A 57,671-nucleotide genomic window follows, 5' to 3' on the forward strand; every position below is an offset into this window, starting at 1 on the left:
CAGTCGAACCGCCGTGGTACGGACCCGTATGCCCGGTGGTGTGGGAGGGGTGGCGTCGCGAGACGTCCCCCTATCCCGATCAATCCCTCCGATTCAACTCGACCCCAACTCGCTCTAATCGGCGCAGAATAATCGGAGCTGCACCAAAACTGCGTCAGAGCCCCAGTAGAACGCCGATTGACAGCCTTGGTAGGGAGCGGCATCAGAGACCGGCGGCCTTGGTGAGATTCACCCGGAAGCGGTCGCGACGCCGCTGGTAACGGCGGGTCTGCTCCGCACTGGCGTGACCGAGCTGTTTCTGGACGTAGCGCTCTTCCTCTTCGGCCGAGGAGGCGAGGCCGGCGCGCAGAGAATGCCCAGCGAATTTTTCTTCGCGCTCACCCTCTGGCAGATCGCCACGGACACCCGCGGCCAGTGCCGCGCGTTTGACCAGCCGGGCGACCTGTTGGTCGTTCAGGCGATCCGGACCGACGTCTTTGCCTTGGTCGGTCACCCGGCGAAAGAGTGGCCCATGGCCGATCCGGGCGAGCTTCAGCCAGGTCTGCAAGGCAACGATCGGGCAGGTCGCGTCGGACGAGCCGCGGCCGATCTCGATCTCGCGCCAGCCGGTTTTGCCGCGCAGGGTGACGACCATGCCCTTATCGAGGATCTCGACCCAGCCTTGGCCGTCTTGGGTGTCGTCGCGATGGACGTCGAGCCCGACGATTTCCGAGCGCCGCAGGCCGCCGGCAAAGCCGACGAGCAGCATCGCGCGGTCCCGCAGGCCCCGCAGGGTGCCGCGATCGAGCGTCTCGAGCATTGCGATGATGTCCTCCGGCAGCACGGCTTCCTTCTGCCGGGGCGGGGCGCCATGGGCGTTGCGGATGCCGGCAAGCACGGTCGCGATATGCCGATCCGTGCGGTCCAGCGGTGTCCCGCTTCCAGGTCAGGGCTGAGAGCCGACGCTCGATCGTAGAAACCGAGTTCGCCTGGCTATTGGCCGTCGCCGCGCCGGAGGCGCAGGCGGTGATGTAAAGCCCGACCGTCTGCGGGGAGGGCGGCAGCACCTCGAGGCCTTGGCGCCGGCACCACCCGGAAAAGTGCTTCCATTCGGAAGTGTACGCCCGGCGCGTGTTCGCCGAGCTCGCGGCGTCGACATAGCTGCGGGCCCGATCGGCAAGCTGTTCCAGATGGGCGGGCAGGGGAGGGGAGAGCAGGGGAGGGTGCTTCGCCCGTCTCTCGCACGGTCTCTGAAGTGATGGGAAGGCTTTCGTTGCGGGGAGAGAGTGTGTTCATCGTCAGGCCGCCTTGATGTCGGTCTGCGAGAGGTCGGTGCCCTTGAACAGCAGGGGCTCCCCGCTGAGCGAGGCCAGGGCATAGGAAAAACAGTCGCCGAAATTCAATCCGGCCGGGTGACGACCTTTCCCGTAGCGACGCCAGGCCCGGCGGGCCTGGTCGGCATGCTCTGCGGTAACGGGAACGATCTCGACGTCCGCCCTGTGCAGCCAGAGATCGAGATTCCCACCCCCTGCTTCGCCTAGCCGCGCCTCGATCACGATTGAAGCTTCTAAAACGGTCGCGGCCGAGATGAGGCGAACCGGATCGTCCGCGACGCGTTCGCGAAAGCTTTTGGCTTCCGGTTCATTGAAGGCGATCGCAATAAGTGCAGATGTGTCTATTACCATCAGCGGGGGATGCCGTTTTCGTCATAACCAATGATTTCGTCAGGGGTGCGGTTATCGAGAACTGGAAGGGCATTCCAGCGCCGTTGGATCGCTTCCAAATCCTCCAAAAGGGCGGCCTTGCGAGCGTTGAAACTTGTGCGCCGCAAGCGCTCCTCCAACGCTCGCTTTGTTGCGGTGGTAATGGATTCGCCTGTGCGCTCGGCCAGCCTGCGCGCGAGCTGTTCGGTCTCGGGATCCTTGATGCTTAGCGCCACTGTTAGGCTCCTTGGTTCCTATTTGTCAATATTCTACCATATACGGCGTTGCGCCGCGATGTCCAGCCTTTTTGGGCAAGCTTTCGCGATCTCTTGCCGCGGGGGTCTACGGTGCGGAGGGCTTCCGGAGCGCGATTTTCTAAGTTCTCGGCGCTGAAAGCAGGGATCCTACGAAATACGAACGATAAGGCAACATTATCGCTCGTTGGCGGTGCTGCGCGACCACTGGTACCTGCGCCGCGATGTCGACAATCCGGGTCCCGGCGGGCCTATTCTCGCCGCCTGGCGCAAGCTCGGCTAACGCGCCTCCAGTGACGTGGAGCAGTGGAATTTTGCCCTGGCACCCGCACTCGGCCATCCCCTCAACTCGCTGACGGACCAGATCCTCGGACTTGCCAGCCGACATACGCAGCAGCAGCACGTCATGCCGGTGCTGGCTGCCGCGGAGATCATCGCCGCGAGCAGGCGCGTGCTGCCGAACGACGACTTGGTGCCGCCGCTGTGGCTGGCCGATGCGGTCCTCGCCCACCAGCTGCGCTGGCCAGCGCCGGTGCCGCTGCTCGCGGCCCATCTGTCGCGCGGCGCGCTGCGCAAAGCGCCGCAGCACTTCGAGGGCGAGACCGTCTTCATGAGCGCGCTCTGTGCGGCCTATACGACGGCCGCCGTGGCCGCGATCGACCTCTACAACGATCTAGCACGGCGGGCGGCACGCCTGCTGGCGGTTGCGCCGAAGTTGCGGGGCAAGGACGCTGCCATCAGGGTGGGGATCCTGATGGTGGAAGATGCCCAGATCGCCGGCGCCGGCAAGATGGGGACCGACCGCAGCACGCGACGGCTGTTCCAGCGGCTCGTCTCGCTCGGCGCGACGCGCGAGCTCACCGGCCGGCCGACCTTCCGATTGTACGGGCTCTGAGATGGGACGGCGCGCGCGACTCAGAACGATCTCGACACTGAGCTCACTGACCTGCCGCCGGAGCTGCGCTGGCGCGAATGGATGGGCCGGGTCGAGGCGGTGATCTTCGCCTCGTCCGCCCCGGTGACGCGCGAGGTTCTGGCGCGCGTTGTCGGCCGCGACTGCAGCATCGACCTTCTGATCGACGACATCCGTGATGAGCTGCGCGGCCGGCCCTAAGAGCTCGTTGCGGTCGCTGGGGGCTGGCAGCACCGCACGCGGAAAAACTTCGCCGGGGCAATCCGGGCGTCGATCGGTGCCGGTCACGATGGCAAGACGTTGTCGCAGACCGAAGCGCTGATTCTCGCCTGCATCGCCTATTACCAGCCGATCAATCGCAGCGAATTGTCATCCTTCTTCGGTAAGGAGGTGAGCCGCGATACCATCGCCCGGCTGTGCGGACTGGAGTTCATCGCTGCCGGGCCGCGCAGCCCGCAGCCCGGCGCCCCCTACACCTACGTGACGACCAGGGCGTTCCTGTCGCATTTCGGCCTGGAGACGCTGCGCGATCTTCCGGACATGGAAATGCTCGAGGAGGCCGGCCTGCTCAGCAAGGACAAAATGCTGGCCGGGGAGTTTCCGGATCCTGTCGGGTCGCCGGACGAATATGACATTGAGGACATCGCGGCAGGTGCGATCGAAGGCGACGAGTGAGCGGAAGGTCCGCTTGCTAGGACGCAGCTGTCGTCTGAGGGAAGATCATCTGCGACGATTCCACCCTTGCGACTTGAGTGGATACGCCGGAGTCGTTATGTTAAACAAATGCGAAATTTGTTACACGAGAACATTTGATGCCGAAAGTCAGCACAAAGAAGTCCACATTCCGCGGCAAGCGATCCATGGTCGGCCAAGATACCAAGATCGGTACGGCCGGGGTTGGTGCGGTCTCGCGCGTGACCGCCATCATGACTGCGGCAGAACATTCGGGACTGCTCGGAGAGAAGAGGGCGCGGATCGCAGGGCGCACCAGCCCGGAGCTGATCCAGCGGGCGAAGCAGCAGACCGGTATCGCGACCGACACGGATCTCATCGAGTTTGCGCTCGCCAGCCTCGCGCTCGATGACAAGTTCAGCGAGACGTTCCAGAAGACAATGGGGTCGGTCGACCCCGACCTCAAGCTCGGCTTCTGAGGTGACGGAATTTGACTTCGCGGCTGCGCTTCGCTGGGCGCGGTTCGATCCCGGCGCGACCTTGGCGAGGCGCTCTGACCGCGAACTCCCGTTCCTTGGCGATCGACCTGAGGCCGGACAGGAGCTTCTGCTTGATACCTGCGTCTACATCGATGGCCTGCAGGGACGCGCGCCGCGTGTCGTCGCTGACCTATTGGAGCTCCGGCACCCCAATCATTCAACTGTCGCCATCCAGGAATTGATGCATACGGTCGGCGTGTTGAATCCCAGGCATCCCGGGACGCCCGTGGCCATCAAGCAGATGGGCGCCTTGATCGCCAGCATGCCGCTTCACCGCATCTTTGCACCGGATGCCGACATCGCTGGCCGCGCCGCGCTCCTCTCGGGCATGCTCTGCCGGCTGCAAGGCTATCAGAAGGACGACAAGCTTCGCGCGCTTCAGGACTGCGTTCTATTCTTGCAAGCCCAAGAAGCCGGGTTCACGGTTCTCACCGCCAATGTTGCGGATTTCGACTACCTTCTTCAGCTGGTCCCCACCGGTCGCGTGCTGTTTTATCGACGCTGAGATTGCAAAAATTCCGGTCCCCGCGTGGACAAGAAGCCCGCCACGCCGCTCTTTATGCGGACGATCGAAGTGGCATCGAGTATGATGCCGGCAATTCGGGCGATCGCTCGTGATTCGAGTTAGATTCCTATGGCGCGGCTTCGACCTCAGGTACGTCTGGAAGCAGAAGCAGATTCCTGTTGTGCTGCGCCGAACTGGGCGTGGCGAACGGCTTCGGGCGCGGTTGCCATTTGCTGCCGAACGGGCGACGAACGCCGCCTGAGTGGATCGGGACAGACGCCTATTGGGAGCTGCCGAAATCCTGGTTCAACGACTTCGTCGATCGGGCACTGCAGCGCTACGGCAAAGTCTATATCATCCAGCCTTACCGCGAACAGGAGATCTGGGCGCGGGCGTGCCAGGAAGCACAGGGGCACGAATGCCAGTGCTCCTGTATGGGCGCCAATCATGGCATCGGCAACGACGGCAGCTGGTTCGAGGTCTCCGAGACCTTCTCGATGCGGTGGGGCGGGCGCGAGCTCGCCTGTCGTCTGCTGACGGCCCGATAAGGAAGAATGCCCGATTAGACGCTGACGTCATCGGGCAGCGGATAAATTTCTCGACAGCACCTAAAAACACTCGTTCGATGTGATGCCCAGCGCCTTCGACAAGACTGCGCACCACCAAGGGCAATTCCCGGACTGAGCGCGGCACATCACCCATCCTGATCGGCGCGTCGCTTTCGGGCCTGCCAGCGCAAAGTCATCCACATCGACATGGACGACTTCTACGTGCTCTGTCGAGTTACGATCTGCTATGTCTTCGGTTACAGCGCGGCGGCAGCTAAACTGCCGAAGGCGTCCCAGACCCGCCAACTCCGATAATTTTGAGTTTTCTTGGGGATTGAGTTTACCTGCTGCGCGCAAGTCGGAGCTTTTGGTTCATAGTCCCTCCTCCCTTGAACCGGAGCACGTTGGCATGACCCAACTAACTGTTGTCATCAGCAACTGTAACAGCGTGGATCGTGCCGAAATCAGCGTGCTGAAAGGTACGCTCAACATCAAATACGGGCCCAACGGCCTTGGCAAAAGTACCTTGGCAAAGGCCGTTGTCAGCCAAATTCGCGGAGATGGTACGCTCGGTGACCTCATGCCCTTCAAAAGCCGAGGCAAGGCGGACGCACCGCCGCCGTCTGTGCGGGGTATTGACGGTCTAGCTTCCGCCCTTGTCTTCGATGAGGATTACGTCCAGCAGTTCGTTTTCCAGAAAGACGAAGTCCTTAAGAACAGCTTCGACATCTTCATCAAAACGCCGGACTATGTCGCTGCGATGGACGCCATCGACGTTCTGCTGGCTGGCGTGAAGCAGACGCTCACCAACAATACAGAAATCGAACAGACCATTTCCGATTTCAAGGAATTGCGGGATGCGTTCGGCAAATCGAAGCCCGGCAACATTCCGAAGAACAGCAAGATTCATAAAGCGTTCGGCACCGGTAATAAGACCGAAAATATTCCTGAGGCACTGAAGCCCTTCGAGACTTTTATCAAAAGCCAGGAGCCGTCCAAGTGGATCAGCTGGCAGATCAAAGGCAACGAGTATCTAAAGCTGGGCGACAATTGTCCCTATTGCGCGACCCCGCTTGTTGGTGAGGGGCAGAAAGATGCAGCCCTCGCAGTCGAGAAGGAATTCGACGCCACGGCGGTCGGTCACCTCAATACGCTCAAGGCGGTCATCGAAAGGCTCGGCAAATATTTCAGCGAGAAGTGCTGCGAGAATCTGCAGAAGGTAACGAAAACCAAGATTGACCTGACCGCCGCCGAGGTAAGTTTCCTTACGAGCCTCAAGGCTGAGATCGACGGCATGATCACCCAGCTGGAAGGTCTCCGGGCCATCTCCTTTTTTTCTCTGCGAGACGTGGACCAAATCCGTGAGAAGATCACCCCGCTGAAGATCGACCTAGCGCTCATGGACAAGCTCGATTCCCCAGGGACCCGGAGCATCACAGATCCTGTCAATGCGCAGCTTGAAGACCTGCTTACGAAGGTTGGCGACCTGACCGGAAAGGTCAACAAGCACAAGGCGAAGATCAAGAAGGCGATAGAGGCCAACCAAGTCAGCATCAACACGTTCCTGAAGTCCGCCGGGTACAAATACGTCGTTGAGATCGTTCCGGAGGAACAATCCTACAAAATGAAGCTGGTGCACCAGGATCTGGCCGGTCATCTGGAAACTGCGTCCAAGCATCTGAGCTACGGCGAAAAGAACGCCTTCGCCCTGGTTCTTTTCATGCACCAAGTGCTGAGCGAAAGTCCGGATTTGGTGGTACTGGACGACCCCATTTCGTCGTTCGACAAGAGCAAGAAGTTCGCCATCCTGCACGAGCTGTTCCAGGGCAAGGCTAGCCTGAGAGGGCGGACCACGCTTTTGCTGACCCACGACATCGAGCCCGCCATCGATGTTATCAAAAGTACCAAGGAGGTGTTTCAGGGGGCAAAACCATCGGCATCTTTTCTTTCTTCGCGCGGCGGCATTGTGAAAGAAGTGCCGATCGCAAGGGAAGACATCCAGACCTTTGCCAGGGTCTGCAGGGCTAACATCGCCACGCTGCAGGACCCAATCCTGCAGGCCATTTATCTCCGGCGCGATTATGAACTGCGTGATGAAGTCGGCGTGGAGTACAATCTGTTGGCAAGCCTATTCAAAGGCCGCGTCGTTCCCACGCTGCAGACGGCAACTGAAAACCGGAACATGACCCCGGAAGAGAAACAGGCAGCAGAGGAAAGTATCCGAAAAGAGCACCTACCAGGGTTCAACTATGATGCGCTGGTCGCCGAGGTGAACGACGTGAACGCCATCCGCGCCAAATTCGCGGCCACGGATGTCGGCTACGAGAAAATCCAGCTGTTCCGGATTTTCAATATCGAACATGACGATGATGTGATCCGGAAATTTATCAACGAGTCGTACCACATCGAGAATGAGTACGTGATGCAGCTCAATCCGCATAAGTTCGAGAGCATCCCCGAGTATGTCATTGATGAATGCGTTCGCATGCTGCTACCTATCCAATAGACCTTGTGGAGTTGACCGGTGCTAGCAATTCATTGACATCGACCTCATTGCTGATCGGGAGAAGCCTTAGGGCATCCTGTTTCCAGGGCAAGAGCTTCTTGACCATTCCAAGACGTCATCAATCGGCTCCCACCCATTTCTTCCTCCTGATTGACGACGCTGCGCTTCCGTAGATTTCCACGGATATCCTGACCACGTCCAAACATTCGAATATCATGGGTATCGATTGGGAACGTAAGCTTCCGAGTATGCAACTGGGGATAAATGAGTGGTGTCATATCGATTCGTCCATGCTGCGGATGTCCACCTAGACTCGCCGCTGCGCTCGCTCGCGCTCCGCGACGGGAGGTTGGCGGATGTGATCGGTAATGCCACGCGGGAGCCTTCGTGCGGATTATCGATCTGTGTCTTGAAGAACAGGTCGACGCTCTGCTGATCGCCGGCGATCTCTATGATGGCGAGCAGACTTCGATGAAGACGGCGCGATTCCTCGCCGAGCAGTTTCGGCGCCTGGACGCGGTTGGTATCAGAAGGTATTCATCGTCCGCGGCAATCACGACGCCATCTCGAAAATCACGAAGGAATTGGTGCTGCCCGATTCGGTGAAGGTGTTCACGGGACGCGCTGAGGCCGTGGACATCAATCGCGCGCCCGGCTGCACCCCGATCGTGATCCATGGGTTGAGCTTCGCCCAGCCGCATGCACCCGAGAGCCTGCTTGGCAGGTACAAGCCGGCTATCGAGGGGGCGGTGAACATCGGCGTGTTGCACACCAGCCTCGGCGGTGCGCTAGGCCACGACCTCTATTCTCCCTGCACCATTGCTGATCTGACCGCCACGGGCTTTCGTTATTGGGCGCTCGGCCATGTACACAAGCGTTCGGTCGTCGAAGGGGCGTGCGCCATCGTGATGCCGGGCATGCCGCAGGGCCGGGACATCAACGAGGCTGGCCCGAAATCCGTGACGCTTGTGACCATCGAGGACGATCGCTCGATTCACATCGAAGAGCGCACTACCAGCATCGCGCAGTTCGAGTGCGTTCTGGTGGATGCGAACGGAATAGAAGACTGGCGCGAACTAGTGTCTGCCATATCGCGTGCCTTGGAAAGGAAGCGCAGCGAGGTTAGTTCAGATCATCTCGTCGCGCGCGTTAGGATAGACGCTCACGTCCTTCAAAGCGAAGTCGCGATTCGTTGCCAGTCCGGCGAATATCTTCAGATGCACCGGTCGCGTGAAGTCTTCACGGTGCCGCATCGTGGTAAATTCTGCGATGCGCGTCGAGATCCAGTTCTGCCTGTCCTCGTCTAGGCTCTCTCCCTTGGTAATGGCCACGTTCAAGGTACCGGCGCAGGAATGCTATAGATTCGTCGTGAGAAAATTGCTGGATCGTTAGCTCTTCATATTCCGGGCTGTCCGGCATGCGCCAATTGCGGTCGCCCGATATTTTTGTTCCGCGAAGCGCCCAAGAATGTTCCGCATCAGAGAGAAAGGCGTTGGGCCGGCCCGCGATAATCACACGTGATTTGCCAGTCACCGTGCGGTTAATTTGCTTGAAATTGAATGTGAATTGCTCCCAAGTCAGCGCATGCTTCATCTCGTCGGAGCCGTCAAAGATAAACACGAACTTGCCGCGCCTGTTCAGGCTCATAACGTCCTGAAAATTGTAGTTCGCAAGTCGGTAGCGCGAAGCCAGCATTTTCGACACGAGGCCGTCCAAGTCCTGCTCCTTCGCGATCTCGGAAAGCGGCGGCCATCGGTAAGCTGATCCAAGACTAAGTCGAGCGACCAGCGGTCATTCGGCGCTATCGGCGCCACCATCGGTGCCCTGGTCCCGAGCGCCCGCTTACGGCCGCGAACCGCGACCCCTTCCGCCCGGTAGAGCCGGAACAGTTTCTTGTGATTGATCAGATAGCCCTCCCGCTTGAGCAGAACATGCAGGCGCCGATAGCCGAAGCGACGGCACACCTCGGCGATCGCCCGCATGCGCTGGCGAAGCCCGGCGTCATCCGCCCCTCGACAGCTTTCCGCTTGGCCGCAGGCGTCACCACTTCGCTCGCCATGGTCGGCGTCCATTCGTCGGCCTAGCCAGCTTGTTGGATATCTGTGCTTTTTTACGCAGGGATACCTGCAGCAGATCTACAAGTCCCGAGTTGAAAACGCGCTCTGACGAATCGAAATAACGCTCATAGTGATGGAACAACGACTCGCCATATCGATCAATAACCTTTGCCCGACTCTTGATGAGGCGAGCTTTCCACTCCGAAAGCGTTCTAGAGTAGTCTTTACCGATGCGCCGTAGCTCCATGACCTCGTAAACCCCGTTGCTCGCCTCCAAGACGTCATCAATGTACGGAAGCGCCGAACCCCTGAACACATCTTCAAGCAGAAACCGTACATCGCGCACCTCGCTCAAATCGCGCGGAGGCCGGGTGGAGATGATCGTCTGCAGTCCAAGACTGGCCTTGTCCACCGAAATATCCGAGCACCACTGAAAGAACTTCCTATAGACGTCGCGATGAACATTTTCTGCGCGATCTTCCATCGATGCGAAATGCTCAAACGCGCCTACCGACATCACCGCGTCAAATTTCTCCGTTGGCGTGGGATAGTCGGCCCATGAGCGAAGCTCCACACGGATAGCCTCTCTACTTCGTCCGGAGATATAGGCGAACTGATCGTTGCTTAAAGTAAGCCCGACCGCTGAAGCGGCGCCAAGTTCATCCAACGCGTAGCGAATCAAGCCACCCCATCCACACCCTACATCCATGACCCGGTCCGAAGCTTTCACCCGGGCAAACGAAGCAATTCGGGCCAATTTTTGTTTTTGCGCATGCTCAAGGTCAAGCGCACCATCCCAGACGCCACAGCTATAGGCCATGTGATCCTTGTCTAGGAAGGCCGCGTAGAAATCGTTATCTACATCATAATGATAGGAGATTTCGGCTTGCGTCGCCATGCGTTATAAACCTGCTTCCATTTCAGCATGTTTAAGCTTTTTGCTGAACCGCTGGAGATTGTTTGGCGAATCGAACGTTTCGCCGAAAGCCGATGATAGTTTCATGAGGATCGCGTCCTTCACCTTCTTTCCCAGTCGGTCGCATTCGGAGTTATTCTGTTGACTGCGCTCAGGCTGCGTCGCGTAGGGAGCATACGTTTCCGGGCCAGTCGCTTTCTGCTGTGTTACAGGCGGTCTGTGTACTGTCATGCAGTCCCGTTTGTTCATTGCTTGTTAAAGTCCGTGCTCCGGGCAGGTCCTGCGCAGAACGCAAGCTATCGAATGAACGTGCATTTACTCAACCATATTGGAGTAGACATTCGCCATTGAAGGGTACGTAGAGGCTATACGATGGTTTAAACCGTGATCTAGCGCTCACCCCGTCTGAGCCAGCAAGGGTATTTCATAGAGCGGGCATATTGCCATAGCTAACCGCTGATCCAACGGCAGAGCTTGGTGGCGTGATCCCCTGCGTTCGGAATCGCTGAAGATCCTGCGGATCCGAGTTTTCTTCGCACCGAGTTGGGTTTCGTCTCCGAGAATCTGGGTGATACCAGTCGCCAAGATGTGGTTGCGAGAGATGTCGAGCTGAGTGCCGCCTATCGGCCCAAACAAGCGGGTCAGTCCCAGTGCCATCCGCAGAATCGGAAATTGGGGTACTGTCCAGAATCTTTCGCACTTTTGATCAGGCGACGGCTCCGTTTCCAGAGAGTTGCGGCTGATAGAGCGGTTGCATGTTCATGTAGAGGGGATGTCCCGATCGCTGTTGAACTAGGTCGGGCCGACGTTGCCGGAATGAATGTGACGCGGCCCTCGTGACGTGGGCAATGGGGTTGATCGTCATGCGATTATGACGAACTCGAAGAGCCGCACGCAGAACCGAAAATTGCCTATGCGCCTTCAATCGTGGGAAGCCCTTGTTGGCCTCGATCATGCCGGCCGCGACCCATCGCAAGGCCATACCGGCATCCCGCCAGCGTTTGACGTTGCGCGTGACGCGGCGAATGGTGCCCATCATGTTCTCGGCGATGTTGGTACAGGCGAGCGATCGACGAAGCTCCTTCGGCAACTTCAACCGGACGACAGTCAGGATTTCGTCGAGACCTTTGAGGATGCTGGCCGCTACGCCGGGCCATTGCTGGTCGAGTTGACGCGCGAGATTGCGGATCAATTTTTCGGCCTTGTCGGCGTCATCGAGCTCCCAGGCCTGGCGCAGCACCCGACGGGTGGCCGCATGATGCTCTTTCGGCATCAGTTCCATGATGTTGCGCGCCTTGTGGATCTGGCAGCGTGGATCGCAGCGGCCGAACCGAAGGTGCGGCGGATCGCCTTCGACAACGCCTTCGCGCCGTCGGCGATGAACAGTCTTGGCACCGTCGGGTCGAGCCCGCGCGAGATCAGGTTCTCCAGCAGGGCCTGAACCGTTGCGGCATTCTCGTCGCCCCTTCCACCAGCGCCAGCGGATGCTTGTTGCCTTCGCCGTCAACCCCGATCGCGGCGACCAGCACGAGATCGTCGCCGAGATGCAGCCCGTCGATTTGGACCACCAGAAGGTCGAGCGCGGACAGATCGGCAGCCATGAAGTCGGCCAGCCGCGCCGCCGACACCGCTACGAACCTCCGCGAGGCCGCCGACTTCGAAATCCCCGATCCGGGCGGTGCCGGCACGTCACCCTCGGGCAGCCGGACAGCCCGGCCGAACCGGCGCGTCGACACATTGATCATCAGGTTCATCGCCCAGCGACCGAGCCAGTCCTCCTGCGCCGCCGTTTCCCAGCTCGGGATCGTGACCTCGCGGCCGTCCACGCCCCGGACCCGCGGGCGCTCGACCTCGATCTTGCCGCCGTGGAAGCCGATCCGTCCCCGCGTTCGGCCCCAACGGTGCGCCCGCCGCGCGCATCGCTACCATGGCGCGGCCCGCAGGCCGCCGTGACATTCGCCTCCATCATCGTGCCGAGCGCCTCGATGCCCGCCGCAAGGCAGAACCGATCAAAGCTCGCCCGCACTTCTGCAAACGCTTCGTCCACAGCCCCAGTCGCCGGCGACCGGCCGGTGTGATATCTCTCGCATGGCGTTGCTCTCCTTTGGGGAATCAGCACCCCGAGCCTAGCGGCTCAAGGTGGGCAACGCCGACCTCTTCAGAACTTCAACAGAACCCGCGACATCCCCGTCGACCCGCCAAGTCGGAAAGAGCCTCGTCGTCGGAATCGAGCCGGAGGTACGATGCGCTGAGCGTAATGTCGAACATTGTATGACGGGTCTGCGTTTTCGACACGCGCATCCTCAGCCGCGTACGTTGATTCCCCGGTCAGCCGGGGGGCTCAGTTCTCGTGTGTGTTCAGTTGGAGGTTTGTGGCTCTATGCGCATGCGCAGGTCAAAGTCGTCATCGCATCCCTCTCCGCCTTTGAAGTCACGAACATGTCGCGTACCCCTTAGCTTTATTGACGCAGTGCACGCTGCTCCAACAAACGCCGTGGTTCGAGCTTCAAACGATGGTTACATCGACACAGTGGTCGACCAGCGTCAACGGCGAAACAAAAATAAGAATGCGCGCTTCAATTCGTGCCGACGAATGGTCGATTTGAGCACTGAACTTATTGCTGTCCATAAGCGCTGTTACACAGCACTCGTCTTAACCCGACAAGGCGGGCCCCACCGGAGGGAGACGTGACGCCATCGCTGATCTGAAGGTGTGGATGCGTGAAAAGCGCGCCAAGCTCTCCCGGCGCAACGATGTTGCCAAGGCGATGGACTACATGCTGAAGGGCTGGGATGACCGGTTCGATGATGGCCGCGTCTGCCTATCGAACAACGCCGCCGAACGAGCCCTGCGCGGCATCGCCCTGGGGCGGAAGTCTTGGCTATTCTGTGACTCCGACCACGGCGGCGACCGTGCCGCGATCATATACAGCCTGATCGTCAAGTGCCTATGCCGAGTGTTTATGCCGCCGTAACCGAGGTCACGCCACCTCGCCTGCCGGACGCCGCCTGAGCCGTAAACAGGTATCGCTCAGACTAATCCCAAGATAACGACTACCCCTTGGTTTTGACGTCTTCCCTACGCTTTCGACAGTTCTTCGGTGGTTCGCTTGCGCTCGTCTCCTCGATCCTTACCTGACAGAGTCTTGCTCTGCCTTTTCCGGTCTCGCTCACCACCTCGACCATTGGGCCGAAGCAGCAGCCGGTGGTTTGAACCCTGGTCCTGCAACCCGAGTTCGAGGGGCCAACCCCCATCTTCTGTGCAGCAAGGCTGCTCAAAGGTGCTCTACATCACACCTCCTTCGCGCCGTCGTGGTTCACGATATGCGCGTCGAGTTGGTCTTGGTGCCCGTGTTTTGCGCCAAGCCAGCAGGAACCGACGAAAGTAGAGATTCGCCCACAGCGGGCTCAGAGGTGAGCCCCCGAGCAAGGCATCGGCCAGATCCTCGCGGGTGCAGGGCATATACAAGGATGCGCCAAGGGCGAGGGCGGAAAGCCGGCTCATGCATCGTCGCCAAGGCTACGGATAATTGCGACCGCGCGATACTGCGATTCCCCGCCCAGCGTATCGACCGGAATGGCATGCGCGGCGGCGAGGTAGAGCAAGTGCCCCACATCGGCGTCCTCGAAATCGCGAACCAGCAGCCGTTCCGGCACCCGCCGCAGCAGGGCGCGCGTGGCTTCGGCTATGCCGGGCTTGATCCGGTTGCGGTCATGCGTTCCGCTTTCCGCCAGCAACTGCCGCATCATCGCCTCGCAGTCCTGTTTCAGCGCCGCTCGGCGGGCGCCGTGCCCGTTTACCGGTTGCGGTATCGCCGCAGCGGCCAACGGCGCGATCGTGTCCACGAAGGCACGTGAGAGATCAGCACCGGCATATTGCGGGTAGGTGACACAGGCGTGGAAATCGCCCGGCCCCACCCACGCGGCGTTGAGGATCGAGCGACTGACCAGGCCCGAAACGATGCCATTCAGCATGCCCGGGGCGATCAGATAATCATCCGCCGTCGCGGCGATGTCTGCCTGTCCTGCAGGGTCAGCAATCACGGCTAAGTCCGGTGTGAAGCCTAATGGCGCATTGGCCAGGGCCGCGCGAAGTTCGCCGGCAATCGCGCCCTTGCCGGTCCAGCCATCGACAAACACCGCGTCTCGCGGATCGTGCCGGCCGGCGATATGCGCGAGCGCGACGCGGTCGACACCCCGATCGCGGATAATGCTGATCGAATAATGGGCTGCGCGATGTCCGTGCGCCCGCAAGGTCCGCGCGAGCAAGACGCCGATCGGCGTCCCAGCACGCGCCAGCGAGACGATTACCAGCTCGCGCCCCGGCCTGCGTGCGGCGAGCTGCGCAGCGAGGGTGGCGACATCCTGCGCCAGGCGGGCACCGTTCCGCGCAAGCGCGGCGTGATAGAGGGATAGATAGCTGTCGTCCGGCACCCTCTCCGGCGCGATTATCTCCGAATAGTGCTGGCGACCGGACTGGATCGCCGCTTCCTTTTCGGCGACGGAAGTCGGGGCCATTACCACTGGCTTGAGCAGGAAGGTGACGTCGGCCGGGTCGTAGCTGCCCGAGAACGGAACCTCAGTCCGCATGGAACATGCCGCCGGCCAGCTGCGAACGGGTGGGCATCATGGCGAAATCGCAAAGGCCCATGAAGGGCGCATCGGTGCGGCTGTCGCCGATGCCGATCACCGGCGCATCAGGGAAGCGTGCGCGGAGGTCGGGTAGGATATATGCCACCGCATGGGCCTTGCCCAGATAGGGTGGCGTCAGCGCCACGTTGTTGCCGTTGCGGTGGTCCGTCCAGCCCTTGGGCAAGGACGGCACGGCAGCGTCGACCACCGCAAAAAGTGCCGCGGCATCCGCATCTTCATGCTTGGCCACGGTGTAGAGTGGCAGCGCGTCCTCGACCAGCACACGCGCGTTGACCGCGATGCCGCGGTCGCGCGCCCTGCGCCTGATCGCCTCCGCTAGGCCAGCAAGCTGCGACGCGAAGGGCGCGGCGCGGTCGGCAATCGTCGCAGCCCAGTCCATGTCGACCTGACCGCTGTCATCCAGCACGACGCCGCCATGCGCGCACACCGCTGCGCGGAATGGAATGCGCGCCCGCCGCAATGCGTCCAGGCTGCGGGCGGTGACGGGGACGAGATGCGTCGTATCGGCCAGCCATTCCAGGAACTGCATCTGCTGAGGGGTCGCATAGCTCAGCGGCGATCCGTCGCGCGCGAAGCCCAGCGGCGTCAACCGGTCGGCCGGCAAATCGGGCGGGCATTTGCGCAGCGTCTGGAACAGTGTGTCGTCCAGATCGACCAGGGCGATGGCACGCGTCATGCCGTCCAGCCGATCAGTTCGGCACGGAGAGCGGCAATCAGCCCAGGGTCGATTGTCGCCGCGCCGGTCTCATGCGCGATCCAGTTCGCGCGGCCATCGGCCCGGTCGGCATTGTAGAGGTAATTGGGCACGCCCGTTCCATAATTGTCGGCAAAGCGGAGCTTGGTCACCATCGCGGCACCGGGGAGTGCGGGGCTTCGGCTGGTCGCCTGCACGACGACATCATGCCCTTCTTCTGCGAGTCGTTCCGCCAGCAGGAAGGGGGGATAGGTGAACTCGCCGGTTCCGATGATCCGCAGTGGGCCGAGGATCTCGGGCACAGCGGTATCGGGTTCGGGCACGACGGGCCCGTCGAGTCCCAGCCGACCGAAATTGCGATGCGTCGCCATGCGCCCGAGTGAAGCGGCAGCGGTATCGAACGCGCTGTTGAGCACCGTCGTCGTCTCCTGCGTCCACTCCATGCGTCCGCGCAGCAGCGCCGCGATGCGCGTGGGACGCGGCATGCGTGCTTGCCACGCCTTGCCGGCCGACCAGTCGGTCAGCGTTGCTACCGCCATCGCTTCGATCCGCGGCCAAGCAGTGGCGAGCGCCTGGGCGAGGTTGCAAAGGGTCGTTCCTGTCGAGATCTCGTCGTCGACCAATACCAGTGATCGCGGCTCCGGAAGCGCAGGCCTGTAGATCAGATGCGCGGAGGCATGGCTGTGCGGTTCTTCGAAGCGGCACAGCAACGGATGATCCAGTTGCTGTCGCGTCGAATGCAGGAAGTGGATGTCGACCCGGCCCGTTGCGAGGCGAAATTCCTCGTGCACCGTCTGGGCAAGGCACACGGCGGTCTCGGCCAGGCCCACGACGAGCACCGGCCCCGGCAGATCGTCTGGAAGCCGCGCCGCGAGATCGCGGGCGCTCTGCCGCATCATCTGCGGCGTGGCGGGCAGATAACGCCCTAGGACGCGGGATACGACCAGGAACCCCCGCCGCGGATTTTCGCGCGCTGCAAACGCGCAAAGGCTGTCCAGCGGCCAGGCCGCCTTGTCCACGGCGATATCGAGCCGGCCCGTAGCCAACTGGATCGACTGGGTCTTGTCGGCGGCGGTCAACATTCGCAGGTGACGCGAGCGATCATGTCGCGGGCTTGGCGGACCACGTCTGCGCGGCCAAGCAGCCGCGCTTTGTGCGCCATCTGCGGCTCAATGCCAAACGAATCGGGGAAGCTGAGCATCAAGTACGCTCCACAGTGCTTGATCGATAGCTCGCGATCCCCACAACGGCGATTGCAGGGTTTGCAACGGGTACTAATGCGCGTTCTCCACGGCAGGGATCTGGGACCCAACCAGCAAAGAGTGTGCCACCCGAGAATTTGCGCAGTGAATGCTTCAATAGTAGATAGAAAGGTGTGCCTCGCCGGTGCGGGTCCAGAGGCTCGGCGTCGTGTTGCGGACGTTGTGTGATCGATCTGGCACTGGCACAGATGAATACGACGACACCGGTATCAACTTGCTGCGCGTGACCAGTCTAAGAGGTTATATGCGAGCCAATAGGGGCGAGCACTTTCTGCTGCAGCACACGGCGCTCGCATCATGCCGTTCCAGAACCTACGACCCGCCATGTGCTGCCTTCGAGTAATCCCAACTGATTGAGCTAGCCTGAGAATGTTGGCAGTCGCACGCGGTTGTCAGCTTTGCGTCCATTGTCGTCGACCCGATGCTCGCCATCCCTGTAGTATCAGCAATTTCGGTCCGGCACGCCGGTTGCTATGTTTCTGGCACCCTTACCCACCAGCGTATGGACTGGGTGCGGCGGCAAAGGAAGTGATCGTATGGCAACAGGTACTGTGAAGTGGTTCAATGTTCAAAAGGGGTGGGGATTTATCGCTCCAGATGACGGCGGAAACGACATCTTTGTCCACATTAGATGTTTAGTCCCGGCATTAGCTGGAGCGGATAGAGGGTGAATCGTTCTGGCTCTTTTGTCCAGGCCTTGCAGATGAACTCGTAGGGTGTGAGGCCTTTGAGAGTTTTGAGTCGGTTGGCGAAGTTGTAGGCGTTGACGAAGTCTGAGAGGTAACTGCGGAGCTCGGCGTGAGTTTCGTAGTGGAAGCGCTTGACCGTGGCGTCCTTGATCGTTCGGTCCATGCGTTCGACTTGACCGTTGGTCCAGGGATGTTTGGGCTCGGTGAGGCGATGATCGATATCGTTGCGGGCGCAGGCCACGACGAAAGCATGCGCCCAGAAGAACTCCTTCCGCTCGATCTTCTCCTTGATGTCAGCCGTGGTCCAACTGTCGCCGGCCGGATCGGTGAAGTGGGTGCCATCCTCCGTGAGGACGGTGTGAACCTTGTAAGGCACGGCCTTGATGAGATTCTGCAAGAAGCCAGCGGCGACGCGCCTGGTGGCTTTCTCGTGCAACTCTGTGTAGGCGAACTTCGACGTGCGATCGATGGCGACGAGGAGATAGAGCCGGCCTTGGGCGGTGCGGACCTCAGCTAGTCGATGTGGAAGCAGCCGATTGGGTAGCTCTTGAACTTGCGTTTGATGCGTTTGCCATCTTCCACTTCCGGCAGCCGCGAAATGCTGTGGCGCTGAAGACATCGATGAAGGGATGAGCGGGTCAGGTGCGGGATCGTGGCCTGAAGAGCGTAGAGACAGTCGTCGAGCGGCAACAGGGTATGCTTGCGAAAGGCCACGATGATGGCCTCGTCCTCTACCGATAGAGAGGTGGACTTTGGCTCCTTGGGTCCTGTCTTCAGATCAGTGACGGAGCCGCGCCTCTTCCACTTGGCGACCGTTTTGGGATTGATCCCATAGCGCTTAGCCAGCGCTCTTAGGCTCTCTTGACTATTTTGTATTGCTCGACGGACCGCCTCCGTCGTGGTGGCGCAGCCGTGTAAAATTTATCCCATAGCGCTTCCTTCGAATCGTGCGATAAGGATGCACCATCAAAGCCCGGGACTAAACACCTAGCGCGTAGAACGCACTGGACTCTCTGGTTTGGCAGAAGGTCAAAAGATTTCTTACGAAGTCAAAGTCGACCCCAAGCGTGGCCAGAGCAGCGCTAAAAACCTGCGGGTCTGATCACGTCCGCCGGTGATAGGTCTCAGGCAAAAATTGCCAAGACGAGCAGGGAGCTATCGCTGAAAGTTGGTGACGGCGGAAATCGGAAAGGCGGCATATCATGGGGTGCTTGACAACTCCACTTCTCCACCGAAGGAGCGATATGCCGTGTCCAAAGATAACATCACCAAGCTGATTCAGCCAGGAAACGTCGACGATATACTCACCTAAATCTTGCGCAATGGGGCGCGTGCTCTGCTGCCGGCAGGCCATCCCACGGATGATCGCCCGCGGTGGTGGCGCGATCGTCAACATGTCGTCGTGCCAGGGGCTCAGCGGTGACACCGCGCTGACGTCCTACGCCGCGTCGAAGGCGGCGATGAACATGCTGTCGGCCTCACTCGCCACCCAATACGGTCATGCGCAGATCCGCTGCAATGCGGTTGCGCCTGGACTCATCATGACCGAGCGACTCCTCGCCAAGCTGCGGTGCTCAGAAAGGAATCACAAGTGATTCTTTCGATTCAAGTTTTCGCCGATCAGTGGATCGGCCCGAGTGGTCAAAGTTATGGGTAATTGAAAGTCGGTCAACGCCGTCAACCCCTTGGAAAAACAAAAATTAAGTCTCAGTCCGCTGCTGCACGTGAAAAAATAAGCTTGGCGATCGTCATTCGATTGGTGGAAGTCCGCAGCGCGGCCGGTAATGCCGCCACGGTCTGATCAAATAGGCGTCCCAGAACCTGAAGGTCCTCGGGGTGGTAAACGCCACGGTCTCGCGACAGTCGCTTTCGTCCGTTGCCGGTTCTCTTATCGCCAAGCTGGCCAAGCTCCAGTTCCGCCGTAATCATTTGGCCTATGAGCGCATTAAGTAATCGGATCGCTTCGAGCTCGTCGTCTTCTTCGCGCATGAGGGCAGCCACGATCTCGAGTTGCAGGTCGATACGATCCTCGAGGTTCTGTATGCTCGAATTGGAAGGGTCAAGTTCCACGGTATTTCTCCAAAGTGGTGAAATGCAAGACACGCTGAGTAGAGGTATCGCTTGCCGTTCGCCAGACGCCCGACGCTAAGCTGGACGAATGATTGTTGCACAGGAGCTGCGCCCGGTCCCCTAGAGGCGGGCACACATATGCTGCGAAAGGACCGAAAAGGCGGAATGAGGGTCGAGCGAAAAGCAAAAGGCGTTGTAGACGGCGTGGGATTTGAATGGATTGTTGAGCTGTCCAGCGCGTCCGGCAATGGCAGCGACGCCGTTGGGGGACCAACAGCTGATTGTACTGCTTTGCTTCGAGGCCGCCGCGGGGGCATTGGATTGTTGACACTGCAGGCCTCGTCAGAGCGAAAAGTCCAACCTGCACCGTTGCAAAGGGCAGCTCACCTGCCTGAGTTCTATGCTGCGGACGCATTTACCATCGCCGAACAGTGTGCGTGAGAGCTGACTTCTTGGAGTCTTCAAGTATCGTGCCAAATGCAGTGGCGACGAGGTGATAGAGTCCGCGCCAACTGCGATTGGTCACCGCATCGCATTCGTGCCCCGCGTGTCTCGCTGTCAAACATTGCTCGATGCAGCCACGACAGACGTGAGTTATGCTGCGACCAAGCTGAAAAAGATCCATTATCGCGCGACATTCGTGAACTTTGCTTTCCGTAAGCCGGCGACCGACTTATGCGGTGATTGGGTTGAATTAGTAAAATAGAAAGTGTTGATGGGATGCATCCAGCTCGTTGATAGCGCACGTGAGCAGTCTGAGTGCCTTCATCGGAAGTCGGTTAATTGGTGTTTCCTGCGGTATGGGTCTAGCGAGCATAAGCAATGCCGGGCAGCGCTGCTGATCTGGAGATGCCCGATCAAAATTGACGAGCACGAAGTTGCGGGGCCAATAGCGTTGAATCCGAACCTAAAACCCCAGGTAATCCCAAGCCGAAGAGAGAGACATGCATCTCGGCGTCGACTATCCACCAGCTTCGGCTATCCGCAGTGACCGACTGTAGCCTAGATTGTGGGTCCTGATTGCTTCATGCCGGCCCGCTCTCTCTCTTCCATTCGTGGATGTGAGCTTGCGCGATATAATCGACGCAAGAGAATGCGTAGATGCTGGTCCGGTCACGAATCTGACAGAAGCGGCGAACGCTTCCGACTCAGCCCGTGCTTGACCATAAATATCTTGCTTCACTTTCTTTGTCATGAACTTTCAATTACTTGGCTGCGGAAAGGTCATGCCTTTAAACCCGGAAGACCTGTCAATAGCTGCTTCGGAGCCCTGTGCTGCGGACCGGATCAGACAACGGCGCTGCTATTCGTCCATCATTGGATGTAGCACCTCCGTAAGCCCAACGCTGCGTAGCTCTGCGAGGGCCGCAGCGAGAGCGAAAAACGCTCCGAAAGCAGCAAGTATCAAAGAGCTGGCGAGTATGGCCGCGACCAAGTTCGCAGGACGTCTCACCATGCGTATACTTTGCGGTCGGGAAAGCGGCGTTGCGTGCAAATCAGTAGTTCTTGACGCGTTCAACAGGGCCGTTGCGCCAGCGGTAAACCAGAAATCCAGAAGCCGAATTGTCTCCTTTTTTGTCGAACCGGACCGGGCCAACAACGGTATCGATCGGCCGTGAACGAAGTGCGCTGGCAACCCGCGCGGGGTCGAAGGAGCCGCTACGGTTCACCGCCTCTGCACAGGCTTGCACAGCTGTATAAGCGTATAGCGTGTAGCCTTCAGCGCGGCTGGAAGCTTTGAGACCGGCGACCGCGCCGGCCGCGTTGGCATTCTCGGCGGGGGCGGGCATGCAGGTAAACAGTGTGTCAAAGCCAGCGCTGCCGGTAATGGCCCGGAATTCGGAGGTCATCAGCCGATCGTTCGCCATGACTATGAAGTCTGCTTTTGCTTCTGATGCCTGGCGTAGAAACAATCCAATTTCGGTATGATAACCGCCGATACAGGCGGCGCGAACCCGATCCTTCCTCACTCTTGAGACCAACGCTCTGAAGTCCGTTTCACCGGCAATATAGCTCTGCGGAGTAACTTGTCGTCCGAATCGATAAAGCCGCAGCCGCACCATTGCACACCGGGGCGCCGAACGCGGCGCTATTTCCGGTCGTAGGGTCAGCCACGGCGATCTTTATTTCAAAGCCGTGGGCTGACGGACCGGTGAGAGCGCAGAAGAGAAGCGCTACACTCGCAACAGAGGCGTTCCGCCTATTCACCATTGTAGAACTTCCAATGCTCACCTGAAGTGAGCCACAGTTAGCTGTAAGCTTGCACGTCGGCAGCGAGGTTGCTTGCCGAGCAGACGTGCGATGGCCCGGTGAAGCTTCCAACGAGGGCGGGTCTACAATCTGACGTTACGTGCGGATCAAGCCCTTTTGGGAGGAGCGATGGAGCCGTCACGGACGCGGATCGATAGGCGATGAGAATCTGTCCGCTCCATTCCCCAAAGACTCTCAGCCGCAACAGAGAGCGGCCGGTTGACCTGGCGCTTCTAGTGGTTGGTCTGGACGACGTGTGGAAATAGCCGTGAACGCGTCAGTACGGCTGATCCTCCAACCCGCCAAGGGCGAGATCGAGATATTGCATCAGGCAGGTATCCCAACCAGCCAGACTGCTGGGGGCGCTTAATCGTGCAAGTACCTTCAGGATCATAGAAACGCGTGAATCGGCGCCGGCGATTTCGCTGATCAGCAAGCGTGCTGCAACTGCCACAGCCTTTGCCCGCTCGCCGCAAGGTGGCTCGCCCCGATCCATGCAATCGCGAAGGTCGTCGCGGATTCGCCGCCAGCGGTCCTCGCGCTCCGCAGCTAAATTGCAGGTGCATCGGGACGTCTGACTACGCGTCTCGACCCGCGACATGGCATTCAGGGTGGCAGGCAGCTCATGCACACTTACCTGCGCCTCGCCGTCGATGGTCATGTTGCGCAAACGGTCGCGCAATAGAGTTGCTCGCGCGACTTGAAGCTCTATGCGTTCTAGATGTTTGCGCAGCAGGTCCGTGAGTGAGGTCGTGCCCTCCATCGCTTTACGGATCTCGATTAGCGAGAAGCCAAGCTCTCGCAGCGCGCGAATCTGGTGAACCCGTTGCACGCTTTCGCGATCATACATCCGGTGACCGCCGTCAGTGCGCTCTGTGGCGGCTAGCAGTCCAGTGTGCTCATAATGGTGCAGCGTGCGTACCGTTACTCCGGTCGCCTCTGCAAGTTCGCCAATGCGCCATCGACGCCTTCTTGGTGTAGCTCTGTTCATGTTCTTCAATTTCAAAGCCTACAACCTGACGTCACGTATGATTCAAGCGGCTTTCTAAGCTCCAGCTGAAACGTCTTCCACGCGGGCACGCGAGTGGTGACTATCCTTAGAATGGCGGCGGATCAACCCTTAGGGGAAAGGGCGCTCAACAAGTTCGTCAGTCGTGCCAGTTGAGTCTCGCCAGCCGCTGTACGCTCCAGGATGAGTTTGGCGATTGCCGTGCGATTTTCTGGACTCCGCATCGATGGGGGAAGCGCGTTGACGGCGCCATCATAAAGTCGTCCGAGGGCAGAAAGCTCTTCTGGATCGAACACCCCGCTGCAAAGCTTCAACGTTCAGCTCCTTGTTTGAAATTGGCCAGTGCAGCGCACGTCGTCAAGACGTTTGGCTGCGGTAGGGCCAAAAGAAGTCAGACCTGCGGCGCGGAGCGATGAAGGCGTAATGTGCAGCTTGGTGATGCCTTGACGCCACACGCCTGCGCGATGCTTGCTTCGACCGCGCTGCAGGTCCGGCGATCTCTATGCCAATTGTCAATGTTGGTCGGACTTCGAAGGCGCTGATCGTCTCCGTTCATCGAAAGCAACGACTGACTGAGAGAACCAGAGCTGCGTGCCTGTCCTACTTCTTGCGACAGGTGCGCCCGCACCCGAGGCTCCAACGGAGGCGACGGGATTCAACGCGAGCTCGTTGGTTCGTCCCCGTCCCCGTCGCTAAAATCAGCTCGTCAGTTTGCCGCTCGGCCGCCGCGCCTAAGGCGACGATGCGAGGAACTACATAACGTCCTACGAGCCGGTGGGTCGCGAGGATCTCTATCCTCCGACGATGAGAGTAAGCCAGGCGAGGCTGAATTGTGTGTTGAGACAAGTGTTGGAATGCGAGGACCGTAGACGTCGCTGACAGGCTTACGGCAAAGGGGAGACAGATCGTACGAGATGTCCCGCGGTGTCTGCTTCTTCCGAGATGCTGGTGACAGGGGGCTCTTGTGTAGTTGCCATGCGAGTGGCCTCCTGCAACAATATGTCCCTCATCCAAAGACTTTCCGGGGCGCTGTTGTGAAGTGCGGGCCATTGGACCGCCTCCGTGAAGGCGGGAAATGGATGTGGAAGCTCGACGATCTGAAGGGGCATCGTTCTTTGGAAGTGCCTCGCGAGTCCTAACGGCATCGTGCCTATGCGGTTCGTCCCAACCAGGAGGGGCGGGATCATACTGAAGCTCTGCACGAGAATGTCGGTGCGCCGAGTGGGGGCGTGATCGATTAAAATTGACTGCTCAACTGGCGTCTGGGGCGCACCTCCGTGCTTAACGGCAACGTGACCCATCGACATATATCGATCGAATGTAAGCCGGCGTGGTAATTCCCTGTTGGTGCAGCAGCCCACGCAGACGAGTCTCTCCTCGAATAGGGCCGCTCTAGGGTGCGTGCTGGACATGAAAAGATCTGGCAAGATAACAAAATCGATTTCGCCGCGGCGGAGGAGCTCCTCGTGCTCATCGGTCGGCGCCTCCAGTTGGAAGCTGACGGTGGGGGCTTCTCGCGTGACGCGTTCTACGACATTTCGGAAGAATACAACTGTCATAAAATCAGAAAGGGCGATCTTGAATCGGCGGTTCAATCGAGCTGGGTCGAACGCATCCCGCGCCATAATCGAGAGTTCAATGTGCATTAGAGCCTCGCGCACAGGGGCCGCCAGTCCTTGAGCGCGTGAGCTCAAGACAAGTTCGCGCCCCCTCATTCCAAACAGCTCATCACCGAAATAGGAGCGCAGCCGGGCAACGGCCGCGCTCATGGCCGGCTGGCTGAGATTGATCTTGCGTGCTGCTGAGGAGAGGTTGCGCTCAGCTATTAAAGCATCCAGCGCGACGAGAAGGTTTAGATCCAGACCTTTGAAACGCATCTATTCCTATCCGGCACAAACGTTACTGCTGCGCAAAAGCAGGCGGTGGCGGCTGCCTCTGGGGCAATCGTCTTGGCTCGCCCGAGTTGACATCGCTCAATGCGGCCATCGCGAAAGGAAGCTCTCGAAATGACCGCAAGAATGGCGAGAGCAAGCGGTAAGCCAATCGGCAGCGGCGTAAGCGTCAGGGGCCCGCCAGCTGATTGGCCTCGCTGGTTTCCGTCCGACACCGCAGCTGAGTCCGGTCAGTTCGCTAATGGCAGATCAGCCCGCAGTCCGTGAGCTCGCCAAAGCGCCCTATAGAATGCTGCGTCGTACAGCGTTAGTCACGACCGCGAACCTACAACCTGACGCAATGTGCGATTCAAGCCATTTTATTGGCGAAGCTGAACATTTGTACTATAGGCATGTTCTGTCGCGACAGTGGCTGACATAGCCTGAATGCGGCGCAAGCGCATCAAACCACAGGTTCAAGGTCACCACACCACCCACCGGGGAAGTAGTCGCAAGCGATCGCCGCGTTGACGAGATCTGTGGCAGTTTCTCCCCAAAGGACCCTGAAGTGAGGAGAGGGACCGGGCACGTCGAAAGGTCAATAGCGTGCCTAGGATGTTCAGGGCGTAACTTGCGGTAAGCCTAACAGCGCCTGCGAGCCGGAGGCGTTTGCTCCCCAGATGCCATGTTGGATGCCTCCTCGAGCAATATCCGCCGCATCCAGATGCTCGCCGGGTCGGTATTGTGGAACGACGGCCACTGCACGGCCTCTGTGAATGTGGGGAGGGGGAGAGGCGGTTCGATGATCCGCAGTGGCATTCGCTTTTCGAAGTGTCTGGCCAGTCGTAAGGGCATCGTGCCGAGGCGGCTCGTGTCTAACAATATGGGCGGAATGAGGCTAAAGCCCTGCACAACGACTTCGATTCGTCTCCTCAGACCGTGCTCAAGCAAAAACCATTCTTCGAGGTTCGGTCTTAGGGCCCGTCCGAACTTGGCAGTGACGTGCCCCATCGAGATGTATTTCTCGAACGTAAGCTGCCGGGAGAGCTGCTTGTTCGTGCGGCATCCCACGCATACCAGGGTCTCGTCGAACAGCGTCGCCTTAGGGTGCGCGCTCGACATGAACAATTCCGGCAGAATGATAAAGTCGACCTCGCCCCGCCGCAGCAGCTCATCCGGTTCATCGGAAAATGGCAGCAGTTCGAAGCGCACCGCGGGAGCTTCTTGTGCCATGCGGTCCACAATTCTGCGGAAGAAAACGATCGTCATGAAATCTGAGAGAATGATCCTGAAGCGTCGGCTCGACTGAGCCGGGTCGAACGCGTCCCGTGATATGATCGAGAGTTGGATGTGCAGCAGGGCCTCGCGAACCGGGCCTGCAAGCGCCTCCGCGCCAGGGGTCGGGACGAGCTCGCGACCTCTCATAGTAAATAGTTCATCGCGGAAGTAGGTGCGCAGCCGTGCGATCGCAGCGCTCATGGCCGGCTGACTCAGGTTAATTTTACGAGCCGCCGCTGTGAGGTTGCGTTCCGTCATCACGGCGTCGAGCGCAACGAGAAGATTTAGATCAAGTCCCTTGAACCGCATGTTGTCAGTCTATCCATCGCGTGGATGCGTTGCATCGAAACAATCGATTTTACCAGATGGCGGGAAGTTGGATAGCAAACTGAGGTTTGCAAAAGTAATTGGGCGCGTCACGATGGTTTCCGGTCGTTCACGTGAGCTAAGAGAAGAGCTCCCAGACGTGCGAGCGCGCCATCGGCGCGCATTGTTGCTTCTTCTTAAGCTCGCCCGTTCGAACGCCAAGCGCGTGCCGATAAACGTTGGTATGCGGATTTCATCCGTTTCCATATTTGACGTTTACCCGCGTACAATTGAGCGCGCGTTCAACCTCATTCTAGTGTCGAGGAATAGCGGCAGACGCAGGTTGCGGATGCCAAGTACTCCAGGCGCCGTTCAAATGGCGCGCCTGTCCAGTGCATGCGGGGTGTGTCTAAGATGTGTAAGACCCAGTTTGATCCGATGCCGCACCGATGCGCCATCGATGAGGCTTGGGCGCCGCTGGCCAGCCTTCAGACGTCAATGCGTCGGAGGGCGATGCGACAGCAGGCGCAAAAGCTCGCTGGTGCAGACAGGTTCTCGCTAGTCCAACCGCCTCGTCGGCACCTTCCGATTTATCGCGCGCTCGGCATTAACCGGACGAGGGTGCAATCAAACGATCGCTCCGTCGCGCAGAGGCCGGCGGTGCGGAGCAGGCGAGCAATGCCGAACTCCGACAGAATATGGCGGCGCATCTCAGCCTTCATCGGCGGTTCGGCGAATAGCGAAGTCAAGTGACCATCCCCTCTAATTCCACTGGCGCAAGGAAGCTCGCCATGAACATTGCCGTGTCCCCGACTGCGGAAGTGCCTTCTGCGCGCGCCCAAGTGCAGTGGAGCCTTCGTTGGGAAAGTGAATTGCAGCTCGCCGATCATGCCGGGCTCGCGGAGTTCTTCCGCAAGAGTTACGGACCGACGGGGGCGTTCAATGCGCAGCCGTTTGAGGGGAGCCGAAGTTGGGCTGGAGCAAGACCCGAGCTCCGCGTAATTGGCCACGACGCGCGCGGGGTAGCCGCTCACATCGGGCTACTGCGCCGCTTCATCAAAGTCGGTGAAGTCGATCTCCTTGTGGCTGAAATGGGGTTGTATGCGGTGCGCCCGGATCTCGAGGGGCACGGGATAAGCCACGCAATGCGCGTGATGTATCCCGCACTGCAGGAGCTGGGCGTTCCATTCGGCTTCGGCGCGGTTCGCTCGGCGCTTGAAAAACATTTGACCCGACTGGTCGAAAGGCAGGGGCTCGCTACCCTGATGCATGGCATTCGCGTCCGCTCCACCCTGCCGGAGGTCTATCCAAATTTATCGCCGACGCGCGTCGAAGACGTGATCGTCGTGGTGTTTCCGGTCGGACGCTCGATAAGCGAATGGCCGGCCGGGACTGTCATCGATCGGAACGGCCCTGAGTTGTGACAGAGCGTTCCACCCTATCTATTGTTCGCTGCGACTACGCTGACGCGGGCGGAGGTCGAGCTGTTTATTTGACCTTTGACGATGGGCCAAATCCATTTTGTACCCCAGAGGTGCTCGATGTGCTGGCGCAACATCGGGTCCCGGCGACATTCTTCGTCATCGGGACGTACGCGACGGAGCATCCTGAACTCATCCGACAAATGATTGCGGAAGGGCATGAGGTTGCGAACCATACGATGACCCATCCTGATCTATCCAGATGCGGTCCTGCGGAGCTACACGAGGAGGTGCTGACGGCGAACGAGGCAATTCGCCTGGCGTGTCCGCAGGCCTCGCCCAGGCATATGCGAGCGCCTTACGGCATATGGACGCAAGAGGCGCTTGCAATGGCGGCGAGCGCCGGTCTCACGGCTCTGCACTGGTCGGTCGACCCTAGAGATTGGTCCCGCCCCGGGGTTGATACAATTGTGAATTCGGTGCTGGCGAACGTTCGCCCGGGTGCGATTGTGCTCCTGCACGACGGATATCCTCCCGATGAGGAGAGACTGTGCGGTGTTGCCACGCTGCGCGATCAGACCAAGACGGCGCTGGCATATCTGATTCCCGCACTACAACGGCGCGGGTTTGTAATCCGTCCACTCCCTCAACTCCACTGAAAAAAACGACACCCCATGGACCTGCTCGCGACAACCAGTGCTGCCGCCGTTTCATCTTATGCGCTCCTCTCGACCATCTATAAGAGCGTGCAAGCGCTTTATGCCCAGCCGTCGATCAACGCATCGTTGGACAACCTTGGACAAGCCGAGGTGGTCCTTCCTGATGTGGACGTGATCGTGCCGTGCTTCAACGAGGATCCAAACACACTCGCCGAATGTCTGGAGTCGATTGCCAGTCAAGACTACGCCGGAAAGATACAGGTCTATGTAGTCGATGACGGATCGGCAAACCGCGACGTTGTCGCTCCTGTTCACCAGATATATGCGAGCGATCCGAGATTCAGCATCATCTTGTTGGCAAACAACGTGGGAAAGCGAAAGGCGCAGATCGCGGCAATACGCAGCTCATCCGGTGATCTGGTTCTCAACGTCGATTCCGATACGATACTTGCAGACGACGTCGTCACGAAGCTGGTATTGAAGATGCATGACCCGGGGATCGGTGCGGCCATGGGTCAGCTGATAGCAAGCAATCGCAACCAGACCTGGCTGACCAGGCTGATCGACATGGAATATTGGCTCGCGTGCAATGAAGAGCGCGCGGCACAGGCGCGCTTTGGTGCCGTCATGTGTTGCTGCGGCCCATGTGCCATGTATCGGCGTTCCGCACTCTCCTTGCTTCTCGATCAATATGAAGCCCAATTCTTTCGTGGCAAGCCGAGCGATTTCGGCGAGGACCGCCACCTAACGATACTCATGCTCAAGGCCGGGTTTCGAACCGAATACGTTCCGGATGCCATAGCGGCCACAGTCGTCCCGCACAGTCTTCGGCCATATCTACGACAGCAACTCCGCTGGGCGCGCAGTACCTTTCGAGATACGTTTCTTGCTATGCGCCTGCTGCCGGAGCTCGACGGTTATTTGACGCTAGACGTTGTCGGGCAAAATCTCGGCCCATTGCTCCTCGCCATCTCATCACTTGCTGCGCTCGCACAGCTCCTGATCGACGGCTCTATACCCTGGTGGACGGGATTGACAATTGCTGTAATGACTATGGTGCGGTGCAGTGTGGCAGCGCTTCGTGCTCGCGAGCTGAGATTTATCGGTTTCTCGCTCCACACACCGATCAATATCTTTCTCTTACTGCCTTTGAAGGCCTATGCGCTTTGTACATTGAGCAATAGCGATTGGCTTTCGCGAAAAGTCACCGATGTGCCGGCGGAAGAGGAGAAACAGCGTGTCATCCTGCACCCTAATGCCGGACGAAGTGCGGCTGCTGTAGGGGGGGCGCCTGTTCCTATTGGTAAGGCGGCGTTATCGCAGCCTCGATCGAGCCCGGCGGCGACGGAGAGTGTTTCCGGTCGCGATCGTTCGACTGTCTACAAATAAGCGGTCGGCTCATGACTCAGAACGCAAACCATCAGCTATTAGAGCGAGAGTTGGCTGTCGACGACCCATGGCGCCTCGACACTAGTGCGTTCGAGCAGGAGCGATACGCGCAAATGCTCCGGATGTCGCGTTGCAACGGAGATGCGGAGTCTGCCCTCGAGGTCGGATGTGCAGTCGGTGCATTCACGGAGATGCTGGCGCCGCTATGCGGGCGACTTACGGTCGTGGATGTCATGCCGCAGGCAATCGAGCGAGCGCGACTGCGGACCGGGAAGCGGTCACATATTACTTGGGTCACATGCGACATTCAGCGGTTCTTGGCCACAGAGCAATTCGATTTGATTGTCGTGGCCGAGGTTCTTTATTACCTCAAGGACGTGGTCGAGATGCACGCGGCTATCCGCAACCTGGTGAGTATGCTTGCGCCAAGTGGCACTCTCATTTTCGGGTCTGCGCGTGATGAAATATGTCGACGCTGGGGGCATGCTGCTGGTGCCGAAACGGTGATCGCTCTCTTCAAGGAGAGCTTGTCGGAGGTCGAACGTTGGCACTGCTGCACCGGGTCGGCGAACGAAGACTGTTTGATCGTTCGGTTTCGGAAGCCGAGTGACTCGTCAGAGCAATCAAACGGTGGTCATTAGGCCAGGAGGACGTATGCGCATCTGCGGAATAAAGTTGACACATGATGGAGCAATCGCTGTCGTTGAGGACGGTCGGCTTCTTTTTTGTGTCGAGCAAGAGAAGCGCGGCAACAGTCCACGCTATCAGTCCGTCGACAATCTCGATGCAGTGGTGGTCGCCTTGGCGGAGCACGGCTTGGATCCGCGGGACATCGATCAGTTCGTGATTGATGGCTGGGACGGGGAGAATGAATCGCGGTTCCAGCTCCTCAGCGGAGCGGTGCCGGTCGCGCTAAAAGGTGCGCCATATGTCGAGCGTCATGCTGAGGGCCTCCTTGATTCCGTCGACGGCTTTGGCCTCATCCTCGGAGGCGAGGAGTTTGCATATAAGAGCTACCCGCACGTCACGGGCCACGTCGCGTCGGCATATAGCACTAGTCCCTTCGCCAGTGCGGGGAAACCCGCGTTGTGTCTGGTATGGGACGGTTGTATCTTTCCACGCCTTTATTATGTCGAACCCGAGGGGGCGCGGCTCATCGGATCGCTGTTTCCGATGATTGGCCATGCCTATGCCGCCGCGGGCCTTCACTTCGGGCCATACCGGCAGCCGAACCGCTCCAGCTGGGATTTGGGCATTGCTGGCAAGCTGATGGCCTACATCGCGCTTGGTTCCGTGGATGAAAGCATCGTGGGAGTGTTCCAGGAGCTTTATGAAACGCGCTTAGCGGCTGACACGGAGGAGGCTCGTCGCTACCGCGAAAACATCAACAATGCGGAAGCGTCTCTTGCAGCTATTCACGACTTCTTCGAGTCAAGCGCATTGCGCCTGACGGCTAAGCGTGCGGAGGACGTCCTTGCGTCGTTTCATGTGTTTCTGGAACGTCTTCTCGTTAAAGAGATCGCGATGGTTCTGCTACGGCACTCGTCGCTTCCGGGAGCGCGAAATCTATGCATCGCCGGAGGTTGCGGCCTCAACATCAAATGGAACAGCGCGCTTCGCGCGACCGGATTATTCGATGATGTCTGGGTGCCGCCGTTTCCAAATGACAGTGGTTCGGCAATCGGCGCGGCGTGCGGCGCTATGGCAGCGCAAGATGGCTTCAGGCCATTGGAATGGTCAGTTTACGGTGGCCCCGCCCTGCGGGAGAGCGAGCTTCCGCCAGACTGGGAAGCCGCACCTTGCAGCCTGGGTGAACTTGCCTCGATTCTTGCTGACAACAAGCCCGTCATCTTTCTTTCCGGGCGTGCCGAGCTTGGGCCGCGGGCGTTGGGCGGTAGAAGCATTCTTGCGGCCCCAACGTGCCCGGAAATGAAGGATCATCTCAACGACATCAAACGGCGCGAGCACTTCCGGCCGGTGGCGCCGATCTGTCTGGAAGATCGCGCGCCGGAGATCTTCAGCCCGGGCACGCCAGATCCTTACATGCTGTTCGATCACCAGACCCGAGCGAATTGGCGCGACAAGATCCCGGCAGTGGTACATCTCGACGGCTCGGCGCGGCTGCAGACAATTTCCCGCAACTCTCCTCACAAAGTTGCTGCGCTTCTCGTCGAATTTGAGCAACTCACCGGCATTCCGCTGCTCTGCAACACGAGCGCCAACCTCCATGGACGCGGATTCTTTCCCGATGCTGCGGCGGCATGCCAATGGGGGCGCGTCGAGCATGTGTGGTGCGAGGGCATGCTCTGGAGCAAAACGGTCATCGAGAAGCCATCGCCCACGGAACGACTTCTGTCAGCCTAAGATGAACATGTCCAATATGGCGATCGACCTTGTCGGCGTGAGAAAGTCATTTGGGGACAAGGTTATCGTCAATGACCTGTCGTTCTCGGTTGCGCGCGGAGAGTGCTTCGGGCTGCTTGGGCCAAATGGAGCTGGCAAAAGTACGATTGCGCGCATGCTCCTCGGCATGATTTCCCCCGATCGAGGCAAGATTACGGTCCTCGATGAGCCTGTGCCTTCCCGCGCTCGTGCGGCGCGTGTGCGCGTAGGCGTGGTGCCGCAGTTCGATAACCTTGAGCCCGAGTTCACCGTGCGGGAGAACCTGCTTGTGTTTGGCCGCTACTTCGGCATGAGCGCTCGCAAGATCGAAGCGGTTGTGCCCTCGTTGCTTGAGTTTGCGCGGCTTGAAAGTAAGGCGGACGTGCGCGTCTCCCTTTTGTCCGGTGGTATGAAGCGGCGGCTGACGCTGGCGCGCGCTCTGATCAATGATCCACATCTACTCGTGATGGACGAGCCTACTACGGGGCTCGATCCGCATGCTCGCCACCTGATCTGGGAACGCCTGCGGGCTCTTCTTGCGCTCGGCAAGACGATCCTCTTGACCACTCACTTCATGGAAGAGGCCGAACGCCTCTGCGATCGGCTATGCGTGCTTGAGAGTGGATGCAAAATCGCCGAAGGCAAGCCAGACGCCTTGATCGACGAGCATATCGGCTGCAACGTGATCGAGATCTATGGCGGTGACCTAGATCAAATCCGAGAGCTGATCAGGCCGTATGCGCGGCATATCGAAGTAAGTGGAGAGACGCTTTTTTGTTACGTGCTATGTCCGGAGGAAATCAGCGTGCACCTGCGCGGGCGAGCGGACCTTCGCGTTCTGCAGCGCCCGCCGAATCTCGAAGATGTGTTTTTGCGGTTGACCGGGCGCGAGATGGAGAAATGAGCGATGGATGATGGTTATGCGTCGGTCATGCCGGCTAATGCATACAATTGGACCGCGGTATGGCGTCGAAATTATTTGGCATGGAGGAAAGTCGCGCTTGCATCACTTCTCGGCAACCTCGCAGATCCCATAACCAATCTGTTTGGCCTTGGCTTTGGGCTCGGACTCATTGTGGGACGGGTTGAGGGGACTTCGTACATTGCATTTTTGGCGGCGGGTATGGTCGCGATCAGCGCTATGACATCCGCGACCTTTGAAACTCTGTACGCAGCCTTTGCTCGGATGGATGTCAAGCGCACCTGGGAGGGAATTCTGTTCACACAGCTCACGCTTGGCGATATCGTTTTAGGTGAGTTGGTGTGGGCGGCCAGTAAATCCGTTCTAGCCGGGACAGCAATCGGGATTGTCGCGGCCACCCTGGGTTATGCATCCTGGACGTCGGTTCTTTGTGCGATACCGACAATCGCCCTTACGGGCCTTGTCTTCGCCAGCCTGGCAATGGTCGTCATATCTCTTGCGCCAACTTACGATTACTTCGTGTTTTATCAGTCGCTTGTCCTTACGCCCATGGTGTTCTTGTGTGGCGCGGTCTTTCCGACGAGCCAAATGCCTGACTCATTTCAGCACTTTGCCGGCTTGTTGCCGCTCGCACATTCGGTCGACCTTATTCGCCCAGTGATGCTTGAGCGCGGCGCCGACAGTGCCGCCCTACACGTAGGTGCGCTCTGCGTTTACGCGGTCTTGCCCTTTTTCGCGTCGATCGCGTTATTTCGGCGCCGCCTGCTGCGTTGACGTGAGTTCAGCGAAACGGAGAAAGTCAAAGCGATGCAGTGTCATGATGCGTTCCGCGGTAGCTCGCGAGTGACCTGGTCTGTCACAGTAACTTGTGCAACGGCCTTGAGAGGCCGCGATCGAGCCAGCTCTAGGGCCGCCTGTTCGGTCCATCGGTGTCGGACGCCAGCACCCTTATTTCTGAGCGCCTGTCGCCACGGGCCGAGACGGGCCGTGCAAAGTCGTGTTGTGCTGTCTGGCACGCGTACCGGCTGCGCGTGACTGTACAGATTAGATCGGTGGGAGGGCATGGCCTTCCCGTCATGACCAACAGGAGAACGGGATGTTGTGCCTAGGACTGAGTGGCGGCCTTGACAGTATCTATGAAAGCTCTCCGGAGCTACCGAATACATTTCTTCACGATGGCGCTGCGGTACTTGTGCGGGACGGCCGCGTAATTGCTGCTGTCGAAGAGGAGCGCCTCAACCGCGTCAAGCACTCCAACAAGTTCCCCAGCAATTCGATCCGATACTGCCTTTCTACCGCAGGAGTAGAGCTCGGCGACATCGATCGTATCGCGTTCTACGCGACTGAAGCTTACTGCAAAGCCATGCTCGAGCGCCTTTCTGTTTCTCAGCCCGTTCCGTTGGACCCCAAACTGTTGCTGCGGCAGCTGTTGGCACGGGAATTCGGGGCCGAGATCGATCCGTCCCGGGTTTCCTTCGTGAATCACCACGAAGCTCATGCCGTGAGCGCGTTTGCCATGTCCGGGTTCGAGCAAAGTCTGGTCTTTGCGATCGACGGCGGGGGCGATTTTCTCTCAGGCTTAATGGCGGTAGGGTCCGGCACCGAAATTGCGGAGCTTGTAAGTTTCCCGGAACACAACTCCCTTGGGCTGTTCTATCTCGAGACGATCCGATATCTCGGCTACGGGATGTTCGACGAGTACAAAGTGATGGGGCTTGCACCGTATGGTGATCCCGATCGCTATCGCGAACTCTTCGGGCAGTTCTACGAGTTGTTGGACAGCGGTGGCTATCGCGTTCACCTGGATCGAATCGGACCGGCCCTGGTGCGCAACATCCAGGTTCGGCGAAGGGGAATGCCGTTCACCCAACAGCATCGAGATGTCAGCGCGTCGCTGCAGGAAGCACTGGAGCGGATCGTGTTTCACACCCTGCGGCACCATCGTGAAGCGACGGGCATGACACGCTTGTGCCTAGCTGGCGGGGTAGCCCATAATTGCACGCTGAACGGTAAGCTGCTTTATTCCGGGCTATTTGACGACATCTTTGTTCAACCCGCGGCGCACGACGCCGGTTGCGCGCTCGGCGCCGCATTAATGCTATCAGGCGAGCTAGGCAGGCCAGCGCCGCGCGAGCGACTACCGGACGTTTATTGGGGGCCCGATCTCGGGAACGAGCAAGCCGTAGAGCTTGAGCTCAACGCATGGTCAGGCCACCTCGACATTCGACGAAGTGATGACGTAGCATCCAGTGCGGCAGACTGGATGGCAAATGGCGCTGTAATCGGCTGGGTTCAGGGTCGCTCTGAGTTCGGCCCACGTGCGCTTGGTAACCGCAGCATTCTAGCGGACCCACGGCCTGCGGAAAACAAAGACCGCATCAACGCGATGGTCAAGAAGCGCGAGGGCTATCGCCCCTTTGCGCCATCTGCACTAGAGGAGGACGCGAGCGAGTTCTTTGAGCTCCCCGACGGCACGCGGCAGCTCCCCTTCATGAACTTCGTGGTTCGTGTGCGTGAAGCCAAGCGTAACGTGCTCGGTGCGATTACGCACGTTGATGGGACCGCTCGGCTGCAGACCGTATCGCGCAAGACAAACCCCGCCTACTGGGATGTCATTAATGCGTTCAAGAAGCGAACGGGCATTCCGATTCTTCTAAATACCTCATTTAACAACAATGCCGAGCCGATCGTGCAGTCCGTGTCAGATGCGATCACCACGTTTTTGACGACTGATCTGGACGGACTTGTTGTTGGGCCGTTCCTCGTCAGGAAGCGGCCAGCATCACTGCAGGATTGGAGTGCGCTTGGCGCGTCATTGCCGCCGTATGCATCCCTTCATCGTGTTCGCTCCCACATAGCGCCAGATCGTCAGGAAACGATCTGCGAGATCCGCACCGGACATTCCGCCCACTCTAGCATGCGTATCTCACCTGAGCTTTTCGAGATCTTGATGCGAATCGAGGGCGAGGCGTCGCTCGGGTCGCTTTTCGACACAGCCCTGCTGGACCAGGCCAAGCGTGAAGATCTTGTGAAGGAATTGCGGCTCGTATGGGAGCTTCGGGGCATTCGCCTGCATCCGCTGCGCGGGGGTTGCGGTCACGACAAAGTGCCAAGCGGAACTTAGCCGTGACTCATGAGCATGGCCACGCCCATGCGTGCATGTGAGGGGACCAGGCCATCCGATGCAGAGGGGACATCGGGCATCGGACTTCGGGCAGGTCGATGCAACCCCGCCGAAGAAACGACGATCGTATTGAGAAAACGCGGCCCATCACGGATAGCCCTGCTATGAAGTTCTACCGATGCAGCTCGTCGGCACCGCGATTTCAGGCCGTGACGCCGGGCGAGAAGATACCCGAGACGTCTGTATTGACGTCTCTTGTCCAACCAGGAGCGCGTGAAAAGGCAAGGCAGATGGGTAGCGGTTCGAGAAATGATCGGTTCGTCGTGTCCCGGCGACGTACGGGGTTCGGCGACTGTCTGTGGTCACTGGCGGCAGCCTGGCGTTTTGCAAGGCAGACAGGACGGACGCTGGCCATTGATTGGCGGGGATCTTGTTATCTTGATGAACCATTCACCAATGCCTTTCCAGTCTTCTTCGAACCGGTTGATAACATTGCAGGTGTGCAGGTAATTTGCGATGACGACATCAATCAACGTTCGTTTCCGGGACCATTCTTTCCGGCATGGTGGAATAAGCCATCTATCGATTGCGTCTATCGCCCGGACGAGCAGATTTTCCGGGAACGCGACCAACTCGATCAACTGTTCCAAAGTCAGAAGGATAGCGATGCTAGCACGGTCATCTGTGATGCCTGCCTGATGTGGCGGTGCGATCAGGAGGCGGAACGAGAAATCTTCCGGAGTATCAAGCCGCGACCTGAAATTCAGGCTCGGATTGATGCTATTTACCGCGAGCACTTTGAGCCGTACAGCGTCGTCGGCATTCATGTCCGGCATGGCAACGGCGAAGATATTATGGGGCATGCTCCTTACTGGGCTGACGCGGAGCGCGCCTTGCAGCAGGTCTGCAGTGCCATTGATAAGGCCAGGGGTTTGCCCCACCCAAAACCTGTAAGGGCGTTCTTGTGCACGGACAGCGCGTTCGTCCTTGAGCAGGTTTCGGCTAAATTCCCTGATGTTTTCGTGATCCCAAAGCAGTTCCAGGCGCGCCAAGCCGGCCCATTGCACAATCCGGCCCTCGGAGCCGAAGGTGGCTTTTCCGCCCTCACCGAGATGTATCTCCTTGCCCGCTGCGACACCGTGATCCGTTTTCCCCCGACGAGCGCCTTCACGCGCTATGCGCGTCTCTTCGCCCCACGCGTTATAGAATTCGATTTGAAGGATCCGGGCCGGTTGATCCTCATTGAGGAGGACTCGCAAGAGCTCATGGCTTCATGAAGGTCGCAAACCGCTTGACCGATCTGACGGCTGCTCTGTGATCCAAGAGTACTGAAAGATCTTTCGGTGCGACGATTTTTTTCCCGTGTTGCAGTTGCCGCAAACTTTCGGCGGCGAACAGAACGAAGCGGCGGTCGGATGCCTCGGCTGAAGTCGCGACTCCGACAACGGCCCTAAAGTGCTGGCTTCAGCGTATCAAGAGGAGCGCGTCTTCGTTTCGGGTAGGCCACACATGGAAGCGAATCGGCGCTCAATCACGGATGAACGTTGCAGCATGCCAGCTCGTGCTTGGAACCGACCCGCCCCGCCAGATCCCAGTGCCGCTTAGAGCATGGTGCGATAGATCAAAATCGACCCCTGGCGAATCTAACGTGCAAGCCTTGTACGTCAGTTTTTGAGTTAGTGGCGAATGGCCGTGGCTGTTATTCCGAGCGATTTTTGACTTCGACGAGAGGTGCAGACGAGCCGCAGGCTCGCACGGCTGAGCGATCAAGAAGGCGAACGCGGCTGGTCGTCCTTTCATGAAGCAGGCGCGTGTACTCGCAAACTTACGTAGCGAATTCACCGTCACTGTTGCAAAGCTCACCGCCATTGTCTTGAATCCGCCAAGCACTCCGCGTGCGCGACATTAGGACGCAAAACGGAAGTGGAGTTACGTGCATCGCAGCGGCGCAAATCCTGCTACGGGTGCGGGGCGCAACAGTAGAGGAGGCGGCCGTGGGTCTCGATCTGCCAAACGAAAAACTGATCAGAGGCCCGCTGCCCGCAGCACATTTGGATCGCCTCGTTGAGGCCGATAAAGCGCAAGTTGATCGTGGTGAGCCGAAGGCGATGTTCCTCACCGGGGCATCACGCGGAATTGGCCATGCCACCGCTAAGCTATTCTCGGAGGCGGGCTGGCGCGTCATTTCTTGCGCGCGCCAACCGTTCGACGGCGAGCGATGCCCCTGGGGGGCTAGGAATGACGATCACTTCCAGATTGACCTCGGCGATCATCGAATGCTGTCGCGCGCGATCACCGAGGTCAAGAAGCGCCTGGCCGGTGCGCCCTTGCACGCGCTGGTGAATAATGCAGGTGTCTCGCCGAAAACGCCCACTGGCGATCGGCTGACATCGTTGACCACGTCAATCGATACCTGGATGAGGGTCTTTCACCTTAATCTGGTGGCTCCGATCCTGCTGGCGCAGGGTTTGTTTGATGAGCTAAGAGCCGCGTCAGGATCGATCGTGAATGTGACGTCAATTGCGGGCTCGCGGGTGCACCCATTCGCCGGTAGCGCCTACGCGACCTCGAAAGCTGCGCTTGCGAGCCTCACACGCGAACTGGCCCACGACTACGCGCCGCATGGCATTCGCGTAAATGCGATCGCGCCCGGCGAAATCAAAACAGACATGCTATCGTCGGAGACGGAAGCCCGTCTCGTTCCCAGTATCCCGCTGCGCAGAGTGGGGACCCCGGATGAAACGGCGAAGGTCATCTTCTTCCTGTGCTCGGATGCGGCGAGTTATGTCACGGGTGCTGAGGTGCCGATCAATGGTGGGCAGCATCTGTGAATCGGCCGCGCGGCGGCGAAGCTGACTTGAACTGGAGCAACCGCGTTCGTGTTCTCCGCTGACGGCGCGCATACAATCAACAAAAAATGAATCGAAGGCACACTGCAAGTTTACTGTCGTGCCATCAAAAAGTGTCAGGGTCCGATGTCATCTCGTCAACATTTGGCGCTAGATCGAGAGTGACATGCAAAACGAAGCTCGCCAATCCCGGCACGGCTCCAGGGAGGACGATCAGGACAACGGAGACAGGCTCATGCTGCATATTCCTTCCTCGAGCGAAAGACCTGCCTCGCAACCGGAGCCGGAGCACAAGGCCCCGGGGGATCCGTCGCATGAGAACGCGCTGACCGGCATCTTGGAAATATCAAACATACTCAATGCTCCTGGTCGGCTCGAAGTCACCTTGGCCAACGTCCTTGCTGTTCTGCAATCGTTTGTGCAGATGCGACACGGCATCGTCTCACTGTTCAGGGATGACGGCATGCCAGAAATTACGGTCGGCGCCGGCCCGACCGAAGGTGCCGACGAACGTTACCGGAGCTACCTGCCGCAGAAAGCAATCGACGAGATTGTAACGACAGGCAGGCCTCTTGTCGTCGAGAACGTAGCCGCCGAGCCGGCCTTCAGCGCTGCCGACCGGGAGGTTCTCGGCGCCTCCGAGAGTATGCCGGTAGCATTCATCGGGGTTCCGATTCGCATTGATCCCGGGATCGTTGGCACGCTGACGATCGACCGTATCCAGAAGGAAAGTTCAAGTCTCGGGCTCGAGTACGATGCGCGGCTGCTCACCATGGTCGCCAACCTGGTGGGACAAACAGTGAAATTACATCGCTTGTTAGCCGGCGATCGCGAGCCATTGTTAGTGGACAAAGACCGGCTAGAGAGGCAGATAGTCGACGGTGGGCCGCCCGCTCGCGAGCGTAAGAAGCTTCACGCCCACGCGATCATTGGCGAGAGCCCGGCGCTGAGCGGGCTGCTCGAGAAGGTTGCGGTTGTAGCCAGATCGAACAGCACGGTTCTGCTGCGTGGCGAATCGGGCACCGGCAAGGAGCTTGTAGCCAAGGCCATTCACGAGTCGTCGTCCCGTGCTAAGCGGCCGTTCGTTAAGCTGAATTGCGCGGCGCTCCCCGAGACGGTCCTGGAATCGGAATTGTTTGGCCATGAGAAAGGTGCCTTTACCGGTGCTGTCAGCTCTCGTAAGGGGCGCTTCGAACTTGCTGACAAAGGGACGCTATTTCTCGACGAGATCGGCGAGATCTCAGCTCCGTTCCAGGCGAAGTTGCTGCGAGTTCTGCAAGAGCAGGAGTTCGAGCGCGTTGGCAGCAATCACACGATTAAGGTCGATGTTCGAGTTATAGCTGCGACCAACAGGAACCTTGAAGAGGCCGTGGCAAGGCGTGAGTTCCGCGCGGACCTCTATTATCGTATTAACGTAGTGCCCTTGTTGTTGCCGCCGCTGCGCGAAAGACGCAGTGATATTCCGCTGCTCGCCAAAGAGTTCCTCAGAAAGTTCAACAGCGAGAACGGCCGTGCGCTCACCCTGGAGGCGAGTGCGATCGAAGTACTGATGAGCTGTGGCTTTCCGGGAAATGTCCGCGAACTCGAAAACTGTATCGAGCGGACAGCGACGCTGTGTGCCGGATCATCGATTGTGAGAAGTGACTTTGCATGTAGCCAAGACCAGTGCCGTTCCACGATGCTGTGGAAAGGCACATCGTACGGCAAAGCAGACCAGGCGGCGCCGATGCAACCGACGCCCGCAGAGCCCATCATTCCGCTAGCTGAAACGACCCCGCCGCCGCAGTCCGGCTGCGAACTGGCCCCACAGGCACCTCCGGGCACGGTTCTCGTTAGTGGTGCGAGGATGGCCGATCGCGAGCGGGTCATTGCGGCGATGGAAAAATCTGGCTGGGTGCAGGCCAAGGCAGCGCGCCTACTTGGACTAACCCCGCGCCAAGTCGGCTACGCGCTGAGGAAATACGGAATCGAGATAAAGCGGTTCTGAACGGCTACATCGGCCTGATCTGTTACCGCCAAATCGATAGGTGAAGACGATCCGCCTAGGCAGTTCGTGCAATCTGACGGGAATGGGACCCTCCGCGGCGCCGACTTGGCTGCAAGCGCGGCGACCGCGAGCAGGGCTGATCTGTTCAGTGAGAGATGGAGCGTGCGCCATGAGAGCCTCAACTGCGGGTCATACAATCGCGAACCGCCGGTTGCTCGTGACGTAAGAGCTATCGTACCTATGCTCAATCAAGCCGGATTAGCAAATGAAATGCTTATTGACCCTCCATCTGTCCGATGCGCGCAGGTGACTAGCGACAATCATCCCGCAAGCCGTCCTGCCGTCACTTGCGTGGCGTGCGCTCAGGAACAGCGCTGTCGGAGCCCTGACTTGTGTCGGCATTCGTTTGTCAGGAAGCAGGCTAGAAGGCGCATTACCCGGTTTGAGCCTTTGTGACCGCAAGCCGAGTCCAAAACGGCGGGGATGGTACAACACTTGCTGTTCTCTTCGCAGCTGACGCTACTTTAGGAGCAACCCCTTGCATAATGTTGTCTGCATCAAACAAGTTCCGGACTCGGCGCAGATCCGCGTGCACCCCGTAACCAATACAATCATGCGTCAGGGAGTGCCGACCATCATCAACCCATATGACCTCTTCGCGCTCGAGGCCGCGCTGGAGCTGCGCGATCGGTTCGGCGGCGAAATTACCGTGCTTACCATGGGACCGCCATCGGCCGAGGACTCGTTGAGAAAGGCTCTGACCTATGGTGCTGATCGCGCCGTCCTACTTACCGATCGCTGCTTTGCGGGCTCCGATACGCTGGCCACAACCTATGCACTTGCAACAGCGATCCGTAAAATTGGTAAGGAATATGGCCAGACAAACCTCATCTTCACGGGAAAGCAGACCATCGACGGAGATACTGCGCAGGTTGGTCCCGGCATCGCAAAGCGACTGGGCGTAGGCCAGCTAACTTACGTTGCGAAGGTCAGATCCTTGGACGTCGCCAATCAAACAATAGAAGCGGAGCGACGCTCGGAAGGTGGTGTGCAGGTTCTGCACACCAGATTGCCCTGCCTCATCACGATGCTTGAGGCGACGAATCAGATTCGGCGCGGTGCGATGCCGGATGCCTTGCGTGCCGCGCGTGCCCAAATCGTGAAATGGAGCGCGCAAGATGCCGGCGTCGAAGACATCTCCAAATGCGGGCTCAAGGGCTCGCCAACTGTCGTCAAGCGTGTGTTCGCTCCCTCTGCGCGGGCCGAGAAGGCGGCGTTGGTTGAGTCCGCCGAGCAACCGGCGCAGGCGTTGATGGACGCAATTTTCTCGCATCAACCGAAGCTCGAAACCGATCTTACGGCACTTGCTCGTGAGGCTCGATCAGGAGAGGCCATGCAATCCTAGCAATTGCGCTCCAAGGAATTTAGCAATGCCGCGCCCGTGTCGATGAGCGCGCTACATATAGCTACGAATCTCGACCAGCTGCCAATAGAGTCTGCTATGGCGATCAGTCGATCTCGCGATTAATTGGGGCCGCATGGTCGGAGACCACGTTATGGTTGCGGTCGATGTCTGCAAACGCACAGGATTGTCGGGATACGGCCAAACTGGCTTGCGCTTATTCCAGATCCTCCGTTCGGTCGTGTTCGACGGCGTGGAAGGCCACTGCTTCGCCGGTAACGGTCGCAAGCGAAGACGGAATACGTCAGCGACCCTCGTCACAATACTAGCGCAAGCCCCTGCGTGCCGAAAGCGCTGTCGCTGGCTCTAGGGCGCAAAGCCAATCTCGGGCGCCCTTGAGGCAATCTCCACGATTCAGCAGGCCCCGTACGCATGAGAACGGCTACAGGCGGTTCGCTATTTGGCTCCTAACGGCGGTGCGCAGCCGATCAAGTGCTATGCACTTGCAATGGGGAGAGGTCACGAGCGTATACTTCGGACTCTTACGAAGGTAATTCAAAAAGTTGGCATCATGATTGCTGTGAGCCAGTAGTAACCTAAGAGGTGGCAGTCGCGAACCTGCCCCACCAGAGACCGCACGCCTTATGAGCTCGGTAGGTACGAATTGGATTTTGCAAATGCTGCACCAAGCTGACAGCGCTTTGATGAAATGGCAGCAGCACCCGCGAGGGCTTGACTCATTCGGCCCGGACCACGAAGGCTGCAAGCTCGCCGAGCGAGCAGGCGCGCCACTCGCGCACGGGACACTAGCCTTTGCTTGGCGTGCGCGGCGAAGTATTCACGATGAGCCTCCACGCGCATGCCGGCCGTGGCTGGCATTGCAGCATCGGATTGCTGGGGGACCGGATACCGACGGATCCTCCCTGCTCCATCAATGAACGCATTCCCTTCGATGTGCATGGGCAGGACAGAGCATGCCGCTTTCTGCCCCGGCCAAGGAAACTACGAAAGTTCGCCAGGAAGGTGAACGCAGTCATAGGCCCTTCGAAGCCAAAGAACTCTGGCCGGTTAATAGTTGACCTGGATACGGAGTTGCTTCGCCAACGACCGGTTCGCTTCTCATCTGCAAGAGTCAAATGACATCTCGAGCGTCTCAATTTGCACCGGATCAACCTCCGAAGATATCGTGCGAGTACTTGACCGAGCAAGCACAGGCCTTGTTCGGTCCGCATCCGTTCGCCTCGCAGATGTCCGAAGATCAAATCGCCAGCCTGCTGCCTGAATATCTGGCGATGTCACAGGCGTTCCCATACCTGCAGGCAGGGTCCCAAAGGGATCTCATATTCGATGCAATGCATCAAAATCGGGATATTGCCAGGGACATTGAACTGACCAGCGTGGTCGCTAATTTTATCTGCTGGGATGAGACCGGTGGCCATGGCCGGATTCTCCAGGGCGGTAAGGCAGCGCTACCCGATATTCTTGTGACGGAATACTTTCACTCCAACCTCTTGAGAAAGGATGCCTCGCAACTACTCGGCAGAGCAATACTGCCCAACTATAGCGACAGGACGAAGCAGTACCTGCATTCTCTCTATGCGGGATTGTCATCGAAAGACGCCCTGGTACGTTGCGCCTACATGGTTGCGTTTGAACTCCATGCTGCGGATATGATCCAGTCGCTGTGGACCACTCTGGTAAGGACCTTTAAAGCGCAGCCGGACGATCTCGAGTATTTTCGCGTTCATGTCGGCGGAGAGGATCCTGCGGAGAAGTACCACGGAGAAATGACAGGCCGGCTGATTGGCAAACTCGTGCCGCCCGGGAGTAGTGATCGATTTTTGGATGAATTCGATCGAGCCTATCAGCTTAGTGTCCAATGGTGCCGCGATCTGCTCGGAATTGTCGTGCGCACGGGAGATGATTACTCCGAGATCCAACATCATGGGCGCTGTCATTGTGGCTCCATCAAGTTCCACGTCAGTGCGCCGCGAGAGCTGTCTGCAATTCGATGCAATTGCTCAATTTGTCAAATGTCTGGATTCGTCAACTTGCTCGTAACTGGCGATAAGCTACGCATCGAGTGCGGTGAAGAATTCCTCACTACGTACCAGTTCAACAAGAACATTGCTCGGCACACGTTTTGCCGGCTTTGTGGCGTAAAGCCATTCTATAGGCCGAGGTCGAGCCCCTCCGGATTCAGCGTAAATGTTCGATGTCTGGATAGAAGGACCATCGAGCGCATAAGAATAACTGAGTTCGACGGCGAGCATTGGGAGCAAGCATTTGCGTCAATGCACCAGGACCCGGAGTCATGCGGCGAAAATCAAAGGAGTGAGCTCGAATGGCGCGCGTAATGAATGGTAAATCCCGTCTGCTTTCAGAAGAAGTTCTGACAAAGTACCGCGTAGAGCTGTTAGTAAAAGGGACGGTCGTGATCGCCCCGCAGATATTGTTCACGCAAGACGACTTGGCCAAGATCAATCAGCTGCAAGCTGATATCCCGGAAGAAGAAGTGCGGGAGGGAGATGCCGGCGACTTGCACAGGGTCTTTGTCAAGCGCGTGAGAGTAGACCCGCCGGGCCGCGCGCCTAGCAACGTGAGTGGGACAGCTGCACGGCAGATCATGGAGCTACTCGAAAGTAAGGACCGCAGTTTCGCGCTAAGCAAGATATTCGGAGCATCCTCAGATTACGTGGTTCGCCGATGCCAAATGCATCGCATGCCGCCGGGGTCATTTGTCGGCATCCATTTGGACGCGGAGAGCGATCCGGATTTCGAGTACTCTGTGATTGTGCAGCTAACGGGAGACTTCAACGGTGGCGAATTCGTGGTACATCCAACGCGGTACGAGCAACACGTATTCCGACCGCCATTTGGCGCCATGATTGTCACAACATGTAAGGTCCGGCATGAGGTAAGGCCGGTGTTGAGCGGGGAGCGCCGATCCCTCGTGTACTTCTGTTCGAAACGTGGCGGCGCGAACCGCCGGATCATCGAAAGCTCTACCGCTCGGCTTTAGGGTGACGCCTGATGTGGTTCTCCAAGAATCGGGCGGCGAGCGAGCTCTGCGGAGAATTAAATAATTTCCCATCTTGTGGTCAGACTGACCTTCGTAAGTCTAAGACAATTCTTGACGGAAGCGATGGCTAGCATTGATCTATGTATGGCCACGACACATCATCCGACCAAAGCTTACTCGGTGATCGTGGTCATCTTCCTCGCTGCGCGAAACCGCGGGGTCGACGGCGGCGCGCGATAGTGTGTCCGTCCCTGGCAGCGGCGCCGAAGTGAGCGGCTGACGGCGTGTTCGCTAGAACCTCAACAATCGGTGTTGCTGATCGTGGGCCGCGGGCCTGTTGGGCGCAATGACAACGCACTCCACAGTGCCAGCCTCTTCGTCGGCGGCAAGTGGGATTACGCCCTCCTTACGGGTGCGGTCGTATATCAGTCCATCTTTGACGAAACGATCGTGCGCGGCTTGGAAGGATGGTGATCGGACATTTCTCACTGATAAAACAACGTTGGAACCGAAATAGTCGAAGCCTAGCAGACGGACGGCAATGTTGTGTAACACCGAGCCGCCACCCCAGCGGCCGTTCGCTTCATTGAACAGCAACCGTTCATCTTTAGCGAAAATGGCGTCAATGTTGATCATTCCGCGATATCCGAGGTCGCGCGCTAGTGCCACGAATCGGCAGGCATGCGCCTGGGCAGCCAACCATTGCCCGTTCTCCAGGTCGCTGGGAAGCTCAAGCCCGGTCCAGATCAGAGCTCTTTCGGATCGGTCTGTGCTTTTGCGCAGACGTATGCTTCCACTATTGATAAAAGCGATTGATCCATCATCCTGGATTGCATACTCGAGATAGAACAAAGATTGGGCCAAGTGGTACGATTCCACGACAAGCGTCTGACACGATGCTGTTGTCATCTCAGACCAAAGTGCTTCGGGATCAAACGACGGCCACGAGATCCACCGAGTATCCCTGGCTCCAGGCAGCGGATCGCTCTTATTGCTGGTCAAGATGACATTTCCGACGCCACCAGCTCCATTATCCAACTTTACAATGACCCTGCCGGTCTCGGATTTGAGGGAGGTGACGGCTTCGAATAGTCCATGTGGGTCTGTCGCGACTGCCCCATGAGGGAGCGGAAGTGCGACGCTAGTTGCCAATTGGCGGAAGTGGCTCTTGCGATTCAACAGATCAGGCCCACGCTGCAGAGCGAACTCGTCACCCGTGTTCGGTATACCTAGCATGGCCGCCAGCCGTGCGACGCCTTCGGTAGAGTAGCAGGGATACAATCGCCAGGCTGATTTTTGACAAAGATGTCTTTTGATTCGCTCGAGAACAGTCTTGGACAGCAACGTACAATCATCGAGGATCGTCGATTGGCGGCTCGCAGGTACAATCAGGCGAAGACTTGATACATTGAAATCGAGCGTCCTGCCAATGAAGGATAGCAGATCCGCCGGGATCACTACCGGGGAGACTATAAGGTCGCCCTCCTGAGCGAACCACGCTGAACGATATGCCGAGTTGGCAGCCAGCGAAAGTTGAGCTTTTGTTAGATGGGCACCCGACATCTGAGGCGTACCGGCATTCATAATTATGATCCGCGGCATTCTCGACTCCGGGTATCTGGATATGATCGGGATGGGATCGTCATGGCAACCATGATGTCCTTGCCATGCCGCGGGAGGCTCTGAGAGAGCGTAGATTTTGCGCCGTCTCGAGTCACCTACGATGTAGCGCGAGCGAACGGCTTGTCTCCTATCTGCGGATCTCGATTGACAGCTCGGTCGCGTGGCGAGTCGGTTCAGCGAAAAAGCTTTACGTCGCCTAGCACGGTCTTCGGAATCCTTCGCGTGAAATGATCTCGCGGGGGACGCTAGAATGGTTTGTGACCTGATATCTGCGATCAGCGCTTCCTCGATCCGGCCTCCCCGTCGCTTGGTCACATAACCGTCCGGTGCTTCTTCCCAGCGCGCATCGGTTCGGCCGACCAGCGGCATTCGGCTGCATCTGGATATTCCGTAAGCGCTCGCTGTATTCTTGCTATACGGAGATTTTCGATTGAAATAATCGAGAGTTGTGTTGCCGCCGTGAAGCGGAAAAGATCCACCAGTGTCGCAGCGTTTCATGTCTCGGGCGAGGCTAGGAATTTCGCGGCGGTCTCCACTCTGGACACCGAAGCGCCTTTCGAAGGTAGGAGATGCCCGCTCGATGTGTCGACTGACGGCATAGCTGGGCGTCTTCCGGTCGAAATGGATTGTGGTCTTGTCGAGAATATACGTATTGTGTTGCTCGGCCATGGTCGAGCAATCCAGTTGGTTATTCATGCCTATCAGGTCCGCACATTATATCTGCGTCGACGCCCTTCAATGGAACCCCGGACGTGGCGGTGTCCCGGTGATATGCTTCGGTTGCCCCTTGTACAGGTTATGATCACAGGGGCTTGGCAGAACCCGGCTTTTGATGGTTGTCATGGGTTGCGAAGGATAGATATCGCTCGAGGGTAATCTGCCGATCGATCACTCACTTTGCTCTGCTGCGCTCGTGTGCATCTGTCGGTAGTGATAGGCGCACCACGAAGAGGTTTTCTTGCCGCGACTTTGATATACAGGCTCGCCGCACATATAGGCCGTTCTCATATCTCCATCTTTGAAGCCGATGATGTAACGGCACTGGCCGGCACTATGATCAATTAACAGGACCTTCTTAAGGCCATCCGGGTCTTTCAACTTTCTGCTCCAGCATGCCAAGAAATGTCTTCTGTGCCGCGCTGGTTGCGCGGAGCCAAACCCGCGGGTCACTCCTCGAAGATCCGCGCTGGCTCACCATCTGCCACACCTTGCGCGTTGAAATGCCTTGCCACGTGCCGGAAAGCAGTTTGAAAGTAGCGGGTTCGGCGTACTGAGTTTTTGCGTTGCTGCGCGAGGGGAGGGGCTTGCTAGCAAAGCAGCGCCACCCAGGGGCGTGGGATAGAGTTCCAAGCCGACAAGTGCTGACCTTATCGGCTCTCTGGCGGAGCGGCCGCCGACAGCTGCATGGCTCGGATCAGAAATGCCGAACCATTTGACGCTACGTGCGAGCTCTGCCGCCGCGATCGGAAGTCGCTGTACAGCCCTCCCGAGTGACGGGTTATAGAGAATGAGGAGCGGCCATCGTTCCGCGGATCTGAGGAGCTGGGACATTCGAAATCCTTGCGACCCGGATGGGTGCCACCCTAAGAGCCTACGATTTAACGCTACGTCAGGTTCAAGCCATTTTTGGCAGTCTACGGGAACTGGCCAAGCTCACGCTGGCCCAAGCAGCCCGCCAAGTTCTGTCGCAAGCAATTCAGCGCTGCCCTGGTTGGGCTGTTGCCCTGTAAGCCCTTTGATGAGAGATTCGACGAATACGACGGCGGCGTGTCCAACGCACGTTGGTCGCTGACTTCCGACGAAGGTTGGAGTTGCTCACGGGGCGTATGCGGGAATGCCCATCGGCGGTCAGCCTGCGAAGGGCAAGAGTCGGGTCGCTTAGCAATCTCGATTGTCCACCGCCGGACGAGCGAGCAGATCGAGGCCTGGCTTGGCAGCAAGTATTTTTAGGAGTCTGCGTAAAGCACGATATCGACCTCACAGAATATCCCGCATGGAGTCGGCGCAACTATTGCAGTCTCAGGAGAACACGCCGTTTTGCTTCGATAAGATGCTCATCCAGGATCTCGTGCAGCACACCCCGCAGTTCTGGCGGGATCGAGCTATCTGAATCGATCAACTCCCGAAACTTCCGAATGATGTGTTCTATCGTTGCGATCGTTCCGAGTGTTTCAATCCTTTGCCGGGGTATCACAGATTATCTCCTTTGGCGCGCAACGCACGTTGCGGCGCGGGTCCTCACCTCAGCAACCTCGCCTGGAACAGCCTCTAGTAGGCCAAGGGATGGCTGTCGGGTCACGTGCTCAGCGCGAGTTGTGTTGATAAAGACTTGCGTCGGTAGCGTTCACTCGAATTCCGCAAAACTGGCGCGTATTGCGGCTGCAATATTTTCGCGCGCGTAAGCTGCACTGTTGACGGCATCGATCGAGCATCAGCCAGCTCGGCTCTCAGGCGTTTGAAACCGCGATCAAGCGATTCAGCCGGGCGGCTGCAGCGCCGCGATCAAGTGATTCTTGTCCAAGTACTACGCCTTCCTGTAGGTTCGAGGCACGCCCGGCCACCACCAGTGCCGCCGCCGCGTTCAAAAGTGCGGCATCACGAAAACGTCCTGGCAGGCCATCGAGCACTTTTTGTAACGCGGCGGCATGAGCCTCAACATCACAGCTCTCCAACGCATCGGCGCGGTAGCGCGGGAGCCCGGCTTCCTCCGGCGTCACTTCGAACGTGCGGACTGTACCAGCCTCAACCGCAGCAACGAAGCTGGTGCCGGTGAGGGATAGTTCATCGAGCCCGTCCGAGCCATGAACAACCCATACCGAATCGGCGCCCAAGTTGTTCAAGACGTACGCCAGAGGCTGCACCCATTCGGGAGTGAACACTCCAAGGATCTGCCGCTTGACGCCGGCCGGATTGGACAGAGCCTCGATCAGGTTGAACATCGTGTGGGTTCCAAGCACGCTCCGGATCTGGCTGATGCGCTGCATCGCAGGATAGCCGGCTGATGCAAACATGAAGCCAATGTCGGCTTCCTGAACACAACGTGCAATTGCGTCGGGCTCGAGATCGACCTTTACGCCGAGGCGCGCCAACACGTCTGCGATGCTCGAGCGCAAAGACGCAGCGCGTCTGACATTCTTGGCGACGGGAACGCCGACGCCGGCTACGATGAAGCAAGCGCACGTCGATACGTTGAGCGAACACATAGCGGTATCGCTGGTGCCAGTGATATCGATGGGGTCGCATCGCATTTCCAGCTTGGGCATCATATTTCGCATTGCGGATGCGGCGCCGGTGACTTCTTCGACTGTCTCGCCACGGACCCTCATCCCGATCAACAAGCCACCGATCTGCGAGGGAGTTGCGTCACCCGACATCATGCTGTCGAACGCTGACGCAGCCTCTTCACGCGTCAGAGTGGCGCCGCTGGCAACTTTGGCGATGATCGACTTGAGCGGTTCCATCGAACTTTACGCGTTCCTTTGTCCAATCTGCGGCCTGACCGTTCAGTCACGTGCCTTTGCAAAAAGAGTGCCTTGTCGCAGCTGCCGGTCTATTCGCACGCGATATGCCGCACATGTCTTTGAGGCGGCCGTCAGGTGAAGGTGAGCATCGGAGGCGACGCTACAACCTGACGCTACGTGAGGGTCAAGCTCTCTCGATTCGATGGTGCCGTCGATGGGATCATGGCGGCTAGTCTTGGCTTTCCGAGCGCCGGCGTAGCGCAGCCGCTGATGGGCCTCCCGCGCACTATGAGTATATCGTGCTGAAGAGTTCAGACCGAGCTCATCTGGCTCTGCGAAATAGAGTCTCCGGGTCGCGAATGAGCCTGTGCGCGACAGCCTCAAGCGCGGACGCGTCCTTGATCCGCCCGCATGAAGTGGTGAGCCGCCCGGCGACCCCTCGAGTGACGCTGCATGTCAAGCTGGGTGACGTCTGGAGAGGAGTCGGACGGACAGGTTGCAGCATCTTTATTTCGAGCCGCTGCTCTTATTGCTGATGTCCCGCCTGGAGATCACGTCGCGACATTGCTGACTGAGGCGATCTTGCCTGGATCTGAGGCAGGCAGCGAGAGCGGAGCGATCCGGTATTTTGACTACTACAGGAGCGGAACACGTCTTCCATGCGGGCCTCTTTCTCCTCTGCGGTCGGCATTCGATCACGCGCGTTGAGCGGCCCGAGCATTACAGTTGTCATTGCCGAGCCAAGAGCGAGGGGGCGGCAGGTGAGTATGAGGCACGAAGCCAAGTGACTTCGTTGTTGTCGATTCATTGATTCGGTGGAGCTACGCATTTTTCTTGCTGCGCGGAGCGCGCCACCTGCCAACTGTACGGAGCTCGTCATCTATCCAGCATAACAGGGGCGACACCTCCCATACCGGCGGAGCCTCACGATAGGGGGAAAGGTTGCGCCGACGCAGCAGACGATCTTTTTGGAGCTGCTGGTGGTTGTGCGGCCGGTGCATGCCTCGATGTCTCGCGGCATTGCTTGGGCCTGCCTGCACATGACCTGAGGGACTATGGGGCAGCCTAATCGCCGGCCGATGAGTGACCGAGGACTCGGCACGATGCCGGCTCGAAGCGGCACAGGGCAGCTCTGGCGAAGCAAAGAGATCAGGCAAGCCAGATGTGGTTAGGTCGTTGTTGATGACGCATTCGGTTTTGCAAGATCGACTATGATGACGCGCTGGGACATCGTTTAGCCTCACCGCCCTTCTGTTCCACATATGTCAAGAGGTTGGGTGGGTCTATCTGTGAGGTAGGTCTCGTCTTGCGTGGAGTTAAGCGAGACTGCAGTGATAGGAGACCTGCCCTGTAGACCTCGCAACGCGCGATCTCGTCCAGCAGAGACAGGATTAGCATTCGATGAATTGCGGGCAGGCCTGCATCGGGATGATATGAGGCTCTCTATTCGGTCGTCCCGCGCGGGTGTAGGTGCTTGAGGCATTGGCAATTCTCGTGAACTATCAGGAATCACCCGATTTGTCAGATGTGATCTCCACTTGTCCAGAACCTTACACTCTGACGCTGCGTGTGATTCAAGTCTCTTCGTGCGACCGATGGTCTTAAGATGTCTGTGACTGTCCATTCTTCCTACAAGGATCGTCTTCGACGCGTACTCAGCCGCTTCTGAATTATTAGGCTGGACAGGGGGCTGACTGCTTCGCAAGCCGCGGTGGCGAGCGTGCCTCCTACGTGATGATACGGAGCGTGGGCGTCGCAATTCTTTGATCTACGAGTTGCATGCTCCCGGCATGAATTCGAAAAGCATACTCTACCAACCCGATCACTGGCTAGGCCGCGCGGAAGCAACGCGAAAGAAAGCGGCGGCGCTCGATGATGGAAAAGCCAAAGACAGGCTGCTTAAGATCGCCTTGGAATACGACAAGTTAGCGCGGCGTGCCCTCGTGTGGCAGATGCGCAAAAATGAGGACGATACGTAGCCTGAGCAAGAGCTGTAAAGCGTCGCTACGGCATATAAAGGCCTCAGCCTGTTATAGCCGACCGAGGCTAGGCAGACATCGCTCAGCAAGCGAGTCAATCCCGCCTGCACGGGGCGTTGCGGGAGCCAGGGGCGAGGCGGCCCGACCGCCCTAGGTCAATCGCACATGGCGGCGGAGCTGGCCGCCTGCCCAACGTTCCTTCAGATCACCTTGCTTCGTCAGCTTCTCGAAAGCGAACGTTCACATGACGGGAATGGGGAGTACTGGTTCTCACGTGCAGTCAATCCGTTGCGCCGTACGAGGGCGCCAGGATGCCACCAGCGCACGGACGCGTTGAGCTGCTGTTGGCCAATGTTTGGCACTTGGTGGCGGCTGCAACGGCGTATCAGTATCGCCAATGTGAGCCATCTGGGTTATGCGTCGACCTTCCCTTTGCGGCCGCCGGAGCAGCGCACTTTTTATCCAGGTAGCAGCGAAGAGCGCACTGGCATCAGGTTGTGCCGCGGCATGCGATAGGCCCTACGAACCTCTCGTTCGGTTGTCCCGCGCGAGAGTTTTCAGAATAGCGCTGTGATGACCCAGTAGATTCCAGCCCAAAGCAGCGCATTTATGAGAAGTGCGCCGAAAAGGCGCCAGTTCAACCTCTTCCAGGGTTGCGGGGAGGGACGATCGGCGCCGAAATGCTTGATCATTGAGTGCTTTGTTGTGCGCCAATGTGTCGGTTCATCGCGCTCAGCGCCGGACAAATAGAAATGTGCCAAGCTTTGCTAGCCTCCTATCACTCATAAGTTAGCAGTCTTCTTTCATAAGGCAGTGTGAGAATCGATGATCGTTGCCTGGCGACCGATTGATTGCTCATTCATCCTCGGTCCAGCTAGGTCGCGTTTGGCAGCACAGCAAGCGACGTGCCAGGAGGTAGAGCTGTCGGCAGCGCTTTTGATGGGGTGGGTTCGTCAAACGGAGCCGTTGCGCGACGTCGAAGTTGCGACATTCATGTCGGAAACAACACCCGTATTAGCAGCAAGGGGTGAGTGCTGTGGCATGCCGTAGACAACGCGTTAAGAGCAGCATCTTAGTGACGCGGAAAAGATCGGGCGATATCCGCTGTTGGAGTCCATGAGATAGACTACTCATTGTTCCTGACCGTTAGCTTACGACCAAGATCGCAGACGATCCGCTGGATGTATCAGTTCGAAGGGAGGGCATGCCAGACGCTCGCAGCGATCTGTGCCGAGCGGGATGCCATAGAACTGAATCGTTTTGACATAAACGGCACATTAGGACTGTTCAGCCTTGGCGAGGAGGCCGCCAGGGATCGAGTACTCCCTCACGAAGCAGGTCACCCTCACCCATCTGGTTGCCGCCACTGGTGCTGGCAGGATCATGAAATGTCGCCGCCAATAGGGGAGCACGCCATAATGAAGACCAATTCGTTGAAGAGGAGGTGGGGCCTCAAGAGCTTCCGACTTCGTGTGCTCGAGCGGGATGTCCGCTCTGCCGGCGATGAGCAGTGAATGCCTAGCGGCGACGGGAAACTGCTTCGCCTCGGAGAGGGTCGATGACGGATTTACATAAGTAGCCGCAAGGTCCGATCGGAGGGGCAATTCGCCCAACGCGCAGATCGTGCTGCCGCCCATGCTCGGGCAACCAGCGGCACCGAGGCCGCAAGCACGAGAGGAATAGGAGGAGCGTGGATGATGATAGGCATCTACCGGTTTTGTAGATGGTACGCTGTAGACTGATTTAGGAACATTGGGCCGTGAACCGAGACGCTTGACTTGTTGCGCGACAGCGTCATCTACGTAGACCTTAGGCTATTCGAGAGGCAAAGGAGCGAGCGTGCGAGCGCAGATGATAGACAAGCTGGAGGCTGGCCGTGTGCAACGTGGCCCGTTCGCTACTGCTCCGGGATCAGGACCTTGCGGTCTGTTCTTTGTGCGGGGGCCTTGCGGGTGTGAACTCAAGATAACAGCACTTGTCCATCCTGGCTGGGAGCATGTCGCTGTTTCGACCCCGCGGCGTTGTCCAAACTGGGAGGAGATGTGCTTTGTCAAAGACCTGTTTTGGGATGAAGAGGAGAGCGTCATGCAATTGCATCCGCCACAATCGCGGTATGTGAATAACAGCCGATATTGCCTTCACTTGTGGAGACCCACTTATCGAGACATTCCGATGCCATCCCCGAGCTTCGTAGGCGTTGTTGGATTAAGTCCGTCAGATGCGGCAACGTTGTTCGCGCGGATCAGCGCGACAGCATGACGGGCTGAGGTAACAACGTTCGAGCAGGCGTGTCGAGCGGTTGCAGGAGCACAGGTTCCGCGTCTCGAAATGAGGTGTCACAAGCGGGTGTATGTCAGGCTCACTCGACTGTTGCATTGTGCACGGCGGGCTAAGTCTGAAATGTCGCTGTCAAACAGGAGCCGCTAATGACACCCTGACTCGGGGGGAATGTCTGCGCCATTGTTATAGAGGGCACGATAGATCGTAATTTGGGGCTTGGCAGGTTCAAACCACTTTTTGCGGATCTGTGCTGAAGGTGCCTGACCGGCAACAACAGTATCTCGCTGGCCGATGGCCGATCACGGAGCGATCCGAAGACGCGAATTGCGCACTCTATGGAGGCGAAGTTGTGCCGGCCGAGCGGCGCACATGAGACGAGTGAGATCGACCCAAAACCGACGGTCGAATTTGATTTCACGAAGGCGCTGTCCAGCGTAGCCATCATCTTGACTGCATCTATATTCCACAGGCTCGCCCGCGTCACTGTGCAAGAGTGACTAGCTGGTCGACCGCTAGCCCACCACCTGCAGCGGCGCTCGTCAGTAGGAACTGTCGCGCAACCAATATGCCCCGAGGCGGTAGCTTCCCCAAGCTTGTCTGGTGGTCAGCTCTTCGTCAGTTTTCCTCGATATCAGCCGCAGGAAAGATGGAAGCAGCGCGCTCCCTTTGAGGACGCGTACGCCGAAGAAGCAGGTGAACCAGCATGTATAATCGAGTTGATGGCGAATACACACGCCGTGAGCAAGCTGATAGTTTGAGTAGGCCCGCAGACAGTAGCGAATTTGCGCAAACACTCACCGAAGTCGCGCGGCGGGAGAGCCTGCCGCGAGACGAATCGGTCGAGCGAATGGGGCTCTGCTTCAGCAAGCCACATACCGCAGATGTAATCGATTCTAGTCCAAGCACCTCGCGCCACAGCACATCCTCTCTGTCCTCCAGCTCGGAACTATCCTCAGCCGCTAGTCCTGTCCGTGATCTGTTCGATTACAGGACTGCTGAATTGTCCGAAGCCAATGTCAGCGGGATTTGTGTTGGATTGGTAGCGGAGTGGCTCCTTAGTCTCCCAAGCAGCCCTTCATCCCGAATGAGGGCTCTGCTCCCGGGCACTGAAAATCACAGCTCAGCGGCAAGGCGGCAGGGGCAGTATGAACAGGTCTTGACTTTGTTGAAAGAGGATGGTGCGGAAGGGTCTCACAACCTCCAGGCAAAAAGCGCGATGTTACGCGACGCCGGCCTAGAGGCATCTGCTGAACAGACGGGATATAGGTTTGGTACATCCTCGTGCATTGACGAGATCGTGCAGGAGGTCACCCAGGATGCGTCCCGCTATTGGGTCCGCTTGAATTTCGTCGGGGGTGGCGGCCACTCGATCGCGACGGCGACGTCGAATGGAACGACGACCCTCTTTGATCCTAACTATGGGGAATTTGCTGTTGCGTCAGATCGGCTCGGAGGGTTGTTCAAGAGTCTGGCGGAGCGCTACAGCAGTCCCCCGAATGACCGTCATATAGCGACTGTCGTCACGCAAAGGGTGACGTGAGGGCTTCCGAGGGTGCAACGGACTTGCCCGAAGCCCGCGCGGAACCTCATCGGTCGATGCGGGACAGCCGCATCGCCAACCAGGGTGCACCCGCCGCGGTTCTGCCGATGTTGAGTCGGTGCTCTAGACCGACGCTTCCCGGACGTAGTGCGGAGAGGGGTGAATGTTCAGCGATATAGGTTGGCCGATCACTCAAGTTCGTGAGCCCGCCCTCGCGCTTCGAAGCCTCAATCGCCTGCGCTTGCACTTAGGCAGGATCGGCGGCCGGTTTGGCGAACCTGTTGGTTACCCTGCGCGCAATTGTGCCTTCAGGGATAAGGTCGGACCAGGCATCCACAGTCGGCGCGAAGCTCTAGTTCGTCTGCATCGGAATCGTCGTCGGTCGCTTCTATAGTGGGTTCGTCAACCAAACAGCTGCTGCGGGGCATATTCGCATGCGCTCGCGCCGGCGTACAAACCCAGTCCTCGCTCGCTAGGAGCTCCCCGACAATCCGCGTCTTCTCCTCGCCGCTGGACTTGAGTCTCGGCTTCGGTGAAGGCCTCGTCCGCGGCCTGACTCAGCGATTTTGCGGCACTGTCGTTTTAAGCGTCTCAATCGAATTGTGCGCCGAGCTGGGCTACAAAGCCATTTTAGGTTTAACTTTCCGATAATCGGAACGACATCCTGAAGCTAAGACAGGGAGCTCTCTTCGCGGCCCGAGCGCAAGCGGGCTATTAAGCTAACTTGGAAGACCATCGCCTGTGTGGATCTGATCCCAGTCTCACCCCGGAAGCAGCACGGGCGCGACTCGACGCTGGTCGGGCTGCATGGACCAGACGTTATTTCTGCCGCGCCCGCGCTACTGGTTGAAGTTAGCAGTAACGTGACTCGGCGCCGAATCCCCACGCATACTCGGGGCTAGCGCTGTCCCTACCACGCGCCGCTAACTTCAAGATCATTGTACACTGACTAGCTGT

General features: G+C 58.4%; 37 protein-coding genes and 10 pseudogenes. 28 read left to right on the forward strand and 19 right to left on the reverse strand.

Annotated elements, in window-relative coordinates:
• Positions 1-202: 202 nt before the first annotated feature.
• The 3 genes and pseudogenes from XH98_RS36425 to XH98_RS36435 all read right to left on the reverse strand — a co-directional run.
• A pseudogene (locus XH98_RS36425) lies at positions 203-1,187 on the reverse strand (tyrosine-type recombinase/integrase); the annotation flags it as partial.
• Positions 1,188-1,277: 90 nt separating this feature from the next.
• Complete coding sequence (locus tag XH98_RS36430; RefSeq protein ID WP_271596971.1) at positions 1,278-1,664, reverse strand: type II toxin-antitoxin system VapC family toxin; 387 nt, start codon at positions 1,662-1,664, stop codon at positions 1,278-1,280.
• Complete coding sequence (locus XH98_RS36435; protein WP_271596972.1) at positions 1,664-1,918, reverse strand: type II toxin-antitoxin system VapB family antitoxin; 255 nt, start codon at positions 1,916-1,918, stop codon at positions 1,664-1,666. Before XH98_RS36435 ends, XH98_RS36430 begins: the two co-directional genes overlap by 1 nt.
• A gap of 316 nt (positions 1,919-2,234) precedes the next feature.
• Here XH98_RS36435 and XH98_RS36440 point away from each other — a divergent pair, with 316 nt between their 5' ends.
• From XH98_RS36440 to XH98_RS36470, 7 genes and pseudogenes are all read left to right on the forward strand, one after another.
• On the forward strand, positions 2,235-2,831 hold the full coding sequence (locus XH98_RS36440) for a DUF1403 family protein (RefSeq protein WP_271621412.1): 597 nt from the start codon (positions 2,235-2,237) through the stop codon (positions 2,829-2,831).
• Between the two features lie 81 nt (positions 2,832-2,912).
• A pseudogene (scpB, locus tag XH98_RS36445) lies at positions 2,913-3,524 on the forward strand (SMC-Scp complex subunit ScpB).
• A gap of 137 nt (positions 3,525-3,661) precedes the next feature.
• Complete coding sequence (locus XH98_RS36450) at positions 3,662-4,000, forward strand: hypothetical protein (protein ID WP_271596974.1); 339 nt, start codon at positions 3,662-3,664, stop codon at positions 3,998-4,000.
• A gap of 286 nt (positions 4,001-4,286) precedes the next feature.
• A complete protein-coding gene (locus XH98_RS40965; protein ID WP_333932796.1) occupies positions 4,287-4,565 on the forward strand; it encodes a hypothetical protein in 279 nt (92 codons plus the stop codon).
• A 200-nt stretch (positions 4,566-4,765) separates the two neighbouring features.
• Positions 4,766-5,113 carry a hypothetical protein gene (locus XH98_RS36460; protein WP_271621413.1) on the forward strand — a complete coding sequence of 116 codons (348 nt, stop codon included), beginning with the start codon at positions 4,766-4,768 and terminating at the stop codon, positions 5,111-5,113.
• A gap of 409 nt (positions 5,114-5,522) precedes the next feature.
• Positions 5,523-7,619, forward strand: coding sequence for an AAA family ATPase (locus XH98_RS36465; protein ID WP_271621414.1), 2,097 nt, complete (start codon positions 5,523-5,525; stop codon positions 7,617-7,619).
• A 271-nt stretch (positions 7,620-7,890) separates the two neighbouring features.
• A pseudogene (locus tag XH98_RS36470) lies at positions 7,891-8,776 on the forward strand (metallophosphoesterase family protein); the annotation flags it as partial.
• Between the two features lie 82 nt (positions 8,777-8,858).
• Here XH98_RS36470 and XH98_RS36475 read toward each other — a convergent pair.
• The 4 genes and pseudogenes from XH98_RS36475 to XH98_RS36490 all read right to left on the reverse strand — a co-directional run.
• Positions 8,859-9,335: a hypothetical protein gene (locus XH98_RS36475; protein ID WP_271621415.1), complete on the reverse strand. Its 477-nt coding sequence runs from the start codon at positions 9,333-9,335 to the stop codon at positions 8,859-8,861.
• A 23-nt stretch (positions 9,336-9,358) separates the two neighbouring features.
• Positions 9,359-9,628: pseudogene (locus XH98_RS36480) on the reverse strand (IS3 family transposase); the annotation flags it as partial.
• A 31-nt stretch (positions 9,629-9,659) separates the two neighbouring features.
• Entirely contained in the window at positions 9,660-10,574 is a 915-nt protein-coding gene (locus XH98_RS36485) for an SAM-dependent methyltransferase (RefSeq protein ID WP_271621416.1), read from the reverse strand.
• 844 nt (positions 10,575-11,418) lie between these two features.
• Positions 11,419-12,671 (reverse strand): annotated as a pseudogene (locus XH98_RS36490) (IS256 family transposase); the annotation flags it as partial.
• 617 nt (positions 12,672-13,288) lie between these two features.
• On the opposite strand from XH98_RS36490, the pseudogene XH98_RS36495 reads away from it, so the two are divergent.
• Positions 13,289-13,534, forward strand: a pseudogene (locus XH98_RS36495) (IS66 family transposase); the annotation flags it as partial.
• Between the two features lie 559 nt (positions 13,535-14,093).
• On the opposite strand, the gene XH98_RS36500 reads toward XH98_RS36495, so the two are convergent.
• Genes XH98_RS36500 through XH98_RS36510 form a run of 3 tightly spaced genes read right to left on the reverse strand, consistent with a single transcriptional unit; the run spans position 14,094 to position 17,021 of the window.
• Positions 14,094-15,182: a cysteine protease StiP domain-containing protein gene (locus XH98_RS36500; RefSeq protein WP_271621417.1), complete on the reverse strand. Its 1,089-nt coding sequence runs from the start codon at positions 15,180-15,182 to the stop codon at positions 14,094-14,096.
• Positions 15,172-15,921 (reverse strand): hypothetical protein, encoded by a 750-nt coding sequence (locus XH98_RS36505; protein ID WP_271621418.1) that lies wholly within the window; start codon positions 15,919-15,921, stop codon positions 15,172-15,174. The genes XH98_RS36500 and XH98_RS36505 overlap by 11 nt, the downstream gene beginning before the upstream one ends.
• Complete coding sequence (locus XH98_RS36510; RefSeq protein ID WP_271621419.1) at positions 15,918-17,021, reverse strand: phosphoribosyltransferase domain-containing protein; 1,104 nt, start codon at positions 17,019-17,021, stop codon at positions 15,918-15,920. Before XH98_RS36510 ends, XH98_RS36505 begins: the two co-directional genes overlap by 4 nt.
• A 716-nt stretch (positions 17,022-17,737) precedes the next feature.
• Between XH98_RS36510 and XH98_RS36515 the strand changes: the two are divergent.
• Positions 17,738-17,869: pseudogene (locus XH98_RS36515) on the forward strand (cold-shock protein); the annotation flags it as partial.
• Here XH98_RS36515 and XH98_RS36520 read toward each other — a convergent pair.
• Positions 17,829-18,811: pseudogene (locus tag XH98_RS36520) on the reverse strand (IS481 family transposase). The pseudogenes XH98_RS36515 and XH98_RS36520 overlap by 41 nt on opposite strands.
• A gap of 73 nt (positions 18,812-18,884) precedes the next feature.
• Here XH98_RS36520 and XH98_RS36525 point away from each other — a divergent pair.
• Together XH98_RS36525 and XH98_RS36530 are read left to right on the forward strand one after the other, a co-directional pair.
• A pseudogene (locus XH98_RS36525) lies at positions 18,885-18,992 on the forward strand (cold-shock protein); the annotation flags it as partial.
• Between the two features lie 223 nt (positions 18,993-19,215).
• Positions 19,216-19,476: pseudogene (locus XH98_RS36530) on the forward strand (SDR family NAD(P)-dependent oxidoreductase); the annotation flags it as partial.
• A 121-nt stretch (positions 19,477-19,597) separates the two neighbouring features.
• Here the strand turns inward: XH98_RS36530 and XH98_RS36535 are convergent.
• From XH98_RS36535 to nodD1, 5 genes are all read right to left on the reverse strand, one after another.
• Positions 19,598-19,960, reverse strand: coding sequence for a NolY (locus XH98_RS36535; protein ID WP_271621420.1), 363 nt, complete (start codon positions 19,958-19,960; stop codon positions 19,598-19,600).
• 1,496 nt (positions 19,961-21,456) lie between these two features.
• Positions 21,457-22,023 (reverse strand): ABC transporter substrate-binding protein, encoded by a 567-nt coding sequence (locus tag XH98_RS36540; protein ID WP_271621421.1) that lies wholly within the window; start codon positions 22,021-22,023, stop codon positions 21,457-21,459.
• A gap of 464 nt (positions 22,024-22,487) precedes the next feature.
• The gene (locus tag XH98_RS36545; RefSeq protein ID WP_271621933.1) at positions 22,488-23,201 is read right to left on the reverse strand and encodes a MerR family transcriptional regulator; all 714 of its coding nucleotides are present in this window, start codon (positions 23,199-23,201) and stop codon (positions 22,488-22,490) included.
• Between the two features lie 902 nt (positions 23,202-24,103).
• On the reverse strand, positions 24,104-25,096 hold the full coding sequence (nodD2, locus tag XH98_RS36550) for a transcriptional regulator NodD2 (RefSeq protein WP_271621422.1): 993 nt from the start codon (positions 25,094-25,096) through the stop codon (positions 24,104-24,106).
• A gap of 636 nt (positions 25,097-25,732) precedes the next feature.
• The gene (gene nodD1, locus XH98_RS36555; protein ID WP_271621423.1) at positions 25,733-26,677 is read right to left on the reverse strand and encodes a transcriptional regulator NodD1; all 945 of its coding nucleotides are present in this window, start codon (positions 26,675-26,677) and stop codon (positions 25,733-25,735) included.
• 788 nt (positions 26,678-27,465) lie between these two features.
• On the opposite strand from nodD1, the gene XH98_RS36560 reads away from it, so the two are divergent.
• From XH98_RS36560 to XH98_RS36625, 14 genes are all read left to right on the forward strand, one after another.
• Positions 27,466-28,098: a NodA family N-acyltransferase gene (locus XH98_RS36560; protein WP_271621424.1), complete on the forward strand. Its 633-nt coding sequence runs from the start codon at positions 27,466-27,468 to the stop codon at positions 28,096-28,098.
• Complete coding sequence (nodB, locus tag XH98_RS36565) at positions 28,095-28,754, forward strand: chitooligosaccharide deacetylase NodB (RefSeq protein ID WP_271621425.1); 660 nt, start codon at positions 28,095-28,097, stop codon at positions 28,752-28,754. Before XH98_RS36560 ends, nodB begins: the two co-directional genes overlap by 4 nt.
• Positions 28,755-28,769: 15 nt before the next feature.
• On the forward strand, positions 28,770-30,143 hold the full coding sequence (gene nodC, locus XH98_RS36570; protein WP_271621426.1) for a chitooligosaccharide synthase NodC: 1,374 nt from the start codon (positions 28,770-28,772) through the stop codon (positions 30,141-30,143).
• A gap of 11 nt (positions 30,144-30,154) precedes the next feature.
• A complete protein-coding gene (nodS, locus tag XH98_RS36575; protein WP_271621427.1) occupies positions 30,155-30,784 on the forward strand; it encodes a nodulation methyltransferase NodS in 630 nt (209 codons plus the stop codon).
• Between the two features lie 13 nt (positions 30,785-30,797).
• Entirely contained in the window at positions 30,798-32,507 is a 1,710-nt protein-coding gene (gene nodU, locus XH98_RS36580; protein WP_271621428.1) for a nodulation protein NodU, read from the forward strand.
• A gap of 1 nt (position 32,508) precedes the next feature.
• On the forward strand, positions 32,509-33,429 hold the full coding sequence (gene nodI, locus XH98_RS36585; RefSeq protein ID WP_271621429.1) for a nodulation factor ABC transporter ATP-binding protein NodI: 921 nt from the start codon (positions 32,509-32,511) through the stop codon (positions 33,427-33,429).
• 3 nt (positions 33,430-33,432) lie between these two features.
• Entirely contained in the window at positions 33,433-34,221 is a 789-nt protein-coding gene (locus tag XH98_RS36590) for an ABC transporter permease (protein WP_271621430.1), read from the forward strand.
• A gap of 322 nt (positions 34,222-34,543) precedes the next feature.
• Positions 34,544-36,571 (forward strand): carbamoyltransferase family protein, encoded by a 2,028-nt coding sequence (locus XH98_RS36595; RefSeq protein WP_271621431.1) that lies wholly within the window; start codon positions 34,544-34,546, stop codon positions 36,569-36,571.
• A 164-nt stretch (positions 36,572-36,735) separates the two neighbouring features.
• Positions 36,736-37,848 carry a nodulation protein NodZ gene (locus XH98_RS36600; RefSeq protein ID WP_271621432.1) on the forward strand — a complete coding sequence of 371 codons (1,113 nt, stop codon included), beginning with the start codon at positions 36,736-36,738 and terminating at the stop codon, positions 37,846-37,848.
• Between the two features lie 717 nt (positions 37,849-38,565).
• Positions 38,566-39,402, forward strand: coding sequence for an SDR family NAD(P)-dependent oxidoreductase (locus XH98_RS36605; protein WP_271621433.1), 837 nt, complete (start codon positions 38,566-38,568; stop codon positions 39,400-39,402).
• Between the two features lie 184 nt (positions 39,403-39,586).
• Positions 39,587-41,407 (forward strand): nif-specific transcriptional activator NifA, encoded by a 1,821-nt coding sequence (gene nifA, locus XH98_RS36610; RefSeq protein WP_271621434.1) that lies wholly within the window; start codon positions 39,587-39,589, stop codon positions 41,405-41,407.
• Between the two features lie 538 nt (positions 41,408-41,945).
• Positions 41,946-42,812 (forward strand): electron transfer flavoprotein subunit beta/FixA family protein, encoded by an 867-nt coding sequence (locus XH98_RS36615; RefSeq protein WP_271621435.1) that lies wholly within the window; start codon positions 41,946-41,948, stop codon positions 42,810-42,812.
• A 1,193-nt stretch (positions 42,813-44,005) separates the two neighbouring features.
• The gene (locus XH98_RS36620; RefSeq protein ID WP_271621436.1) at positions 44,006-45,166 is read left to right on the forward strand and encodes a GFA family protein; all 1,161 of its coding nucleotides are present in this window, start codon (positions 44,006-44,008) and stop codon (positions 45,164-45,166) included.
• On the forward strand, positions 45,154-45,831 hold the full coding sequence (locus XH98_RS36625; RefSeq protein WP_271621437.1) for a 2OG-Fe(II) oxygenase: 678 nt from the start codon (positions 45,154-45,156) through the stop codon (positions 45,829-45,831). The genes XH98_RS36620 and XH98_RS36625 overlap by 13 nt, the downstream gene beginning before the upstream one ends.
• A 291-nt stretch (positions 45,832-46,122) precedes the next feature.
• Here the strand turns inward: XH98_RS36625 and XH98_RS36630 are convergent, their stop codons facing one another.
• The 3 genes from XH98_RS36630 to trpD form a co-directional block, all read right to left on the reverse strand.
• A complete protein-coding gene (locus XH98_RS36630) occupies positions 46,123-47,433 on the reverse strand; it encodes a peptide ligase PGM1-related protein (RefSeq protein WP_271621438.1) in 1,311 nt (436 codons plus the stop codon).
• A 909-nt stretch (positions 47,434-48,342) separates the two neighbouring features.
• Positions 48,343-48,552, reverse strand: a complete 210-nt coding sequence (locus XH98_RS36635) for a hypothetical protein (protein WP_271621439.1) — start codon at positions 48,550-48,552, stop codon at positions 48,343-48,345.
• Positions 48,553-49,901: 1,349 nt separating this feature from the next.
• Positions 49,902-50,915, reverse strand: coding sequence for an anthranilate phosphoribosyltransferase (gene trpD / locus XH98_RS36640; RefSeq protein ID WP_271597562.1), 1,014 nt, complete (start codon positions 50,913-50,915; stop codon positions 49,902-49,904).
• A 1,763-nt stretch (positions 50,916-52,678) separates the two neighbouring features.
• Here trpD and XH98_RS36645 point away from each other — a divergent pair.
• The 3 genes from XH98_RS36645 (at position 52,679) to XH98_RS36650 (ending at position 56,714) form a co-directional block, all read left to right on the forward strand.
• Positions 52,679-52,894, forward strand: coding sequence for a hypothetical protein (locus tag XH98_RS36645; RefSeq protein WP_271597561.1), 216 nt, complete (start codon positions 52,679-52,681; stop codon positions 52,892-52,894).
• Between the two features lie 1,851 nt (positions 52,895-54,745).
• Positions 54,746-55,153, forward strand: coding sequence for a DUF7694 domain-containing protein (locus XH98_RS41310; RefSeq protein WP_442868673.1), 408 nt, complete (start codon positions 54,746-54,748; stop codon positions 55,151-55,153).
• Between the two features lie 868 nt (positions 55,154-56,021).
• Positions 56,022-56,714: a YopT-type cysteine protease domain-containing protein gene (locus XH98_RS36650; RefSeq protein ID WP_271621934.1), complete on the forward strand. Its 693-nt coding sequence runs from the start codon at positions 56,022-56,024 to the stop codon at positions 56,712-56,714.
• Positions 56,715-57,671 lie beyond the last annotated feature (957 nt).

Source organism: Bradyrhizobium sp. CCBAU 51745 (genome assembly GCF_028128715.1).
In the GTDB taxonomy this organism is placed as follows: Bacteria; Pseudomonadota; Alphaproteobacteria; order Rhizobiales; family Xanthobacteraceae; genus Bradyrhizobium; species Bradyrhizobium manausense.

Coding starts and splice junctions, on each gene's coding strand:
- XH98_RS36430 (WP_271596971.1), bottom strand. CDS start 1,664: ATGGTAATAGACACATCTGCACTTATTGCGATCGCCTTCAATGAACCG.
- XH98_RS36450 (WP_271596974.1), top strand. CDS start 3,662: ATGCCGAAAGTCAGCACAAAGAAGTCCACATTCCGCGGCAAGCGATCC.
- XH98_RS36465 (WP_271621414.1), top strand. CDS start 5,523: ATGACCCAACTAACTGTTGTCATCAGCAACTGTAACAGCGTGGATCGT.
- XH98_RS36485 (WP_271621416.1), bottom strand. CDS start 10,574: ATGGCGACGCAAGCCGAAATCTCCTATCATTATGATGTAGATAACGAT.
- XH98_RS36500 (WP_271621417.1), bottom strand. CDS start 15,182: ATGCGGACTGAGGTTCCGTTCTCGGGCAGCTACGACCCGGCCGACGTC.
- XH98_RS36505 (WP_271621418.1), bottom strand. CDS start 15,921: ATGACGCGTGCCATCGCCCTGGTCGATCTGGACGACACACTGTTCCAG.
- XH98_RS36510 (WP_271621419.1), bottom strand. CDS start 17,021: ATGTTGACCGCCGCCGACAAGACCCAGTCGATCCAGTTGGCTACGGGC.
- XH98_RS36540 (WP_271621421.1), bottom strand. CDS start 22,023: ATGGTGCGGCTGCGGCTTTATCGATTCGGACGACAAGTTACTCCGCAG.
- XH98_RS36545 (WP_271621933.1), bottom strand. CDS start 23,201: ATGAACAGAGCTACACCAAGAAGGCGTCGATGGCGCATTGGCGAACTT.
- nodD2 (WP_271621422.1), bottom strand. CDS start 25,096: ATGCGTTTCAAAGGTCTGGATCTAAACCTTCTCGTCGCGCTGGATGCT.
- nodD1 (WP_271621423.1), bottom strand. CDS start 26,677: ATGCGGTTCAAGGGACTTGATCTAAATCTTCTCGTTGCGCTCGACGCC.
- XH98_RS36560 (WP_271621424.1), top strand. CDS start 27,466: ATGAACATTGCCGTGTCCCCGACTGCGGAAGTGCCTTCTGCGCGCGCC.
- nodC (WP_271621426.1), top strand. CDS start 28,770: ATGGACCTGCTCGCGACAACCAGTGCTGCCGCCGTTTCATCTTATGCG.
- nodS (WP_271621427.1), top strand. CDS start 30,155: ATGACTCAGAACGCAAACCATCAGCTATTAGAGCGAGAGTTGGCTGTC.
- nodU (WP_271621428.1), top strand. CDS start 30,798: ATGCGCATCTGCGGAATAAAGTTGACACATGATGGAGCAATCGCTGTC.
- nodI (WP_271621429.1), top strand. CDS start 32,509: ATGAACATGTCCAATATGGCGATCGACCTTGTCGGCGTGAGAAAGTCA.
- XH98_RS36590 (WP_271621430.1), top strand. CDS start 33,433: ATGGATGATGGTTATGCGTCGGTCATGCCGGCTAATGCATACAATTGG.
- XH98_RS36595 (WP_271621431.1), top strand. CDS start 34,544: ATGTTGTGCCTAGGACTGAGTGGCGGCCTTGACAGTATCTATGAAAGC.
- XH98_RS36600 (WP_271621432.1), top strand. CDS start 36,736: ATGAAGTTCTACCGATGCAGCTCGTCGGCACCGCGATTTCAGGCCGTG.
- nifA (WP_271621434.1), top strand. CDS start 39,587: ATGCAAAACGAAGCTCGCCAATCCCGGCACGGCTCCAGGGAGGACGAT.
- XH98_RS36625 (WP_271621437.1), top strand. CDS start 45,154: ATGGCGCGCGTAATGAATGGTAAATCCCGTCTGCTTTCAGAAGAAGTT.
- XH98_RS36630 (WP_271621438.1), bottom strand. CDS start 47,433: ATGCCGCGGATCATAATTATGAATGCCGGTACGCCTCAGATGTCGGGT.
- trpD (WP_271597562.1), bottom strand. CDS start 50,915: ATGGAACCGCTCAAGTCGATCATCGCCAAAGTTGCCAGCGGCGCCACT.
- XH98_RS41310 (WP_442868673.1), top strand. CDS start 54,746: ATGATAGACAAGCTGGAGGCTGGCCGTGTGCAACGTGGCCCGTTCGCT.
- XH98_RS36650 (WP_271621934.1), top strand. CDS start 56,022: ATGGGGCTCTGCTTCAGCAAGCCACATACCGCAGATGTAATCGATTCT.